This is a genomic window from uncultured Megamonas sp. (genome assembly GCF_958438645.1).
GTDB lineage: Bacteria > Bacillota > Negativicutes > Selenomonadales > Selenomonadaceae > Megamonas.
Window position 1 is genome coordinate 288,358 of sequence record NZ_CAUBSM010000001.1, and the last position, 57,671, is coordinate 346,028.

Here is a 57,671-nt window from a genome sequence, read left to right on the forward strand (position 1 = left end):
ACATATTACTACCCAAACTAGCAATTGAGTCTTCTACTTGCTTTCGTACACCCATACCTATAGAAACCATCGCTATAACAGCACCTACACCAATTATAATACCTAGCATAGTGAGTAATGAACGCATTTTATTAGCCCACAAAGCAGATATTGCCATCTGTATAGTTTCTTTAAACAACATCCATTACTACCCCCTTGCCTGCATCTTTTGTTATCTTACCATCAACAACCAACAATTGACGTGAAGCACAAGCCGCGATGTCCGGTTCATGTGTTACTAAAATCATGGTCTTCCCTTCTTCATGTAATTTGATAAAGATATCCATGATTTCTTTTGTTGATTTTGTATCTAAATTACCTGTAGGTTCATCTGCCATGATAATACTTGGATCATTGACTAAAGCTCTAGCAATAGCTACACGTTGTCTTTGACCACCTGATAATTCATTTGGTTTATGATCTGCTCTATCATCTAGACCAACAGCTTTTAAATAATGATGTGCCCTTTCTAATCTTTCTTTTAATCCCACACCTGCATAAACTAAAGGTAGTGCTACATTATCTAATGCTGTTATTTTAGATAATAAATTAAAATTTTGAAATACAAAGCCTATTTTTTTATTTCTTGTTTTAGCAAGCTCATCATCACTTAAATGGGCGATTTCCTTGCCATCTAATTTATAAGAACCATATGTTGGCCTATCTAAACAACCCAATATATTCATCAATGTAGATTTACCTGAACCAGATGGTCCCATAAGTGCAGCAAATTCGCCTTTATAGATTTTTAAATCTATACCATTCAAAGCTGCTACTTCTTGTGTTCCTACCTGATAAATCTTTTTTATTCCTGAAAGTTCAATAGTAATTTCTCTTGTTTCACTCATATCACTATTTTCCTTTCTTAGTGAATTGGTGGCCCTGGTCTATTTTGATTTGTATTTGTTGCTTTTTTAACCATTGTAACATCTACACTTTCACCTTCAGCCAAACCGTTGATAATTTCTACAAACTCATCACCATATATACCTGTTTCTACATAGCGATTTTCTGTTGAACCATCATCTTTGATAACAATTACATAAGTTCCTTGTTTATCCGTTTTCAATGCTGATAATGGCACTGCTAGAGCATTATCTTTATTGGCAGTTTCAATATCTACACGAGCTGTCATAGATGGCATCAACAATCCTTCTGGATCATCTACATCTAAAGTTACACTATAATAAATTACTGCCGCTGATGAAGATGAACTACTGCTTGATGAATTACTTACATTCCAGCTATTGTCCATATCTGTTTGTGAAATCTTAGATACAGTAGCTGTAAAAGTCTTACCATTATATGCATCTACAGTAAAAGTTGCCTTTTGCCCAACTCTTACGCTACCAATATCAGTTTCATCTACTTTAGCAAAAATCTGTTTTCTTGATAAATCAGCAATACGCATGATTACTGTAGGATTGCTATTTCCCTGTACCGCCATAGTACCATCTGTAACAGGTTCACCAATTACAACTCCATCCATAGGTGACACTATTACTGTTTCGGATAGATTTGACTCTGCTTCTTCTAATTTACTTTGTGCTGTATCGTAATTGTATTGAGCATTATCTAAGTCTTCTTTAGATTTTGCTCCTATATTATATAAATAATTAGTTCTGTCATAAATTGTCTTTGCATTTTGTAAAGTAAATTCAGCTTGTTCCTTTTGAGTTTCATAGTCTTTTCCATCTAATAAGGCTACAGTTTGTCCTTGCGTTACTGTATCATTTTCTTTTACCAAAACTTGTTTTACACGAGCTGTAATCTTAGAGCTTACTTCTACTGATTCCACCGGTTTTATTGTTCCTGTCGCAGAAACAATTGACTTCATGCTCATATATTGTACTTGAGCTGTGTTTACTACTGGTTTTTTTGCTTCTTCTTGTTTTTGCATATAATATTTATAACCAGCACCAATAGCCGCTATCACTACTATTAATACCACTATTATTTTTGCCCATTTTTTTAATTTTACTTTATCCATCTATTGTTTCTCCCTTTGGTGTCCCAATAACATATTCCAAATTAGCCTTATATCTAGCATAATCATATTGAGCACTTGCATAGTTTAATCTAGCTTGTGAAAGTGCTAACTCTGCATCAATTACATCTAAGATTATACCTGCACCTACTTTATATTTTTCAGTAGCAATAAAATAATCTTCTTCTGCTTGTTTTACTGCCATTGATGTAGAATTAAATCTTCTTTCTGCTTCTCTCATATTCAAATAAGCTTGTCTTACTTCTAAATCAATCATATCTTCTGTATCAGACAAGGCATATTCTGCTTTATTATAACTAGCTTCTGCTGATTTTACATTTGATTTAGTTACATTATTATCAAATATATTCCAATTTGCAGATACACCGGCTTGATAATCATGGTCATTTCCACTAGGTAAAGCTTGTTTATCCCAACTTGTACTTACAGATAAATTAACTGTTGGCAAATATCCGGCTTTTGCTACTTCAATATTATTTTTAGCAATTTCTACATCTATTTGACCTACTACTCTATCTTTACGATAAGCCATAGCATAATCCAAACATTCAGGTAAAGACATTCTTACAATTTGATATGCAAAATCATCTGTTAGATTAATAGGCTCATTTCGGTCTATTTTTATAATATTACGGAAAGTACTTAAATTTATTTCATAAGCATTTTGTGCTATAATCAACGATTGCTGTGCATTTGATAAAGCTACTTCTGAACGCAATACATCTGATTTTGGAATACTACCTGCAGCATAGAGATTTCTTACATCTGTTAAATGACTTTCATAATTATCTACAGATTCTTGTTCAATATTTACATTTTGTTTTGCTTCTAAGATATCAAAATAAGCTTTTATAGTATCATATTTAACAGTTTCTTCTGCACGTTCTAAATTTAATTCAGTTTTAAATACTTCTAGTTTTTTACTATCAATATTTAATTCATTTTTATTTCCTGTATAAAGTGGCATTGTTGCTGAAATACTATTACTATTATTTCTTTCAAAACTTGTATCAGCACCATCTCTGGCAGATAGACTACTTCCTAAAGATATACTTATACCATTGGCTCCTTTTGTCGCTTCATAATTTGCTTGTGCAGCCATTTTTTCTTCATATGCAATTTTTACATCATTGTTATTAGCTAACGCCATATTTACAGCTTCATCAATAGACAAATCCGCTGCTAAACAAGCAGGTATACCAACATTCATACATATAGATACAACCATACATATATTCTTCATTTTTTTTAGGGACATAACCGCTATTATCCTTTCTTCGGAAATTAATATATATTTATTATCATATTATATATATTTATGTATTTATTGTATAACAAAATATAACTATATAGTATTAAATTTATATTAAAAAAATTCTACTTGACGATTTCAATTGAACACAATAGAATATTTAGATATACAATATTATTACACAATTGTATTTTTTAGTTCTACTTTTATCAAGGAGAGAGAAATATATGAAAATATTAGTAGCAGATGGTGTTTCCCCTAAGGGCATCGAAATTTTACAAAAAGCTGGTTTCGAAACAGTTATTAAAGACAAATTACCAGCAGAAGAACTTTTAGAAATAATTCCTGATTTTGACGGTATGATTGTACGCAGTGCTTCTAAAGTAACAAAAGAAGTAATTGAACGTGCTAAAAATTTAAAAATTATTGGCCGTGCAGGTGTTGGTACCGATAATATTGATATTAGTGCTGCTACAGCTCATGGTATCATGGTAATCAATTCTCCTGGAGGAAATACAATTGCTGCCACAGAACATACAATGGGTATGATGATGGCTATGGCAAGAAATATTGCTGTTGCTAATGAAACAATGCAACATGGTGAATGGAATAGAAAAAAATATACAGGTGTAGAACTCCGCGGTAAAACACTTGGTATCATAGGCTTAGGTCGTATAGGTAGTGGTGTAGCTACTCGTGCATTAGCATTCGATATGAATGTTATTGGTTATGACCCATACGTAAATGAAGAACGTGCTCATTCCTTAGGTATTAACGTAGTTTCTTTTGATGAATTAATCGAGAAATCTGATTTTATCACTGTACATATGCCGCTTACACCAAAAACAAAAGGCATGATTAACAAAGATAATATTTGTAAAATGAAAAAAGGTGTTCGCCTCATAAACTGTGCTCGTGGTGGTATTATCAATGAACAGGATTTAGCTGATGCTGTTAAAGCAGGTCAAGTTGCAGGAGCTGCTGTCGATGTATTTGAATCTGAACCAATTGATCCAAATCATCCATTAATCGGTCTTCCTGGTGTAACTTTAACACCTCATTTAGGAGCTTCCACTGTAGAAGCTCAAGTCGGCGTATCTGTAGACGTAGCTCAAGGCATTGTAGCTGCATTAAATGGAGAACCAGTTTCTACTGCTGTTAATATGGCACCTGTTTCTCCTCAAACCATGAAATTCATCAAACCTTATTTAGACTTAGCTGAACGTCTTGGTTGCACTGCTTGCTCTCTAGCTGATGGTCCTATCAGTGAAGTAACTATTAAATATAATGGTGAAATTGCTGATGTTGATACAAAAATGATTACTATTGCTGCCATCAAAGGTATGTTAAATCCTATTTTAGAAAGCAATGTAAATTATGTAAATGCTCCTAGCCTTGCTAAAGAACGCAATATAAAAATCACTGAAATAAAAGATAAAGCAGTAGAAAACTTTGCTAACTTAATCACTGTTTCCATCACATCTTCTGGCAAAACGGAAACAATCCAAGGCACATTATTTGGTGAAGAAGGTCGTATCGTCAATATCAATTCTTATCGTGTTGACGTTGATCCACATGCTCGTATTCTCATTTGCCCACATATCAATCGTCCTGGTGTCATCGGTACTATTGGTTCACTTTTAGGCTATGCTAATATCAATATTTCCGGCATGCAAGTTGGTAAAACAAAAATTGCTGGTACTAGTATGATGGTTTTAACTATCGATAATGAAATTCCTGATACTGTTATGCAACAAATTATAAATTTAGATGGCATTTTTGATGCTAAACTTGTAAATTATTATACAGTTTAATAAACTTAAAGGTTCTAAGCAAAAACTTAGAACCTTTTTACCTATTTTACCTAAAAATATTGTTATATATCACTATAAATAACAAGTAGTATAAATAATAATTTATTATAGAATTGCAAATATTTATCCTATTTTTATTGACATTTTAACTTTATCTAGTTAAACTAGATATGAATAGATTTTCACATTGTAGGGAGATGTTCATATTATGAAAATTTCAGTTATTGGAGCAGGTAACGTAGGTGCTACTTGCGCTAACGTACTCGCACTCAAAAATTTTGCAACAGAAGTTGTACTTCTCGACGTTAAACCAGGCGTATCCGAAGGTAAAGCTATGGATATGATGCAGACTGCACAGATGATGCATATCGATACTAAAATCATCGGTGTAACTGCTCCTATGGATGATGCTGCTAAAGCTGACGAAGCTTACAAAGCAACAGAAAATTCCGATGTTGTAGTTATTACTTCTGGTATTCCTCGTAAACCTGGTATGAGCCGTACAGACCTTATCGGTGTTAACTCCAAAATCGTTAAAGGTGTTATGGACCAAGCTTTAAAACATTCCCCAGAAGCAGTATTCATCATCGTTTCCAACCCTGTAGATACTCTTACTTACCTTGCACTTAAAGACAGTGGTCTTCCACGTAATCGTGTAATCGGTATGAGCGGTCTCTTAGATGGTAGCCGTTTTGAATACTATTTAGCTCAAGCTATTGGTTGCCCAGTTCGTGATATCAACGCTATGGTAATCGGTGCTCATGGTGACCTTATGGTTCCTCTTACTCGTTTTGCATCTTATAAAGGCAGACCTGTTACTGAACTCCTTTCTGAAGAAAAACTTGCTGAAATCGAACATGCTACTCAAGTAGGTGGCGGTACTTTAACAAGCTTACTCGGTACTTCCGCTTGGTACGCTCCTGGTACAACTGCTGCTACTATGGCTGAAGCAGTTGCTAAAGACAGCGGTCTTACTATCTCCAGCATTTGCTACCTCGATGGCGAATATGGTGAAAAAGATGTTTGTGCTGGTGTTCCAGCTGTTCTTGGTAAAGGCGGTATTAAAGAAATTACTGTTCTTGACCTCAACGAAAAAGAAAAAGCTATGTTTGATGCAAGTGTTGGCTCCGCACGTGAAACAAATGCTAAATTAGCTGAAGCTTTAAAATAAGCTTTAATCGTTAATTTACAACGGAACAAAATATATCTACGAAATGCTCCCTTATAGTAAAGCACAATATACCTGCTTCCTATCAAGGGAGCATTTTTCACTAAATAGAAAATTATTTATTAATCGTTTAATTAATAAAACAGGTGATAATCATGACCCACTTTAATATATATGGAAAATATGAACCTATTCTCAATACAATATTAGATAATCTCATTAATCAAATAAAAAATTACAATAAAATAGAAATGCAAAAAAGTGGCGAAAAAGCTTATGAACATCTGATTTATCGTGTAAAAGATAATGATAGCATGCTCGAAAAATGTACTCGCAAAAATCTACCCCAAACAACATATTCAGCTCTATACGATATCCAAGATGCCATTGGCATTCGAGTCATCTGTCGTTTTATTGATGATATCTATAAAAATATTAATTATTTGAAAGCACTGCCAAATTGTAAAATAATAAAAGAAAAAGACTATATTAAAAATGTAAAACCTAATGGTTATAGAAGTTATCACTTAATCCTTGAACTTACTGCTCCCTATGAAGATGTATCAGGAAACAATCCAGGTAAGTTTTTTGCTGAAGTCCAGTTGCGTACTATTGCTATGGATAGCTGGGCTAGTCTAGAACATCAAATGAAATATAAACATGATATAAAAAATCCAGAATTAATCGTTAAAGAATTAAAACGATGTGCTGATGAATTAGCTGCTTGTGATGTATCTATGCAGACTATTAGAAATTTAATTAACGCTGAAAATAAATCATAATAAAATAAGTCATAATATAAGGAGTATTTTTATGAAAGTATTACTCGCAGAAGATGAAAAAGATATGTCTAGTGCTTTAACTGCCATTTTACAACATTCAGGCTATGAAGTAGATAGTGTATATGATGGACGTGCTGCCATGGAATATGCTTTAAAAAATGTTTATGATTGTTTAATTTTTGATATTATGATGCCTAAAATGGATGGAATTGAAGCTTTAAAAATTATACGTCAAAAAGGTAATTTCACACCAGTAATCATGTTAACAGCAAAATCAGAAATTGATGATCGCATCACAGGACTTGATGCTGGTGCTGATGACTATTTAATGAAGCCATTTTCTGTTGGTGAATTATTAGCTCGTATTCGCTCTTTAACTCGTCGAAATACTCAATTTTCACCTTTAACTTTATCAGCAGGTTCTGTTCAATTAAACATTGAAGAGCAAAATCTTTCTTGTCAAAACTCTATCAGTCTAAATCATAAAGAAACAAAATTAATGAAACTCTTTATGACTAATATGGATAAATCCTTATCTACTAACCATATATTCTCAACAATATGGTCTGATGAAACAGATGCTGATGAAAATATTGTATGGATATATATTTCTTATTTACGTGAAAAATTAGAATCCATCAATGCTGATATTCAAATCATAGGTCAAAAAGGGCAAGATTATTTATTAACTAATAAATAATTAATAATTTAATAAAAGAGTGTATTCATCATGAATGTAATAAAAAAGCTTCGACGAAAATTTATTTTAATCTCTACTGCTACAGTGATTATTATTGTTATTGGTGCTTTAAGTCTTATTACAAGTGTAGCTTATATTAGAATTAATGCTCAAATAGACTCATTCCTCATGTATATCTCACAAAATAATGGAAGAATTTCTGAACATAAACTTCCTCCTAATACTACGTGGTTTAGCGAAACAGATTGGACTGGTGATACACCTGATTTTCCTTATCAACTTCGCTATTTCAGCGTACTTGTAGATGATAATAATTATGTTAAAGAAATCAATATAAAAAATATCGCTGCCTTTACTGAAGCAGAAGCCATTCAATATGCCCAAATGGCTATTCAAAAGGGTGAAGCTAATGGTAATTTTAAAAAAGATCGTGCTAGTTATGCTTATCAAATAACCACACGACCAAATGGAGATATTTTAATAGTTATTATGGACTGCACTCGTGATATGGCTATAATTCAGGATTTCATTGAAGATTCTATAGAATTGGGATTAATATGTATTCTCCTTTACATCCTAATCTTGGCTATACTAAGCAATCTTGCCATAAAGCCATTTATTCATAATATCGAAAATCAAAAAAGATTTATTACTAATGCAGGCCATGAATTAAAAACTCCAATAGCAATAATCTCTGCCAATACAGAAGCTATTGAACTTATCAATGGAAAAAATCAATGGACAGAAAATATTTTAAAACAAATTAAACGTTTATCAAAACTCATTAATGAACTCATTACTTTATCAAAAATGAGTGAATATGCTACAGAAAATCTTTTATTTAGTAATACTAATTTCTCTGAAATTGTAATTGAAGTGGCTAAATCATTTCAACAAATGGCAATAGATCAAGAAAAATCATTAAAATATCAAGTTAAACCTGATGTTTTTATTTTATCTGAATATAAATATCTCTATGAACTAGTAAATATTCTAATTGATAATGCTGTTAAATACTGCGATGATAATGGTCATATAGATGTAAAATTAGTTCAAGCCAAAAAGACAACAACTTTATATATAACAAATGATTATATAAACGGTAGCCATATTGATTATTCCCGATTTTTCGAAAGATTTTATCGAGAAGATACCTCTCATAATAGCGAAAAAGCCGGATATGGAATTGGACTTTCCATTGCAGAAGAACTTGTAAAATTACTAAAAGGCACTATAAAAGTTAGTTATAGTAAAGGTAAAATTACTTTTATTGTAAAATTTACAAATTAAATACTCATATATGTTAAAACAAAAGGGATAAATAGAAAATTTTCTATTTATCCCTTTTACTGTTCATACTGAAATTCTACTAAATAAGATCTATTCTAATTAATATAAATGCAATAATTTTGCTTTAACAATTCGTTTTACAGATTCATCAATACGTTCTTGACTAATCTCTCCACTATCAACAGCATCTAATAATCCAAGATAAACATCTTGTTGATGCCCATATTCATGGCATACAAGCACAATATCAGCACCAGCTTTTATAGCCTTTACTCCTATTGTTTTAAAATCATTATGATTTGCCACTGCTCCCATTTCCATATCATCTGTGATAATTATGCCTTTATATCCTAATTCTTTACGCAATAAATCAGTCATAATCTTAGATGACAAGCTTGCAGGATGTTCTTGATCAAGTGCAGGGTAATTCAAATGTGATACTAAAATAAAATAATCTTCTGGCTTATTTTCATTGATGATTGTTTTAAACGGTAAAATATCTTCCGCTATTAATATATCTTTTGATGCATCAATACTAGAACTTTCAACATGAGAATCAACTTGACCTTTACCTATACCAGGAAAATGCTTCAAGCTATATATGATATTTTCTTGTTGATAACCTGTAGCTGCTGCCCTTACAAAATTTATCACTGTATTTACATCTGTACTGTATGAACGGTTATCATTAGAACCTACATCAGCAACTGGAGCAAAATTCACATTAATTCCCATTTCTTTGAGTGATTTAGCTGTTTTTATAGCCCATGTTTTAGCTTGTTCAGTATCACCTGTGGCACCAATTTCTTTTTGCGATGGTGGTGGTGTTAATTTTTCTGCCATACGTACCACATCGCCCCCTTCTTCATCTATACCGATGAACAAAGGAACTTTTTCATTTGATTGAGTTTGTAAATCTGATGTTAATTGTTTTACCTGCTCAGGATTTTCCATGTTCCTATCAAATAAAATAACCCCACCCATATGAAATTGATTTAACATATATAAACTATCATCATCAATTTTTGTACCTTGAATGCCTATCATCACCATTTGCCCAATCTTTTCAGTCTTAGACATGGAAGCAACGATCTTATCTACTTTTTCATCAATAGTTAAATTCTGTTGAGTAATAGGTACATCTTCTTGTGTAGATTTACTATCTTCCGTATTGCTAAAAATATTTTTATCATTTAACAATATACCTAAAATTATAATTGCAATTACTATAACAGTGATAATTATTTTTTTACGCATGAACCTATAAATTCCTTTCTTTTTTATTAAAGGACAAAATTATTAAAATAAAATTAATTATTATCTAGACATAATACGTTCGCCTTGTTTTTTAGCAGACATATCGACAATATGCCAATTACCTGTCTTCTTACTTAAAAGGGCTGTACATGCAAAAGTTTGTTCCTTAATACTATTTCCATTATAGCCATCACGTGCTGTCAATGTATACGAAAGTGCTATTTCATCACCACTATTAGAAGTTACTTGCACGTTAGAAATACTATCCGATAATGTCGTTTTATATCCATCAGCATAATCATTTAAACTTCCCATATGTGTTTGCATATCATCGGATAAAATATTATATGCTGCTCTCATATCATGTTTATTGATTGCTGCATAATAATTATTAAGTGCTTGTGCTGCTTCATTTGCATTTGTTACATTTGAAGTTGAATTATCTGTTGTTGTAATTGACTTTGTATTTAAATCTTCTTCTGGTATACGAACACTAATATAATTTACTTGATTATTTGATTTACTTATCGCAAAACGAAGTATACCATTTTTATTATTATCTGTAGCAAATGTATATTCATATAATATTAAATCATCATAATCCATCTTATTATAATTATCACCATATTTATCAAAAACATCTTTCAAAGATGAACCTTGATGAATACCTCGTTTAGTAGCTACAGCAGAGCTATTTGATACAAGTGCATCCACTTTTCCATTTTTTATACCAACTTGAATATCGCTATAATTATAAAATTTATAAGAATCTTTTTCATCAATACTTGTTTCCTTACCCAAAACCTTATGCATTTGCTCAATAGAATATCCTAACTCTACTCCACCCAATGATAAATCTGAATTTACTGAGGGTATATCCTTTTCTTCATTAGATATAATCCCATTATTAGAAGTATTTGATGAAATATCATTCGCTGTTTTATTACTAAAAAAATATATACCTAAAAATACACCTAAAACTAATATTACACCAATAATAATGTACTTTAAAATACTACCGCTTTCATTTATAGTAGAACTATTTCTTTTTGATATATTAGTTTTTAAAATAGGCTCTTTTACTAAATTTTGTAATTCTTCTAATGGATTTATTTTATTTGATATTTCAGTATCTATTTTTCTCCCTGAGTTATCATTTATCATGTTATTCTCTACTAAATTCTGTAATTCATTCATCGGATTCACTGCTTCTAATGGCTTCTTATGCCCACATTTAGAGCAAAATGCATCATTATTAACCTGCCCACAATTAGGACAAATCCATTTATTATTTATTTCTGATATATTTTTATCTTTCAAAATACTTCACTCCATCATATTTTCTATAATATTTAATAATTAGTGCTCTATTTAAATAACCATTGATAGATAATATATATAATAATTATCCAAAATAAACATCCACATCCTGTGCTAAAACCTTCTTTAATACTTTCTCTCTGCTCTTTTCGTTTTATAGCTTTTTCTTCTGCTTTAATTTCTTTTTCTACCTTTTTATTGTATTTATTTACTTCTTTCTGTACATTTTTTTGCTCTAATAAGAATTTCAAACGTTCCAATGCTGCATAACTACCTGCTTTACCTGCTATTTCATAATATTTTATTGCTTCAATTATATTTTTTTCAGTACCAATCGCATTTTCATAACATTTTCCTACTGCAAAATTAGCCTCATTTTGTCCTAAACTTGCAGCTTTATAATAAAATTTAAAAGCATTTTCTAAATCTCGTTGAACACCATTTCCGTTTTCATAACAAAATGCAAGCATATACCATGAATCTTTATTGTTTAATTTAGCACTTTTAACAAAATATTTAACTGCTTCATTATAATTCTGAGCTACACCATAACCATAATAATAACAATAACCTAAATCATAATCAGCTTTTATATCACCTTCAATATTTGCTTTCTCTAATAAATTTATAGCTTCTGTATAATTTTTCTCTGTTCCCAGTCCTTTTAAATAACATATTCCCAAATAATATACTGCATCTTTATAATTTTTATTTACTAATTCAAAAAATATATTAAATGCTTTACTATAATTTATATCCATTCCAATTCCATTAAAATAACATAAAGCCATTTGAAATTTAGCATTTATATTGCTTTTAGATGATTTTGATATCCATTTAATACTATCACTAATATTTCCTATTTTATAATAAGACATACCTAAAAAATATTGTGCGTTACTATTACCTTGTTCGGCAGCTAATATTAAATAAGCTATTGCTTTTTTATAATTAACTTCAACATCTATTCCTAAATAATATAATTGTCCTAAATCACATAAAAAAGTCATATCTTTTATATCTTTTACATTTATATTATTCAATAAATCAATAGATTTTTTTATATCTGTAGAAATACCTAATCCATAAAAATAACATTTTGATAAATAAATTTTAGCAATATCATTATTATTTCTTACTAAATTTTTTAAATATGGAATTATTTTTTCATAATTCCCATGTTTTTCATTACAATAATAGTTAACTAAAAATAATTGGGCATCCTCATCTTCATCTTGAGCTGCATCACTATACAGTTCAATAGCTCTATTAATATTCTTATTAACACCCAACCCTTTAAAATAACATTCAGCCAATATAACTTGAGCTTTTGAATTTTTATTATTCCCTACAGTTAATGGTAAAAGTAATTCATATACTGCTTCATAATCTTTTTCAGTACCATATCCATAAAAATAACAAGTACCTAAATAGTAAGAAGCTTCATCATAATAAATCGTATTTTTATTTGCTTTCTTTAATATTTGCTTAAAATAATATATTGCTTTGCTATCTTCATCCTTGTAATAATAATATTTTCCTAACTCAGATATAGCTTCTATATCTCCTAAATCAGCTGCTCGCTTCAAATAGTCTATAGCCTGTGCATGTCTATTCTTTAAATAATATCTTGCTAAAAATTTTAATGCCTCTAAACTATTCAAATTAGCTGCTTTTTCATACCATTTCAAAGCAACTTTCATATTATTATTTTCTCTATAAGTTTCAGCAAATGATATATATTGTTGTCTATATAATTCTCTTTGCAAATTTATACCAAAAACTTCTTCCATATCATTTAATGTTTGCAAATCACTACCTGATAAGTATTCTCTTCCTTTATCATACAAAAAAGCTTCAAATGGATAAATCTCTAAAACATCCATAATGGCATTCATTATATAATTTGAAGGAATTCTATTTTCTCTTATATTATCTATAATTGCTGAAACAGAATTAATATTTTTTTCAAATGGAACTAAATTTAAAATATCAAAAGTTAAAATCAATCCAATATTATTTATACTTTCTTTTAAATTTTTTACTAAAAACATAAATATTTCATCATTATTATATATTTCTCTTTTCTTGCTATTTGCACTGGCCCTAGTAAATGCATTACCAATAGAATTAAATATACTATGTATTGCTCCTGTTGCAAGATTAACAGCCCCTGCTTCCATAGAAGCTATCACTGCATTTGTCAGACCAAAACCTGTCCCTACCATTCTAGCACGAGAATTTTTTCTTAGCTCTCGTCGTTCTTCCTCTGATAATACCATACTTTGTATCTTAATATACTCTTCATCTACAGCCATAAAAGCCTTTGTCCAAGGTTTTAAAATTATATCATCTGTATCAAATTCTAAAAATGCATCAATATTTATATTATATTTACCTGATTCTATACATATTCTTACGGCTTCATCTAAAGCTATCTTTATAAATGCTCTACCTAAATCATATCCTCTCTCATGAAATATATCTAAACTACCAAAACTTATGTATTTCTCTTGAAACGCACATACACTTTTAAAAGCTAATTCATTAAACATTCGTCTAATAGCAATATATACTTTCATATCATGATTATATTTAATTATTCGTGAACCTATCTTAAAAGACAAATCCGATAAAATATTATTAGAAGTATTATATGTACTATCATATTCAGCTCTTTTATTTTCATCTGACAATACATCATAAGCTACATTAATTTTTTTCATCATAGCTTCTGCTTCTTCTAAATTATCATAATTACGATCTGGATGATATTTAAATGCTAATTTCTTATATGCTTTCTTTATCTCCTCTATTGTTGCATCTTTTTTTACACCCAAAATTTTATAATAATCTTGTTGCATTTAACATGCACTCCTTACATATTAATAAATCTATATGTTATTTATTATATCATTGCTTTATTCATATTTATAGTTCTGATTTTTATACTTATCAAACTTAAAATGTCTTTATTCTTAAATAAAAAAATACTTCTGATCCGTAAATTAACAAATCAGAAGTATTTTTATATCATTTATTAATCTCTTATAATACGAGCCATACGAACACCGAAGAAATAGTTCATAACCCATTTAAAGATAACTGTACAGTTAGTCAATGGGCCTGCAAGTCTTAATACATGTACTGCCATCCAAGCAATCCATGCAAATAAACCTTTGGATTTCATAACCCCTTTGAACATTACTGCATCGCCTGCACCAATTGTTGCCATGCTACCTAAATCTTTATAAACAAAAGTTTCCTGTTCTTCACCTTTAATAGCGTGCATAATATTTTTTACTGTAGTCACTGCAGCTTCATAAGATGCTGGAGCAATTGTTGGAAGTGGACGACCATCTTGTTCAAAATGAGCACTATCACCAATTGCATAAATATCTGGAAAACCTTTTACTTGTGTTGTTTTTTCTACAATAACACGACCTGCACGGTCAACTTCTGCACCAAGAGTTGCTACAACTGGTTGAGCTTTAACACCAGCTGCCCAAATTACAGTACGTGTTCTAATTTTTTCTTCAGTTTCACCATGTTTTAATGTAATATATTCACCATCATAGTCTCTAACTTGAGTATTTAAGCGAACATCTACATTTTTATCTTTTAAAACTTCTACAGTATTATTGCGAAGAGCTTCTGGCATCATAGGTAAAAGTTTATCAGTAGCTTCTATTAATTTTATATCAACGTATTTCATATCAAGATTATGATAATCTTTTTTCATACATTTATATACAAGTTCAGAAATAGCCCCTGCTTCTTCAACGCCAGTTGGACCACCACCAACAACAATAATTCTCATAAGTGCTTTCTTCAAATCTTTATCATTATCTATACGAGAAGCACGTTCAAATGTACGAATAAGATGATTGCGAAGTAAAGTACTTTCACGTAAAGTCTTCATAGGATAAGAATTTTCTTCTACAGATTTCATACCAAAATAATTAGTAGTAGCACCTGTAGCTATAATTAAATAATCATAGCTGATATCACCATGACTAGTTTTTACAATTTTATTAGCAGGATCAAAACCTGTAGCTTCTGCCATAAAAAAGTCCACATTCTCATTCTTGTGAAAAAATGCACGAATTGGATAAGAAATTTCATCTTCAGATAAAATTGATGTAGACACTTGATACAATAGTGGTTGGAATAAATGATAATTGTGTTTATCGACAATAGTAACATCTACATCTTCATTTGCTAATAATTTAGCAGCTTTAATTCCACCAAAACCTGCTCCAAGAATAACAACATGTGGTCTTGTTCCCTGATTTGTTCTAGGCATTATTAAATCTCCCCCAAAATTCTAATCATTATTTGTGAAATTCTTCACAATACCCCTAAATACACCCCAAATAAAATAAATAAAAAATATTATTTGTGAATAAATTCACTTTTATATTGAACAAAATCTTTTGTTCTTATGACTTATACAATAACCTTTTATTGTAAATTTGTCAAGTTAAATTCAAAATAGTTTATACTCTTTTTACAATTGCTATTTCAGGTAAAAAAATAAGCCTTTTCATCAAGAAAAGGCTTTTATCATTTATAATTCACTAAAATATTTTACAATACCATTAAATATGCCCTGAGCTGATTTCTTTATACCATCATCGGATTTTAAAATTGCTTCTTCTCTAGGATTAGAAACAAACGCTACCTCTAATAAAGTTGCAGGCATTTCTGTATGTTTTACTACATAGAAATTACTTGTTTTTGTGCCTCTATCATAAGTCCCTATTTGCTCAATAACCCCTTCTTTTATATATCTAGCAAGTCGTTCACTATTGCTACTACCATTTACATAGTAATAACCTGTTGTTCCTTGAGCCGACGAAGATGTAAATGAATCTAAATGGATACTTACAAAAATATCTGAATGTGTTTTATTACCTACATCTACACGAGCTTGTAATTCTTCTACATCTGTAGCTGGTTGTGGTGCAACATCTGTATCTGTTTTTCTTGTTATATATACTTTTGCCCCTGATTGTTTTAACATTTCTGCTAAATTTAAACCAATACGCAATGTAGAGTCTTTTTCATACAATCCTGTAGGTCCTATTGCTCCTGAGTCACTGCCGCCATGTCCTGGATCAATAGTGATTTTCTTACCCTTTAATATTGATTTAGCATCTTTATCAATATTAAAATTCTTATCTACTTTATAGCTATTATCCTTACTACTATTGCTATTACTAGAAGAATTACTACTTATATTACCAATATTACCAACTGTATTATAAGTAATATTACCAAAATCCATTGCTACTCGATAAGGAGTTTCTCCTCCTACAATGCCAAAAACATCATAACCTGATTTATTTACTTTCGTTTCAACTACTACACGAACCACATTTTCTTTAAATTGAGCTACTCTCACCTTACTGGCATATTTACTATTAAGATCTATTTCTTTTTTGACATTTTTTGCTAAAGCAGCATCACTTAAATCTATTACCACTCTATCTGGTGAGGACAATGCAAATGACTGATAATCTACTTCTTTATCTGCATCAACTACAATACGAACTTTATCACTATTATTACTAATTCTTAAATTTTTTATTGTAGCTATATCACTAGCTGCTAAAACAATACTTTGCATACAAAGCAAAGTGAAAAGACATACTAAGGAAAAAATATATAAACTTTTTCTCATTAACGTATTTTACCTCGTACTAATATTGTATTTGGCTTCTAATTTCTTGAAGCCCCATGTTAATATAAATGTCATAAATAAATAAAAAACAGCTGCTACTAAAAATGGTGTCATATCAAATTCTCTTTGTACTATAGAACGAGCTACTCTAAGTAAATCATTCATAGCCAAAATATAAATAAGAGATGTATCTTTTACTAGATTTATAGTTTCATTACTTACAGGTGGTAATACCATACGTATTACCTGCGGCAAAATTACATGTCTCATCATTTGTGGATAATTCATACCTAAAGCCTTAGCAGCCTCATATTGACCTTTATCAACAGATTGAATTCCCGCTCTAAAAATTTCAGCAAAATAAGCTGCATAATTTAAAGAAAATGCTAATAATGCAGCTGCTATATCAGGCAAACGAATTCCTATCATTGGTAATGCAAAATAAACAAATAATAACTGTAACATGAGTGGTGTACCACGCATTAACCAAATATATACTTCTGTCAAATATCTTATCGGCTTTATTGATGATAATCTAGCTAAAGAAAATAGCATGCCTAATGGCACTGATAAAATCAACGTAATAAAGAAAATCTGTAACGTTATTTGTGAGCCCTCTAACATCGGCATTACTATTCTTAAAAGGTTATCCATAAAACTTATCAACTCCAAAACTTACTTGCTCATTAAAATCCTCAGTATAGTTATTTTACAACAAAGACACATAAAATACAAAGATTAATTATTATTATCTCAAAATATATTTGCCTTACTTATATAAAAAAATGTATAATCATTATAGGCAAAATTTGGTAAATAAATTAATATTATTAATAATTAAAAGAAACGAGGTTATTTTATTGAGAAAAAAAATTAATAATGTAGTAAAAAGCAATGTTGAATTACTTACTTCTCCTTTTATGACTTTTTTCCGTCATGAAGCTTCTAGCGGTATAATTCTTTTACTTTTTGCTATATTGGCATTAGTTTTAGCTAATACCGGCCTTTCCAATTTATATAATGAAATTTTAAACACACAAATACCATTAGGTCCAGCTAAATGGCATCTTGATTTAACAGTCCTTTATTGGATAAATGATGGTCTTATGGCTATTTTCTTTTTCGTTATTGGTCTTGAAATCAAGCGTGAATTTCTCTTTGGTGAATTAAAATCTCTATCTGCTACTATCCTACCTATAAGTGCAGCCATTGGTGGTATGATTGTTCCTGCTATTTTATATTCCCTTGTAAATATGGGACAAGATACACTTTCTGGTTGGGGAATTCCTATGGCCACTGATATCGCTTTTTCCTTAGGTATCTTAGCAATTGCTGCTAGCGGTGCACCTCGTAGTATTGCTATTTTTTTAACAGCTTTAGCTATTGTTGATGATTTAGGTGCTATCATTGTTATTGCTATCTTCTATAATTCTAATATCTCTTTTGCAGCATTAGGCATTGGTCTAGTAGCTCTATTAGGTGCTTTTATCCTCAATCGTTTAAATTGCAGAAATTTCCTTCCTTATTTATTAGTAGGTTTAATCGCTTGGGTTGCCTTTTTAAATGCAGGTATTCACCCTACAATTGCTGGCGTATGTTTAGGTATGCTAATTCCTGCTGATAATAAAAATCGTGAAAACTCTTTACTTCATAAACTTGAACATAAACTTGAACCATGGTCTGCTTATGCTATCATGCCTATTTTTGCTTTAGCAAACGCTGGTGTTACTGTTGAAGGTGGTATTTCAGATATTCTTTCTCCTATCGGTATTGGTATTATCTTAGGTCTTTGTATTGGTAAGCCTCTAGGTATTTGCGGTGCAGCTTTTATCTTATTTAAATTAGGCTTTGCTAAGATGCCTGAAGGTGCAAAAACTACTCAATTAATAGGTGCTGGCTCTTTAGGTGGTATCGGTTTTACTATGTCTTTATTCATCGCAGCCTTAGCATTTGACAATGCCTCTTATCTAGCTAGTGCTAAAATCAGCATTTTATGTGCCTCCGTATTATCTGGTATTTTAGGTGTAATTATATTTAAAACATCTAAGCTATTCAAAGCATAAATATTATGATAAGCTAATACTATAAAAATTTATAAGAAGGTGCCCTTGTTGAGTGAGATAACCAATGAAATAAAAAATGCAATTGTTAATATAAAAATAATTGGTGTTGGTGGTGGCGGTAATAATGTAGTTAAACGTATTGCCGAAAATACTGATTTAGATTTAGATTTAATTGCAGTTAATACCGACCATAAACAATTAAAATCATTAACAAACGAGAATATCACTAAAATCCAAATAGGTACAAATTTAACTAAAGGTCTCGGTTGCGGTGGCAATGCTAATCTAGGACACCAAGCAGCTGAAAACGATGCTGAAACTATCAAACAGGCTCTTAAAGGTGCTGATATGGTATTTTTAACAGCAGGACTTGGTGCTGGCACAGGTACTGGTGCATTGCCAGTAATTGCCAAAATTGCCCATGATATGAATATCTTATCTGTAGGTGTAGTAACTGTACCATTTACATTTGAAGGAGCTCGCAAACAGAAACTAGCTGAAGCTTCTATCAAAGAATTAATGCCATATATGGACGCATTAATCACTGTGCACAATGATAATTTATTAAAAATCAAAACTAGTACAAAACTTACACTTTTAAATGCTTTCCGCATGGCTGATATGGTACTTCGTCAAGGTATTCGTTGCGTCACAGAGTTAATTTTAACTGTTGGTGTCATCAATGTTGACTTTGCCGATGTAAAATCTATCTTCCAACAAAGTGATCATCCTGATGCCCTCTTAGGAATTGGTGAAAGCAGTGAAAGTGCTGTAGATGCTGTAAAAGAAGCTATTAGTAGTCCTTTAGTAGAAAGAAGTTTATCCGGTGCTCGTGGTATTATCTTAAATATCAGTGGTAACTCTTCTCTATCACTATATGAAGTTAATGAAGCTAGTAAATTCATCAATGAGCATACACATCCTGATGTAAATATTATCCTCGGCACAGTAATAAACGATAATTTAGGCGATAAAGTTCGTGCAACTATCATTGCTACTGATTTTTCTGATAACTCAACGCCAAATGACACTAAAGCATCAGAAAAAATCGATGATAATAAAGATAAAACAAAGCCAGATAATACAGCTCCCAAAACTGATGATAGCTTAAAATTACCTGACTTTATGAATAAAGAAAAAGAAACTAAAAAAAGTAGTTTTTCAGCATTTCCATTTTTCAATTTTAAAAATGATATAAAATAAAATTTATTTTACTAAAAATTAATGCACTAAATAGACTAATCATCTAAAAATTAATCTGTTTAGTGCATTTTATCTATAATAAATAATAAGGAGTAATTATGTTAAATCGTTTTAGCCGTACAGAATTATTATTAGGTACAGAAAATATGTCTAAATTAGCCCAAAGCAAAATTGCCATCTTTGGCATTGGTGGCGTAGGCTCTTATGTGGCAGAAGGATTAGCTCGCTGTGGTATTGGTGAATTCATTTTAATTGATAGCGATGATATATCACTAACTAATATCAATCGTCAAATACATGCTCTTGAAACAACTATTGGTCAGAAAAAAACCTTAATGATGAAAGAGCGTATACTTGCTATCAATCCACAGGCAAAAGTTACAACTATAGAAAAATTATATACACCTGAAAGCAATTTTTTTAATTGGGATGATGATTATACTTATATTGTCGATGCTGTAGATGATGTAAAAGCTAAAATAAATTTAATCATAAATGCTAATAAATATAATTTGCCAATTATGAGTTCTATGGGAACTGCCAATAAATTAGATCCACAAAAATTTGTAATCACTGATATCTATAAAACACATACCTGTCCACTTGCCCGCATCATTCGCAAAGCGTTAAAACAACAAGGTATAAAAAAATTAAAAGTTCTCTATTCTACAGAAGAACCTTTCACCGATTATACTGTGAATTTCAAAGAAAATACTTCTAAAGACAATAGCCCTGCCTCTACTCGCAAACAACCTTTAGGAAGTATTTCTTTCGTGCCACCAATTGCTGGCTTAATGATAGCAGGAGAAATCATCAAAGATATTTGCCAAATAAATAGATAAAATAAAAAGCATTAAAGCTGGAATTAATCCAAACTGATATGCACCCAAAATATTGGACATATTAATTAAGCTACTAATTGAGACTTAGTTCTGTATTCTACGGGACTAAGTCCTTTTAGTTTTATCTTTATTCGTTTTGTATTATAATATTTTATATAAGATTTTAACTCTTTTATAAAATTTTCAACGGATTTAAATTTTTTTAAATAGAACAATTCGCTTTTTAGCAAACCAAAGAAATTTTCTATTACGGCATTATCTAAGCAGTTTCCTTTTCGGCTCATGCTTTGGATAATGCCTTTTTCTTTTAATAACTCCTGATATCTTCTATTCTGATACTGCCATCCTTGGTCTGAATGTAGAATTATTCCTTTTGTTTCTTTTATCTTTCTTGTTGCATCTTTTACCATATCTAATACTTGCTTTAGTATTGGTCTTTTCGATATTTTATAACTTATTATTTCTCCGTTATATAAATCTATTATTGGTGATAAGTATATTTTTTCATTACATAATGCAAATTCTGTTACATCTGTTGCCCATTTTTCGTTTGGTTTTTCTGCTTTGAAATTTCTATTTAATATATTTTTAGCTATTTTTCCTTCTTGCCCTCTATACGATTTATATTTCTTTGCTCTTACTTTGCATGTTAAATTTTCTTCTTTCATTAATCTCATAACTACTTTATGATTGACTTTTATTCCTTGTTTATGCAGCTGCAAAGTTACTCTTCTATATCCATATCTTCCATGATTTTTATTACAAATATTATGAATTAATGTTTTTAATCCTTTATATTTATCTTCTCTAGATAATTTTTTTAATGCATCATAATATGTGCTTTTAGCTAATTTTGTATAGTTTAATAGGGCTTTTAGAGTATATTTTTTCCTTAATTTAGCAATTACTAGAACTAGTGTCTTCCTTCCTTTTCCCATTGCTTCATTAAGGCATGCCACTTTTTTAATAGGTCATTTTCCATCCTTAATTGATAATTTTCTTGTTCCAATTGTTCAACGTAAGAAAGTTCTTTTTTAGGTTTGTTAACTTTGTTTTTAGATTTTTTCATAGATGGTCTACCTCGTTTCTTAGCAAGTAAGCCAGAAAATCCATAAGAACGATACAACTTTTCCCATGTAGAAATTGTACCAGTATTAGGAATGGAAAATTTGGCTGCTGTTTGATTTAATGATAAATGATGTAGCCATTTATATTCAATAACTTTTTGCTTAAAGATAGGAGTATATTTACGATTTTTATGAAGAAGTTGTGGAATACCACCATGTTCATAATGAGATATCCATCTGCAAAGAGGAGCTATATCTGGCATGTTTAGAATTTTAGCTACATGAGAAATAGAATCTCCTTTTAAAACCATTTTAATTGCTTTAACTTTAAATTCATTTGAGTATTTAGTCATAAAAAAACTGCACCTCCAAAAGTTGTTTTGTGTCCAACTTTTGGGGTGCAGTTCAAACTTTAATGCTTTTATTTTTAATTTAACTTATTATCAGTTAGATAATACACGTGCTAAACGTACTAATTCTGGATCTAATGTTTTATTGTTATTTACAGAATCATGAAGATCAATTGCTACTACTTTACCTTCATTGATACCAAATACAATATTAGATTGACCATTGATAAGTGCTAAAGCAGCTTTTTCACCTAACATACTAGCTTTTACACGATCTTCAGCAGTTGGAGAACCACCGCGTTGAACGTGACCTAATACAGTTACACGAGTATCAATACCAGTTTTTTCACCGATTTCTTTACCGATGTCTACAGCACTGCCTACACCTTCAGCAACAACAACGATACTATAACGGCGACCATTATCATAAGATGTTTTAAGTTCATCACAAATTTTATTAAGGTCATATTTTACTTCTGGAACAAGAACATATTCTGCACCACCAGCAATACCTGCCATCATAGCAAGCCAGCCGCATTTACGACCCATAACTTCAAGAACAATGATACGACGATGAGCAGATGCTGTATCACGAAGTTTATTAATTGCATCTAAGATAGTGTTAAGAGCAGTATCAGCACCAATAGTATAATCAGAGCCCCATACGTCATTATCGATAGTACCAGGAAGACCAACGATTGGCATACCTAAATCACTCAATAAAGAACCACCTGTTAAGCTACCATCACCACCGATGATAACTAAACCTTCAATGCCATGGCTTTGAAGAATTTTAAGAGCTTCTTTACGAGTTTCTTCTTGTTTGAATTCTGGGCAACGAGCTGTACCTAAGAAAGTACCACCACGCTGGATGATATCACTAACACTCTGAGAATTTAATTCTACAATACGGTCTTCAAGCATACCTTTGTATCCATCATAGATACCAAATACTTTTACACCTTCATAAAGAGCTGTACGAACTACCGCACGAGCTGCAGCATTCATTCCTGGGCTATCTCCACCACTAGTCATGATTGCAATAGATTTTAACATATCAAATTACCCCTTTTCTTCTTTGATATAACAATATAATGCATATTATTAACTATATAGAACTGCTTATACTAAAATATAAACATATTCGCAACTTATTAAATATCTGTATTATTATCTATAGTATGATTTAATTTAACTAATACACGCGTAATACGTACCCTATCGACTTCTTCAACAAAGAATTCATCGTCACCAAAATTAGCTTTTTGCCCTACACGTGGAGGAGTATCTACCTGCGTAGAAAGCCAACCGCCGATAGTATCTATATTTTCTTCCTCAATATTAGTACCAAACATTTCATTTACATCATCAAGTAGCATTTTAGCGTCAAGAGAATATAATTTCTCTGTACGTTTTTCAACTGTCGGTCTTTCTTCATCAAATTCATCTTGAATTTCCCCAACAATTTCTTCTACGATATCTTCTAATGTAACCATACCTGCTGTACCACCATATTCGTCAACAACAATTGCTAATTGTAAACGTTTTCCTTGCATAAGCTTTAACAAATTACGCACTGGCATAGATTCTGGTACCACAGTTACTTCTCTTAATAACGATCTAATATCAATATTTTTACGTGCATATAAAGGATTTAATAAATCTTTTATATGTAAAAAACCTACAATATTATCTTTATCTTCAATACATACAGGATACCTTGTCATCTGCTCAGTTAAAGCTTTTTTTACATTTTCATCAAAAGAATCTTCTAAATACAGACAAATCATATCTGTACGAGGAATCATAATTTCTCTAACTGTAAGATTAGACAAATCAAATACATTATCGACAAAAGTCAATTCTGTTTTATCAATATATCCATGTTTATGACTTTCTTCCATCAACAAGCGAATTTCTTCTTCACTATGAGCTTCTTCACCTTCACTTGCTACTTCAAAACCAAGACGAATAATTACCCAGTTAGCTACATGATTTAAAATCCATACAGCTGGCCACATAATTTTATGGAAAATAAGCATTGGTATAGAAATATTAAGTGTTACAGTTTCTGCCTTTTGAATAGCCATTGATTTTGGTGCTAATTCACCTAAAATAATGTGCATCGCTGTAATAAGTGAAAAACCTACCACAAGTGCTATAGAATGAGCTAAATCTTCACCAAAACCAAAAAACTGCACTACTGGTACTAATAAAGCTGCAACAGCAGGCTCACCAACCCAACCTAAACCAAGGGACGCAAGCGTTATCCCTAACTGCGTCACTGATAAAGATGCATCTAAATGATCTGTAAGTTTTTTAGCATATTTAGCTCGCGTATTACCTTCTTGTAAAAGTGTTTCCAAACGAGAAGAACGAATCTTTACAAGGGCAAATTCCGCCGCTACGAAAAAACCATTCATAAACACTAAAAAAACTACTAAAATTAATTTCAATAGAACTTCAATTAGCTCCAATAATCAATTACCTGTATCAACTATTTATACTAACATTGAAACAGGTAATTCACCTCCTATATTGTATAAATTCAAATCTAGTATAATTATATAAAATCATAAGTTATTTTTCAACTTTTTCTTTATCTGAATATTTTTACGTTGTACTTACTTTTAATTTACATTTTAGTATAGTTAATAAAAATTCTTTAAATAGATTTAAAAATTCATATACTAGTTCAACGTATTTTAAGCTTTTTATAATACAGGAATTCCATTATTATCATCATAAGTAGCTGTACAATGAGGATAATTTGAACATGCCCAAAACCAACCATTTTTACCACGAATTCTACGTAAATTTCCTTCTTTACAACGCGTACATAAATATTTTGATGTAGCTTTAGTATTTTTATTTTTCTCTATAGGCATTGCTGAAAATTTTTCTTTAGGAGCAAAATTCATTTTTTTCGTATTTTCTCTAGCGATTAAATCCCAAGCTGAAATCAATTGATTATCTTGCTGAAATATCTCATTTTGCCCAGATTTTATATAATTTTTATCACTATTATTATAACTCATTTGTCGATAATTATTGAAATTAAATTTCGTTTTTTCTATATCTGGCTTGCCATCTACATCATTACAAGTCATACGACAATTAGGAAAATTAGAGCAACCCCAAAATTCGCCATTTTTACCTTTACGCTTAACTAAAATTCCTTGATTACATCTTGGACATTTATATTCATGTTCTTGTATTAAAGCTGTTTTTGTAGCCTTTATACATAAACTTTGCGTAAACTCTGCTTGTTTTGCCAAAAATTCTTCTACACTACCTTTACCTTCAGATAAGGAATGAAGATAATCTTCCCAAATAGCTGTAGAGTCTGGATACGTCATCTCATCTGGCAGTGCATCAATTAAAATATACGCCGACTGTGTTGGCACTAAATATTTCTTTTTACCTTCAAGCTGTAAAAAATTTCTCTTTACTAAATCTTCGATAATAGTTGCTCTTGTTGCTTCTGTGCCAATACCATAAATATCTTTTAATTTTTTCTTAACTTCTACATCTTTTACATATTTATGAATATCTTTCATACCTGCAAGCAGTGTCGAACTTGTAAAGCGAGTTGGTGGTTTTGTAGATTTTTTATCATATTCACCATTTATATATTCTACTTCATCGCCTTTTTTCATAAGTGGCAATGAATTTTGTTCTTCTTTGTCTTCATTATCTTCTTTTTTATCGTCTTCATTTAAAAATTTTTCTTTATTATTTTGAACATATAATTCTTTCCAGCCCATCTGTTTTACGACTCTACCACTTGTTACAAACAATTCTTGCATATATTCTATGCTGATTTTAGTCTGGTCATAAATATGCACTGGATAAAATTGTGCTATATACGCTTGAGCTATTAAGAAATAAATATTTTGCTCTTCTCTAGTCAAACTCATTAAATTGGCTCTTACTTTTGTCGGAATAATCGCATGATGGGCTGTTATTTTTTTATCATTCCATGCTCTACTTTTCGTTTTTAAATCACATTTTTTTGTCCAACTAGCTAATTGTTCATCATTTATATTATATAAATTCTGTAAAATAATCTTAGCATCACTAAATTGGCTTTGCGGTAAATATTCACAGTCGGAACGTGGATATGTCGTCAATTTTTTCTCATATAATTTTTGTGCAGTATCTAATACTAATTGCGGATCATATCCATATTTTTTACCTGCCAAAACTTGCAAGCTAGATAAGGAAAATGGTAGTCTTTGTGCTTCTTTTTTCTGTGATTTTTGATAAGCTGTTATTTTTCCTGCTTCTGTTTTTTGAGCAAATTTACCGATTAAAGCTTTAGCTATATTTTCATCGATTAAACGATTTTCAAAATCTAGTCCTGCCTGTGTATCTTTAGGCTTCCATGTGGCACTAAATTCGCCATTTTGATGAGCAAATACCGCTTTTATCGTGAAATAATCCACTGGCTTAAAATCTTTTAATTCGCGTTCTCTGCGGACAACTAAAGCAAGTGTCGGCGTTTTTACCCTACCTACAGCAAATACACCTTTTTTTCCTGCTCTTCTTGCTGCCAAAGTATATGCCCTAGACAAATTCATACCGATAAGCCAATCTGCTCTTGCCCTAGCTAAAGCAGATTTTTTTAAATTCAAAAAATCTCGATTATCTCGCAAATCTTTATTAGCTTTTTTTATACTTTCCTCATCTAAAGCATTTAATAAAATTCTCTTTACAGGTTTTTGACAATTTAAATAATCTAAAACTTCATCAATCAGTAATTGCCCTTCTCTATCAGGGTCACCTGCATGAATTATTTCATCGGCTTTATCAATAAGATTTTTAATGATACCAAATTGTTTTTTACAAGACTCATCTATAATCATCTTCCACTGTTTGGGTATAATCGGTAAATCTTCAGCTTTCCAATTTTTATATTTAGCATTGTATTCTTCTGGTTCAGCTTGACGCAAAATATGACCAAAAGCCCATGTTACAATTCCATCTTTAGTTATTAAATAACCATCTTTTCTTTGCACAGGGCCTGTCAAACATTTTGCAATCTCTGCTCCCATGCTTGGTTTTTCAGCTATATATAAACGCATAATTTCATCTCCTAAATTACTCGCATTAATTAAAAATAAAATTATAGATCGCTACAAAAACAAATATAGTCCATGCTATGAGAAAAATTCCACAAATAGCTAAAAGCCAAGGCATTTTCGGCCCTAAATAATCTGCCTGTACTTCTGATTTTGCTCTGACAGAAGCCGGTAACATCTGTAGCATCGCATATAAAATACCCGGTACTACTACTGCATCATCTAATAATCCTAATCCCGGTATCATATCTGGTAAAAAATCAATAGGACTTATAAGATATAAAAACGCTACAATTGTCATTGTCTTTATCATCTTAGGTGTATTTCTATTAAATAAAGCTGTAAATAAAATTAAAATATCTCTTCTACTTGAACTAATAAACGATAAAATTCGTGTAAACATTTAAAATTCTCCTTAATAAACTTACAAATTAAATCAAAATATCATCTATAAAATAAAAACTCTATATTAAATATTAATTATTATACTTAATATAGAGCTTTATGTGAACTATATTTTATTTTTCTACATTAACTTCTGCTTTTTGTATATCTTTTTGCATATCTACTTTTTCTTCAGGAAAAATTATATCTGCCTCAAACATACGTTGCCATGGAAATCTTATCTGTGCATCAGCTACATAAGCTTGACCTTCAAATTTTTCTAAACCATAATCAACTACCATTTTTTGTAAAATTTCTGTAGCTAATTGTTCCGCTGGTAAAGTTCTTGTTTTCGTATTGCCATAATCGCCTTCACCAGGCATAGAATTCAATCTATTTGCTACAGCTTGTCTGATATTTGCCTGATAGAGCCAATCATCTAAATAACGAACTTCAAGCATTTTTAAAATGCCCACTCTATCTGTATAATTTGCTCCCATACCCATAGCTAAAGCATAACCTGTACTATTTGTAGGTGTGTTCCAACCTGAATAAGCATTTATCTTATCTAATAAATTCTTACCATATAAACTAAACATTAAAGCATTATCAGAGCCATTGCCAAATGTGATATCGCCAATACCTACTTTTTTACCTGCTTGAACAGCTTCATCGACCATATTGACAAAATCTATAATATTTTCATTTGGTATATATACATTATTTAAATCATTAGCTGCACCTGTTGTGCCATCAAAATTAGTATTGACCATGAATACTAAATCTGCTCTTTTATCGCTATTGACTTTCATACCGCCAGCCATTTTGATATGAGTAGCTATAGAATTTTTAATTGGTTCATTAGAATATGCAGGTATTGTATTTTCTCCTGTACCTTTAGCATAATGAACACTTACAAATGGAATATCCCCTTGTAAATTATTCACTGCTCTAGTCAATAAGACGTAACCTATTTCATCAATCCCAGCTACTGATTGATATTTCAACTCACTTAAATCACTGCCATAATTATCGAGTGCACGACGTTCTTTATTGGTCTGTGAATATTTAGCATTATCATCACAACCTAATGCTAAGTAAGTGATCACATCATTTCTAGCTAAATCAATTAAGTTCTTACTTACTAAAAAATTAGCTTGTCTACGAGAAAGCCAATCATCTAAAGCTGCTTTTGGTATCTTTTGTTCATATTGTTGTAACTGTTTTCTTTCTTTATGCGTTAGTCCATCTTGTTCTAGTTTATCAGTCAATGCAGTATAACGTGCAATATCCGTACCATATTGAGCGTAATAATTTGCATCTTCACTGCCTGACGCCTCACTTGTCTGAGGTGTTCTCATGATTGAACCAAACACATATAATTTCATATTTGGATTTGCTTGATGTATTTTTTCAAAATTATGCACTCTAGCTAAAACAACATCTTTACTTAAATTATGCTTTCTTGATGCAATAAGACTGCCATAAACCATAGAATCTGAAGATATTACTGCCGCATCAGCTTTTTTGGCATTTTCTATCACCCATTTAGATAATTCTTCCGGCTTTGCATAAGGATTTTCTCTATTACCTAGAAGTTCTTCCGGTGGTGTTAAAACTTCATATCCTAAATCGCGAATATTATCTGCTGTCTGCTTAAAAGAAATTGGTCTATTATCATGGGGTACAAAAATAATAGTTTTATTCAAACTAGCAAAAACAACATTAGGTACATAAATGACTATCATCATCAAAAAAAGACATAATACTCGTTTTAAATATCTAAATTGCACTTTATCACCTCATTAATTATAAATATTTTAATCATAATAAATTATATCATAATTTTAACCATACTAGAAAAGCCTGCAACATAATATGCAGGCTTTTTAATTTAATATTTTAAATGCTTTTTCAATACTGTTTCATTTAATTTATTATCTGAAATATCAAAATTAGCTTCAAAAATTCTATTCCATGGCATTGTAATAGATACATTGATTGCATCGTTAAATAAATTTAAATTATCACTAACAAAAGAACGCATCAATTTCGTGCCATACTCTTCAATATATGGTCTTTTTGTATCTCCTATAGTCAAATAATCTCCACTACCTGGCAATAAATTTAAATAGGAGTTTACACTCTGACGCACATTTGCTTGATATACCCAATCATCTAGATATCTAGTCAATAATAAATTATCTCTTTTTTCTTCGCTAATTTGATTACCCACTATGCCCATACCTAGTGCAAATCCTGTACTATTTGTAGCTGTATTCCAACCAGCATATCCATATAATTTATCTAATAAATCTCTATCTTGTAATTGCTTCATCAAAGCATTATCTGCTCCATTAGCAAAAGCGATATCACCTACAGCTACATGATAGCCTGCATTGATAAAGCTTTCTATATCTTCAACAAAATCCATCGTATTATATCTTGGTTGAAGCGTATTTACTGGAGTATTAGCATCATATGTCCAGCCACTGCGATTAGTATTTATAAACATCACTAAATCAGCTTTTTTCAAATCATATGTTCTAATACCACCGATAGCCGTAATTTGACTTGTAAGTGTATTATCTATAGACTCATCTGAATATGAAGGTACTGTCGCTCCACCATAACCAGAAGCATATTTTATATACACATAAGGCTTATAATTTTCTAATTCATTTACCGCTCTAGTCAAAACTAAAAGTCCAACTTCATCTAAACCTGTCAAAACCTGAAAACGATTATTTTGTAATCCCAATTTATTTGCATATTCTTTTAGTTCATCGCTTTCTTTATGAGTTTGAGATAATTTAGAATTATCGTCTTTCCCCATAGCCATATATTCTATATCATTATCTTTAACCAAATTAATCAATTGTTTACTAACTTCTACATTAGTTCTACGACGAGAAAGCCAATCCTTTAAGGCAGCTTCTAAGGCTCCTTCTCTTAATGCTACTTGATAACTTTCATTTAACCCTGATGTATCAGCATTATCTATTTTTGTATAATTGGCTATTGCTTGCCCATATTTTACATAGTATTCCGGCTCTTCTGTCCCCGAAGATGCTCCGTCTTTTGGCGTTCTCATAATCGAAGAAAATACATATATCGGCATCTTAGGATGTGTTTCATGCAATTTTTCTATATTTTTAACACGTCTCAACAATAAATCTTTTGGTATATGATGTTTTCTTGAAGCTACTAAACTTCCATAAATCATCGCATCGGAAGATACTACTGCTACTTTATCTTTACCGCCATTTTCAACTAACCAGCGATTTATTTCTTCTGGTCTACCAGCTCTATCTCTATCACCTAATAAATCCTTAGGTGGCATCTCTACAGTATAACCCATAGAACGAATTACATCTGCTGTTTGATCTGAAGATATCGGTCTATCATCCTGAGGCACATACAAAATCACTTTTTTTTCATCTTTAGCAAATACTTTTTCTACATTAAAGATATTTATTAAGCAAACAAATAAACAAATCCCTAAAAATAATTTTATCCAACTCCTAGAATACAAAATTTACACCTCTTCATTTCATTATAAATAAAATAGCTTACTTATCTTCTCTGTTTTTTATTTTGTTTTATCTCATTTTTTTGCTCTTTAGTTAACTTTATACCTGCAGCTTTTAAATCTTCAGGTCTAACTTGATCAATAATTTTTGTCAAAAGCTCTTGTCTATGTTCTTGTTCATAAGCTAAAATTGCTTGATAAAAATTATAATCAACATCTTTTACACTCATTGTATTCATATTTTGAGTTGGTCTTTCATAATTGACATACAAAGAGTTATATCCTTGATCTAAATATACACAATCTGTATATTCAACAGTCTTATCTTTTAAATTTATTCGTAAATACTCTGCTACACCGGATAATTCATCAAATCTATATGTGCTTAAATTTCTCCATTGTCGCTTCATTATAATATCTTGTTTTTGCATATCATCAAAAAGTCTCACAGTTGGTACAATTAAAATATTTGTATCTGCAAAACCATCTGCACCAATTTCATATGTCATTGCTTCTTTATTAAAATAATAACTAGAACGCGGTGTCGCCTGCACCCACTGGAAAATATCTTCAGACAACTGTTCTTGAGCAAAGGAATTATTTATCGGAAGACTAATAAAAGTCATCAAACTTAACATCAATATAAGAAAATATTTTTTCACTACGTTACTCCTTTCATTGACATACAACATTATATCTACTTAACTATATAATGATATCATATTTATATTATATTTTAAAGCAATTAACTCTTATTATTAAATTAATACTAAAAAATTTTTCTCAACTATGTTATTATATGAGAGTATATAAAAATTCGAAGAAAGGGTTTACTATGTCAATAAAAGAATACTTTAAATTTGAAGAAAGAAATACTTCTTATTTTACAGAAACAATCGCCGGTCTTACTACATTTTTAACAATGGCATATATCATTATCTTAAATCCTAGTGTTTTGAGCAAAGCTGGTATGGATTTTGATGGTGTATTTTTTGCTACTATCATTTCTGCTGTTGTTGGTTGCTTATTCATGGGAATTTTTGCTAATTATCCTATAGCTATTGCTCCTGGCCTTGCTATGAATGCTTACTTTACATTTGTTGTAGTAATATCTATGGGTATACCATGGCAAGAAGCACTCGGTGCAGTATTTATATCTGCCCTTATTTTCTTAATACTTTCATTGACTTCTTTCCGTCAAGCCGTTATCAATGCTATACCAGCTTCAATGAAAGAAGGTATTAGTGCAGGTATTGGTTTATTCATCAGTTTTGTTGGCCTTCAAAGTGCTCATATCATCGTCGCTTCCCCTGCTACATTAGTTACACTTGGTAGCTTTAGCGATCCTGTAACTTATATGTCACTTATAGGTTTATTTATCAGCATTATTTTAGTTGTAAATAATGTACGTGGAGCCTTATTCTTAGGTATGATTATTACTTCCATAATTTCTTTCTTATTTGGTTATATCACATTACCTGATACTATTTTCAGCACACCTGAAATCGGTAATACCTTTATGCAAATGGATATTATGGGAGCTATTTCACATAATCTTTATACTATAATTTTTACTTTCTTTATCGTCACTTTATTTGATACTACTGGCACCATGCTTGGTATTGCCAAACAAGCAGGCTTAATGAAAAATGACACTTTTCCTAATGTAAAAAGTGCTCTTTTAGCTGATTCTATAGCTAGTCTTATTGGTTCCATTTTTGGTACAAGTCCGACATCTGCTTATGTAGAATCTGGTTCTGGTGTAGCTACTGGTGGCCGTACTGGTTTTGTAAATATTATCATTTCTCTATTATTTATCTTAATGCTTTTTACAGCTCCAATTGCTAAAGTATTAGCAACTGTTCCTGCTATCACAGCTCCTGCTTTAATCATTGTTGGTTTTTATATGATGAGCAGTTTAGCTCGCATAAAATGGGATGATATGCAAGAAGCTTTTCCTGCTTTTATCATATTTTTAATGATGCCTCTATCTTATAGTATTACTGATGCCGTAGGTATTGGTATAATTTCTTATTGTTTAATAAAAATTTTCTCAGGAAAATTTAGACAAGTCCACCCATTACTCTATGTATTTATGCTTTTGTTTATTATCCAATTTGTAGTCTTAAATAATTAAAATATCATCACTCAAAGGAGGTCTTCTATCTTCTATGTTTTTTAGTAAATATAAATATCTTGGTAGCTCCTTAATTGTTGCTGCTTGTATTGGTTTTTATTTTCCTAGTCATGCTAGTATGACACCTAAACAAAGCAATTACCAATTAAAAGGCTTGAGCTCTCATCAACAACGAGAAGTAAGTGCTGTTATTGCTTTAAAAACTGACGGTGAAAATACTTTTGATAAAAAAGAGACTTCTCATCATAGTATTGCTGATAAAATCGCTGCTATTTTAGAGAATAATTCTAAAAAGGAAAATAAAACTGAACAAGATAAAGCAGTAAATTATGGTAGTTCTTCTATTCTAGGTGCCCCTATTGCCACTCAAGAACAATGTGTTAATTACTTATTAAAAAATAATCCTAATCCTAAAATTACAGTTTCTGCTAAAGAATTAGTTAATTATTATTATGAAGAAGCTGGTAAAGAAGGCATTCGTCCTGATGCAGCTTTTGCTCAAGCTTTAAAAGAAACTGGTTTCTTTAGATATGGTGGTACTGTAACACCGGACCAAAATAATTATTGCGGTCTAGGTACTACAAGTGCTACTGTCAAAGGAGCTTATTTTGAAACAGCCCGCATAGGTGTTCGAGCTCACGTTCAACATCTTTTAGCTTATGCTTCCGTTAGACCTCCTCGTGAAGATGTTGTAGATCCACGTTACTCTCTAGTTCGTGCCGTTTATTCTACATCAACAATTGATACATGGCCTGGTTTAAATGGTCGTTGGGCAGTCCCAGGTAATAATTATGGACAAGAAATTCTACAAATTTTGGATAATATTGCAGAAGAATAAATAAGAAGAGTTGAAATATTATACTTGAAGATTTTCAAATTAATATTTCAACTCTTTTTTTTATTAAATAAAATTGTTTTAATATATACTATTGATAAATAATTATACTATTTTCTATTTATTTGCTATAATAAACATAATTATTTCATTGAGGAATACATATTATTTTTAAATTATGATAGAAGGTGTTACTTTGATAAAATTTCCTAAACAAAAAAAATATAGTTCATCTCATCGTTTACGGGAAATGGTGCTTGTTTTACGTAAGCATAATGTACTTACAAGCGATATGACACCTGAAAAATTGCGTTTAATCCTAGAAGATTTAGGCCCTACTTTTGTAAAATTAGGTCAAATACTTTCTTTAAAACCAGGATTTTTGCCTGCCGATTATGCTATAGAATTAACTAAATTACAAACTCAAGCTAAACCTTTAGATTTCAGCATCATAAAAGATTGTCTTGAAAAAGAATATAATAAAAAATTAGAAGATATTTTCCAAGATATTGATGATAAAGCTTTAGGCTCAGCTTCTATAGCTCAAGTGCATAAAGCTACATTAAAAACTGGTGAAAAAATCGTCATCAAAGTGCAACGTCCTGGAATTTATGAAGTAATGGCTAAAGATATAGTTTTATTAAAGAGAGCTATATCTATCTTACAAGTTTTTAAAGCTTCATCTAATATTTTAGATTTTAATGCTATTCTCGATGAAATGTGGAATATAACTAAACAAGAAATGGATTTCATGATGGAAGCTGAGCATATTGATGAATTCAAGCGACTAAATAGTGAAGATAATTTCGTTGATTGTCCTGCGGTAAAACATGAATTAACTACAGCCCGCGTTCTTGTCATGGAATATATTGATGGTTGTCGTATTGACGAAATCAAGAAATTAAAAGCTCAAGGTTATAATGTTGAAGAACTAGGTATTCATCTTGGCAAAAATTATGTAAAACAAATCATCGAAGATGGATATTTTCACGCTGATCCTCATCCTGGTAATATTTGGATAAAAAATGGCAAAATTATCTGGCTTGATTTAGGCATGATGGGACGCTTATCTTCTAAAGAACGTGATGCTTTAAAAAAAGCTGTATACGCTCTTGTCCAGCATGATACGTATGAAATGAAAAATGCTATTTTAACCTTAGGCACAATACAAGGAAAATTAAATCATATCCAGCTTTATGAAGATATTGATAACCTTATGAATCGCTATAGCAATGCTAGTTTTCAAACTTTAAAATTAAGCGAGTTAGCTCATGATATCATCACGGTTTCTAAGCATCATAAAATTGCTATCAATCCAGGGCTAAGTATGTTTGCCCGCGGTGTTGTCACTATCGAATCAGTTCTTAAAATATGTTGCCCTAATGTAAATTTTATTGATATCTTTGCCTCTCATATGAAAGCTGATTTTAAACGTAATTTTAGCTGGAAAGAAGAATTTAATAAATTTAAACGCGATAGCTATTTAATGTTTCAAAAATCTCTGCATATACCAGAGCAACTATCTGATATTTTAAAAATGACCATGAGTGGACAAACTAAAGTAAATTTAGATGTAACGGGTTCTGAAGAACCTCTACGTCGTTTGGATAAAATGATCAATAAATTAATTATTTGTATCATTTGCTCAGCTTTACTTTTAGGTTCTAGTATTATTTGCACAACAAATATGACTCCACAAATCATGGAAATTCCCATTTTAGGTGTATTAGGATATCTAGTAGCAGTATTTTTATCCATTCGTTTAATGATTAATATATTTAAAGAAAAATAGTTTTTTCATTTCTTTGGTGACAAAGAAACGAACCAAAGAAATCACCGCAGATAAAATTTTAGTTTTGAAAATAATTATCTTTTCATACAACGCTTAGAAACTCGCTTCGCTCAAACATTCAGACTAAAAACGTATTCAAAGATAATTATTTTCAATAACCTTACGGTTACCACAAAATTTTATAATGCGGAAAATAAAAATCGCTACATCATTCATAACTATTTAATAATCAATAATAAAATAATACCAAATATTTCCCCGCATTTTAGCATCTTTTTGCGGTAGCCATAGGCTATTGGTAAAGATAAAAATATGACAATGGTTTTAGTTCTACTGTTTGAACGTAGTGAGTTTAGAACGTTGTTGGCATATTTTTATCTTTGCCAAAGTAAAAAGTGCGTGAGCGGGCAATTTTCTTTTTGTTTCGTTTTTCTTTTATGCAAAAGAAAAATGAATATAAAAATATATTTAAAAGGAAGGATGTTTTTTATGCAAGGAATTAGAGGAGCTATTACTGTAGAAAATGATAATCGTGAAGAGATTATTGAAGCTGTAAAACAATTATTAACAAATATTCTTGAAGCTAATAATATCACTGCTGAAGATATTGGAGCTGCTTTATTTAGTGCTACTAAAGATATCACTAGTGTCTTTCCTGCTTTTGCCGCACGTCAATTGCCTAATTGGGATTTAGTACCACTTTTTGATGCTCAACAATTATATATTGAAAATAGTATGGAAAAATGTATTCGCGTATTACTTTTTGTAAATACAGATAAATCTCAAAAAGAAATTAAACATATTTATCTTGGCAGAGCTAGCCAACTTCGCCCTGATATCAAAAAAGATTGAAAGGTGATATAATGTCAGAAACATTTTATCGTATATTATTTATTTTTATTGATGTCATCTTACCTTTAGCTATAGGATATTATCTACATAAGTATAAAATTATCTCCGTAAATGTTTGTAATTTTTTATTAAAAGTAAATATCCGTTTTATCATGATAATTATAGGATTGGGCAGTTTTTGGTTGATAAAAATAGACCATAATTTGTTTTTATTGGCATTTGTAGGTATTATTTTAATCTCAGCACTTCCTGGAATACTAGCATATCCTTATGCTTCTTGGCATCTTGGCAAAAATATTCGCAACAAAGGAGCTTATCTATTGAGTAGTATGCTCTCTAATACAGGTATTCTAGGCGGATTATGTGCTTATATTGCTATGGGACAGTTAGCTTACGCTTATGTACAAGTAATAGGCATGGTGCAAAATATTTTTACACTTTCTTTTTGCTTTCCGCTAGCTGAATATTTTCATCAAAAAGCCACAGCTGGTTCTAAAGCTAAATTTCAACCTCATTGGCGTTCTATCTTAATTAGTTGGAACCAAATCGGTTTACTTAGTATGTTTGTAGGTGCGATTTTAAATATCTGCGAAGTGCCTCGACCAGATGTTTTTGATCCTATCTTTAATGCTTCTGTACATTTAGGGGCTTGGTTTGGTATTTTACCTGTTGGTTATTTACTGAATTTTAAAGCGGCTCGCCTCTATAAATATATAGCTCTAGCTATATTACCTGTGCGTTTCATTATCATTCCTGTATTAGCTTTCATCATAGCAACTATATTTACAGATGATAAATTACTTATTTCTGTTATCACTTTAATTGGTCTTTGCCCTATTGGTATCAATGCTATTGTAGTTACCCAATTATATAAATTAAATACGAGTATTGCCGAAGCGATCTTTTTAATTTCTACAGCAATATTTATCTTCATAGCTTATCCTATATTTTTATTTTTAATGGTATAAAAAAAGCAGTCAAACACTTTAACTAAGTATTTGACTGCTTTTCTTTTATGCAATTTTTTAGTCTTTCATATAATCAGTGAATAAATTTTCTGCTTTCATAAAATCAGAAATTTTATATACGCCACGCATTACTTCTCGATAATTTTCTGGAGTTAATGATTGTGGGCCATCAGATAATGCTTTTGCTGGATTTGGATGAACTTCAATAATAAGACCATCTGCTCCTGCTGCTATTGCTGCAAAGCTCATAGGTTTTACCATTCTCCATTTACCTGTACCATGACTTGGGTCAACAATGATTGGCAAATGACTTAAATGTTTTACTGCTGCCACAGCACTCATATCTAATGTATTTCTTGTATATGTTTCATAAGTGCGAATACCACGTTCACATAAAATTACATTATGATTGCCTTCACTCATGATATATTCAGCAGCATTGAGCCATTCATCAATAGTTGCACAAAGACCACGTTTGAGCATAACAGGTTTATTTTTTCTTCCAACTTCTTTTAATAAGCGGAAGTTCTGCATATTACGTGCACCAATTTGTAAAATATCTGCATAATGAGCTACTGCATCAACTGCTTCTACTTCTGTTACTTCTGTTACTACTTTTAAGCCTGTAACTTCACGTGCTTCTGCTAAATATTCAAGACCTTTATTTTCAAGACCTTGGAATGCATATGGAGAAGTACGAGGTTTATAAGCACCACCACGTAAAAATTGTGCTCCACCAGCTTTTACAATTTTTGCTGCTTCTAGTAATTGTTCACGAGATTCTACTGCACAAGGGCCCGCCATAACTACTACATTACCATCACCGATTTTTACACCATCTACATCTACAACAGTATTTGCTGGATGGAATTCACGGCTAGCTAATTTATAAGATTTAGAAATAGCCACTGTCTGTTCTACACCTTCCATTGCCTCTACTGCTAGTGAACCCATACGAGTTTTATCACCTATTACACCAACAATTTTCTGCTGAGCACCTTCCATTATTTTGGCTGTAAGACCTACGCTTTCAATAGCTTTTACTACCGCCATAATATTTTCTTCTTTTGCATCAGGAGTCATGATTACTACCATTTATAATTCCACCTTTATCTAACAAATTATCTTTTTTTATAATTTATAACTACCTTTAAATACAGGGAATTCACCCAAGTTTTTTAACCAAAAACATTTTTTATTTGCTTCATCTAAAGCTTCTTGAAGAATATCTTTTTCTACATCAACATCAATTTCAATAAAAAAGATATATTCACCCAAACTAGTTCGTGCTGGTCTTGATTCTATTCTAGTCATATTGACTTTTCTCTTAGCAAAGTCGCCTAATAATTCATATAAGCTACCAGCTCTGCCATCAATCTGACAAATCAACATCATATTTGAAGCATTTTGTTGTTTTTTTAATTTTTTCTTTGTTGTCAATAAGATAAATCTAGTAAAATTATCTTCAACATCTTGAATATCAGTATCTACTACTTGTAGATTATATAAATCAGCTGCTGTTTTCGTCGCTATTGCTGCATATCCTTGTCCGTATTCACTAGCTTTTTTAGCAGCTACAGCCGTACTAGAAACAGCTTCTGTTTTTGCTTTTGGATAATGAGTCTGTATATACTCTCTACATTGAGCTAATGGTTGTACATGAGAAATTATTGTGTGTATCTTAGCATTAGGATCTTTTGTCAATAATTGATTATGTACACTCCATATTAATTCAGACTCTATCATTAAGTCAACATCATGAGCTAGCGTATCCAATGTTATTCTAATTGACCCTTCAATTGAATTTTCTACTGGTACTAAACAATAGTCAACTTTTTCTTGACTTACTGCCAAAATTGCATCATAAATACTATCATATGCAATCAAATCCATCGGCTCATTTCTCAACTTAGTCATATGTAAAGCTGCTTCTTCACTATTAGTTCCATGAGGGCCTAAAAATGCTAATTTCTTCAAGATATTCCTCCTTTCTTTTTATAAAAAATAAAAGCCTCACCCTAATATAAGGGCGAGGCTGAATTCACGTTACCACCTTATTTATCTATAAATAAATATAGATATCTCTCATCAAGTACGGGACTAATCCGATACTCTCCTTTTTGATAACGGTAAGGCTCCGGCTCCACCTACAATAATTTCAGCGAGCAATTCCAAGGTGAACTTCAATAAATACACTCATATCAAGCTTCCAGCATCCTTGACTCTCTGTCATGATTATATCTATCTACTTTTCCTCTTCATCATCTTTAGCGTGTTTACATAATATCATATAAAAAAATAAAATGCAATACCTTTTATTGTAACTTTGTAATATTTAAATAAAATTCTAATCAATATAATTTTTCAATAATGCTTTCATCTATCTTAAAACAATGTTCTGTTGCTGGAAAATTTCCTGCTTTTGTTTCCTCAATATAATCTTTAAAAGCTTTCGTCATAGTTTCACCTATATTAGCAAACTGCTTTACAAATTTAGGTTTAAATCCGCCAAACATACCAAGCATATCTTGATAAACTAAAATTTGACCATCGCAATCACTACCTGCTCCAATACCGATTGTCGGTATATTTATTTCTTCTGTGACAATTTTAGCTAATTTAGCTGGAACACATTCCAAAACAACAGCAAAAGCACCTGCTTTTTCTACAGCCTTTGCCTCTTGAATAATTCTTTTAGCTGCTTCTTCACTTTTTCCCTGAACTTTAAATCCACCAAAAGCATTAACAGATTGTGGTGTAAGTCCTATATGTGCCATAACAGGAATAGAAGCTTCGACAATTGCCTTTATCTGTGGACAAACGCTTTCCCCACCTTCTAATTTTACTGCCTGACAATGACCTTCTTGCACTAAACGACCTGCATTTTTTACAGCATCATAAACAGATGTCTGATAAGACATAAACGGCATATCACCTACAACCAAAGCATTTTTTACTCCTCTTGTAACAGCTTTTATATGGTGTATCATATCTTCCATAGTAACAGATAATGTATCTTCATACCCGAGCATAACCATGCCCAAGGAATCACCTACTAAAATTCCATTAACTCCAGCTTCATCAATCAACTTTGCTGTAGAATAATCATATGCCGTAAGCATAGTAATTTTATCCTTATTTTCTTTTTGCATTTTAAATGTTGTCACTGTATTTTTCACTTTTAAAAACCTCTTTCATCTTGCTATAATCTTTTAAAGGATTTTTACTTTGTGCGATTTCAATTAATTTTTGTGATAATAACTTATAAATTTCTTTTTCTTGATTTAAATTTTCACTAGTAAATGCAGTTAAATGTTTTTTTATTGTGACTAAATCATTTCTTTCTACTGGACCAGTCAAAGCATTTTCAATATCAAAAGTAGTTAAATTAGCTACGTTTCCTTGCAATAATGGCAATAAAATTTGCTTTGCCATTTTTTTATCTACTCCGCAACTATTTAATAAATCTATACTTGTGGCAAATAGAGCTGTAACTAAATTACTAGTCATTACTGCACTTGCATGATATAATGCCTTCTTTTGCGTATTGATTTTTATGATTTGATTGCCCGATTTTTTAAAAATCTGCATCAAGTCATCTAAATGCTCATTATCACCTTCAATAGTAAATACTGCTTTGGCTAGATTTTCATAAGCTTCATACCTATCATTTATTGCACAAAGTGGATGTATAGAGTAAGCATACGCACCTTTATTTTGGGCATCAAAAAAAGCGGTCGAAGATATCGAACCGCTACAATGACAAATATTTTTATTTCTAATATCCAGATTTCTCATATAATCCCAAATTTGACTAATGCTACCATCAGGCACCGTCAAAAATAAGGTATCACTGTCTTTTAAGATATATTCAAGATTTGTATATAATTTCGTATTGGTAAAATCTGCTGCTGATTTTGCTGATTTTAAAGATTTACTAAAATAACCTACAATTTCTACATTATTTTGATTAGAGTTATTTTGTAAATATTTTCCTAGGGAAAAACCTACTTTCCCCGCACCAATAAATCCTATTTTCATTTTATCACCTCTTTTTCTTGGAAGTAATTCAATGAAATCTCTGGTAAGGTCTTGTTCTTTCGATACAATCCTTTTTTATTAGATAAAAATAAAAATTTGTGGTACAGTTTCGCTTCGAATACTATCCATCACATAATATATCATTTATTATTCATTTCGTATAGACATAAAATAAATTTTAATAAATCCTAAATTTTTTCAAAAAAACATTTGACAAATATATATCAATCTGATATTATAATATACGCAGTTAAGACAACCGCAAACGAATGGCCCTGTAGCTCAGCTGGATTAGAGTGTTTGACTACGAATCAAAAGGTCGCAGGTTCGAGTCCTGCCAGGGTCACCATTTGTAATGGGTAGGTGCCCGAGTGGTTAAAGGGAACGGACTGTAAATCCGTCGCCGTAGGCTACGATGGTTCGAATCCATCCCTGCCCACCATTTTGTAAATTAAAGCTTCGATATAATATCGAAGCTTTTTTTATATCTATTTTTATTGTAATGAACGAGCAATCTCTTCATTTAAAAGAACCTGTAAAGAATCTTCTTCAGATTTATCAATAGGTATTGTTACATCTTGCCATAACCAAATATCTTTTTTATAAACACTTGGTTTTCCAAATTTCTTCTCTAAATAATTTTTAACATAAACAAAATCTTTTTGTTGCTCTTTTAAGTTTTTAATATTCTCATTCGCACATAATAATATTTTATACAAATGATTATTACTAAACATCACCATAATACTTGATGAATTTTCTTTACCATTATCTACATCAATGCTATTAATACTAATGGTATTCCAGATTATTCCACCTCTGCTTAATTCATAAATTTTAAATAATTCTTCATTTGGTTGACCCCAATACATATATAATTTATCGTTTTTGACATCTGTTAAAATATTTCTATGATTAGGTTTTAAAAGAGTACCTCCTAATTTCAATGTTTGTCCATCTACAATTGCTCGATTTAATAAAGTCTTATCACTAACTACCTGCTCCGCATCATTATATTTTATTTCTATTTTATAAAGTTGGTTATTCCATAAATATAATCGTATTTTCTCAGTTATTTGTTGATAAGTATTTATAAAATCATTATAATCTTTATCTTTTTTTGTATATGGATTTTGCAAGTCCATTTCATAAACAAGAGCATTTTCATCACAATAGTACTCAACATATTTAACAGCATAATCCATAACAATATCATTTATACTTTCACCCCAATATAAATTAGGTATTAATTTTACATAACTTATTTTATCTGATAAAACTTCGATTTCTTTTTCTATTTCCTTATTTATTTTCTTCACTACTTCTTCGTGTGCTTTTCGCTTAATATTTAAATCACCTTGTATTTTTGCTTTTTTTAATAAACTGTCATCTTGCAAAATTATTTCTGTTCCATCTTCTTTTTCTGCCACAATTTTATACAATTGGTCATTCCAAAAATAAGCCAATATTTTATTAGATTTTAATGTCACTCCTTTAAAAATTTTTTCTGGCAAAGTCAAATAATATACTGAGGCATTTTCACTTTCATCGTATTCTTTATATTCAAATTTATACAATTTATTTACTTGTACTAAGCTCATACCCCAATATAAATTTTCTCCTATCCACTTTATTTTTTTTGCTGTTTTATTTTGAACAATCAAATCTGTACCATCAATAAAATCAACTTTTATTCTATATAATTTATTTTCTTTTAAATATATTAAAATTTTCCCATCTACAACTTTTTTACCATTTAAATAAGGCTCATTTAATTTTAGCCAATACGTATTACTATCTTCATCATCTAAATGATTATTATAAATAAGCGAATATTTCTCTTTTATTTCAGAATATGTTTCGCCCCAATTTAAATTTACTGAAATATTTTGCTTAGCAAATACTACAGAATAACCACAAATAAAGCAAAGACAAAATATTATAAAAATCTTTTTCACATTATCACCTTCTTTCAAACGCAATCAATTTTATTCATTATCATTTTTATCCCTTTTTACATGTCTTTTTGCATGAAAAACATTGTGATAAAATTTCTTTTCCAATTTTTGCTCTTCTTGTACATTGACTTTTACCGATGTATCTTCCCAGCAAAATATATTTTCACCATGAACTGTAGGAGTTCCAAATTTTTTTACTAAATATTCTTCTACTCTTTTACGATGCTTCTTGCCCTGATTTAATCCTCTTGGATAATACAGCCATATTCGATATAATTTTTCTTTGTTAAACCATAAAACCAAATACGGTGAACTCTTTTTATAAATCTTATTTAATTGCAACACATAATGCAATATATTCGTTCCCTATACTCCCCATTTCAGCTCATAATTTGCATTTAATTCATCAAATGATTGTCCCCAGTAAATATCAAATTGATTGTCTTTTATATCAGAATATACTTGCCTAAAACCTTCATTTGAATACGCCTCATTGTATTTATTCAATTAATAACTATACCTTTATTTGTTCGTAATTGTTACTCCAAATCACATCACCATATACACTACTGATAAAACCCTTTGTCTCAATACTACAAAATAAAAAACTACATACTAACAAAGCAATAATTTTCCCTATTTTCATGACATTGTCTCTTTTTATTCTTTTTAACTATATTTTAGCAAAAACAAAAAAATTTTTATACTAAAAAAAAGACTTGTCAAAAATATATATCTATGTTATTATATAGAAGTCGCTTGTAAGAGCAATGAACAAATGGCCTTGTAGCTCAGCTGGATTAGAGTGTTTGACTACGAATCAAAAGGTCGCAGGTTCGAGTCCTGCCAGGGTCACCATTTGTAATGGGTAGGTGCCCGAGTGGTTAAAGGGAACGGACTGTAAATCCGTCGCCGTAGGCTACGATGGTTCGAATCCATCCCTGCCCACCATTTTGTAGATTAAAGCTTCGATTTTATCGGAGCTTTTTTTGTTTTATAAATATATGTATAAAAAAATTGCTTTCTAATAATTAAATTAGAAAGCAATTTTTATTTACTTATTATATTTTAAATCTTCAACTTTAACTAAGTCTGGTTCTGCAAACCAAGATAAAGCATAAACAGCAGATGAAATATAATCTATAGCATATTCATTTGTAGACCAAGAACTTACCACGTCAAGATAAGATTTTGCTATAGGAATATTTCCACTATTCAAGTATTCTGTTTGGTCTGGATCTCCACCTATAACATGATTTGGTCCACCGACAACAAGACCTGAAACATAAGCTCCTGTGCTTTCATGGATACGATTATGTGGATGTAATGGTGGATTATCTCCTACACCAGTCATAAAACTCTTATCAAGTGAATTTCTTCCAAAAAGATAATGAATTTGTGCTAGTGCTCCTTCTAAATATTCTTGTTTTGGCTCAATTTGATATGCCATTAATAAAATATCACCTTTAGTCAAAGCATTTTTAGTTGAAGCCCATGTATATTCATTTTCTTTTAAAGAACAATTAAAACCATCTGTTTTTATACTTGTACAAATATCGTCTGCATAACTAATTAAAGCATTAATAACTTTATTTTGAAGTTGCTTATCTGCATTATTAGATTTAGCATAGGCAAATTGTGCTAAAGCTAAAGTATCATCCCATGTAAAAAAGCTTGGTTTATCAGTTAAACGTTTAGACTCTTTCTTCAAATAAGATTCATACTTAGCATCACCTGTTGTTCTAAACATTTCTGCAGCTAACCATAAACGTTCTTCAAGATCTGTATCTTTATTATATGGGCCTGAACCATTTTCTTGTCCTTCATCAACACGATAAATTGGTTTAGGATTTTTTTCTAAATATTGCCAAACAGCTTCAGCATTTTGTTTTAAATTTTTAGCATAATCTTTATCATATTGTTCATATACACGTGAAGCTATTGCTAAACTTGCACCATACATAGCTGAACTAGAAGTAGCTGTACTAAAAATATATCTATCTTGCTTATCTGTATCTGGAGAAATATCAAATCCTGGCCAAGTCAAACCTGATACTTTATGGAATGTACTGCCATCTTCACGTTGCATTTTTTCCATCCAGTCAAGTTCAAATTTTACCTCTGATAAAACATCTGGCATATTTGTATTATTTTCTATGCCTTTTGGAAATAACAATTGACCTTTAGTGAAATGGTCGGGATTTGCTTCATATGCTAACAATAATTCAGCACTACTTAATGCTCCTGTTGTTATATATTTACCATAATCTCCTGCATCATACCAACCGCCACTAACATCTATTTTATCGCCTTTATTATTTAATTTATCAGAGAAATAGACACGAGCTTCTTTATCTTGCTTATGTCCACCTTCTAATTTTAGTCCAGAAACTTTATCATCATTTATAGCAGTATTACTTCTTGATAAAGTATATGAACGCCAACTTTGTACCATAGGTACATCATAGACATCATCACCAATTACAAAATCATATGATTCACGATTACCTACTTTTAAAATATATGTTCCTGGTACATTCAAAGAAGAAAAATCTGCTTTACGTAAAGTTTCTTCAGAAATTTTATCATATTTAGGTTCAGATAAATTTCCTTTAAATACAACTTTATTATCTTTTGTATCAATTATTTCAAAAGTAGTATCATTAGAGTCAGTTACCATTGCTACTTTTGAATAATTTGGCAGATATCCTACTTGGTCAACATGTAGCCCCATATCAGCTGCTTCTATAGGTAGTGATATCGATGAAAAACTTACCGCCATTAATCCAGATAAAATAATTTGACTGAGTTTTTTCTTATTATACATAATCAGACAACTCCTTATTCAGTAAATGGAGTATATTTTATCCATTGATATTCTGCTTTTACAGGTAAATTTTTATCATCAAATGCATTCAACCATTCATCTACACCTGTTCCACACCAAGCATTCATCATAAGTTTAGCTTTTGTTACTGGAATTGTTGTTCCTTCCAAACGATATACTTCTTTACCATCAACAAACCAAATAATTTTATCTTTATGCCATTCAAAGCCATAAGTATGGAAACTTTCAGATGCATCAAAACCTAAATCATATAAATATTCATGTCCACCTTTTCCATCACGATAATAATTAAATTGAACTTTTGTTGTATCTTTTCCTAAAAATTCTATATCAATTTCATCCCATGGATTATTATCAGATGGACCAGTATATGTGAAGAAAGAAGATACTACACCATCATTTTTTATTGGTTTCATTGATACTTCATATTTTCCATAACCGTAGAAATCTTTACTACGAAATTCTCCACCAGAATATGGTATTTTATCAGCTTTCTTTTCTTTATCAATAATTAATTGAAGGTTTCCACCATCAAATGTAACATTTTCTTTATGCCAATTTACATTGAACATATATCCATTTGTCCATCCATCAGAAGCCTCAAATCCTTTTGGCATTCCATTTTGGAAATTCACTTCAAAAGCTTCACTTGCTTTTACATCGCTAGCTGGTGCTGCCATAACAATAGATGGTGTTACTATACTATTTGGAATTACTGTTGGTGTAATGGATAATGCCATAAGCATTGTACTAACAATAGCTTTTTTCTTTAAACTCATAAACTACACTCCTTCACTCATTCAATAGAATAATCTTCGCCATTCGTTTTAATTACTTTTTGATACCAATAAAAAGATTTTTTCGGTACGCGTTTTAATGTACCTTTTCCTTGATTATTTTTATCTACATAAATAAATCCATATCTTTTTTCCATTTCACCTGTACTTGCTGATACGAGGTCAATAGGTCCCCAAGGACAATATCCCATGAGTGTAACACCATCTTCATCTACAGCTTTTTTCATCTCAGCAATATGTTCAGAGAAATATTTTATACGTGTATCATCTTGCACTACACCTGTTTCATCTGGATATTCATGTAAACCAATTCCGTTTTCAACAATCATCATTGGTAATTCATAACGTTCAGAAATCACGTTTAACATATAACGTAATCCAACTGGGTCAATTTGCCAACCCCAATCAGAAGCTTTTACATATGGATTTTTAACTTCTTTCCCCATATGTTCTTTACCTTCAGGATCATATTCACTGACAAAACTCATGTAATATGACAAAGCAAAATAATCTACTTTTCCACGTTCTAAAATATCAAAATCGCCATTTTCAATTTTAATATTATAACCTTTATTTTCCCACTCTTTTAATATATACATTGGATAATGTCCTCTGCATTGTACATCTGAGAAAACAAATGTACGATCCATCTCTTTCAATGCTGCCATTTGGTCCATTGGTTTACAAGTTGCTGGATATACTGGAGACATTGCTAACATACAACCAATTTGAAAATCTGGATTAATTTTATGACCTTCAATAACAGCTAATGCAGATGCCACAAATTCATGATGAGCTACTTGATATAAAACCTCATATCTATTTTCACCATCTTTATAAAGTACACCTGAATTTGTAAATGCTGTAAATTCAGTATTTACATCTCTTTGATTGTTAATTTCATTAAATGTCATCCAATATTTAACTTTATCTTTATAACGTTTAAAAACAGTAACTGCAAAACGTACAAAGAAATCTACTAATTTACGATTACGCCATCCGCCATATTTAGTTACTAAATTATATGGCATTTCAAAATGAGATAAAGTAACAATTGGTTCCATTCCATAACGATGAAGTGTATCAAAAAGATCATCATAAAATTTTAAACCAGCTTCGTTTGCTTCTGTTTCATCACCATTAGGGAAAATACGTGTCCAAGCAATACTTGTACGAAAACATTTAAATCCCATTTTAGCAAGTAATGCGATATCTTCTTCATAGTGATGATAAAAATCTATAGCTTCATGATTTGGATAAATCTTTCCTGGAACAACACCATCTGTAATTTCTCTAGGTTTATTTGGTCCACCCAAAGTCATTACATCAGCTACGCTAATTCCTTTTCCGCCTTCTTGCCAACCGCCTTCAAGTTGGTGGGCAGCTACTGCGCCACCCCATAAAAAACCTTTTGGAAATCCCATCTTCATTCTCCTTATTTTACGTTTATTCTACGATAAACATCTATAAATTCTTGTGCGATAATTTTAAAACCTTCTGCACTCATCAATTGGTCTTCTGCATGTAAAATCAATAAATTGACTACATTACCTTCACCAGATGCTTCTTTTTGCAATAATTCATTGTGTTTATCATGACCTTCAATAAATACTTTTTCACCTTCAGCAATTAATTCTTCTGCTTTTTCATAATTGCCTTTTTTAGCTTCACTAATTGCTTCTATATAACAACTACGTGCTGTTCCCACAGAAGAAATAATCTCGAATGCTATTAATTCTAAACCTTCCATTACTTACTCTCCCTTAGTCTTTCATTAAACTTTTAGCAAATGCTAAAGCACCTTTACCATCCATACGACCATACATACGCATTTCAATAGCATCAACAGGTACACCTGGTAATTCTTTTGCAATTTTATCTTTAGAAAAACGAATTTGTGGACCAAGTAATACTACGTCAGCATCTGAAGCTTTTTCTACTGCCTCTGCTGCTGAATAAGCAGCTATTTCACAATCATAATTTTCAGCTTTTGCTGCTTCCTGCATTTTTTTTACTAACATACTTGTAGACATACCAGATGCACATAATAAAACAATTTTTTTCATAATAAATTACTCCTTTTACTTATAAAATTATATTTAAAATATTATTTATCAAAAATAAAAATCTACTTGTGTACGAATGAAATCTCGTTTATATTGCTGATCTTTTTCTCCATAAATGCCACTGTACATATCAGCAATTTCATACATTGTTTCCCATTCTATATTTTTGGCTGGTACATATTTAAAACCAAATACCCATCCTTTAGAGCCTGGTTTTAATAATCCCCATTCTTCATCACCCATGATATTTCCATGACGTCCATAATCAAACCAACGTGTATACAGTTGGAAAGAGCCTGGATCATTTAAGTTAGTCCAACGATAATTCAAACGAATAGATTTACTTGTATTTTCATCAATATCAAAAATATGTTGCGTTCCATCTGAAGCCCATTCAGCTACACGTTCTTTTTCAGCATTTGTAAGCACATAATCACCAATAAGTGTGATATTTTTCATCGGATTCCACATTGCACTCAATACCAATCCATGTGAACCAAAAGTATTTACTAACGGAGCATTTCCATTATATGGGTCATATCCTGGAGATTCATTTTTATCAATATCTAGTTGGGCATATGCTAAATTAATTTGTAAATTATCAGAAACAGGGCCTTGTACGCCTAATCCATACATAGCAAAATCATAACCTGCATCAGTTGGTTTTTGATAAAATGCTAATGCTTTTAAACCGTTATTATCTAAAGGATAATCAAGCACGATACCGTCTGTTTCATTACCCAATAATACATTTTGAAAACCTAAACCGCGCCATCTACGACCTACATCAACATGCAATTTATCAATATTACCTTCTGCCCAAATACGCTGGATTACACCATCAGAATCATCATGACCTTCATGATATTTTACATCACCAGCGGATGTTACATATCGGGCATAACGTTGATTTGTTTCGCTTTCAAAATTAAAATTCCAATCATCATTAACTTTAAATTTACCTTTTAAATCAAGATAAAAACGATTATTATCATTTTGGTCATTATAACCTTTGATATTGTCATTATCCCAAGATACTCTACCAAAACCACTAATTTTAAAACGTTCTGTGTCTTCTTTTAATTTGGAAATATCGGATGTATTTTTATCAATTTGTGATTGCATTTGCTTCAAATCTTCGCTAAATTCTTCTTTTAATTGATTTAATACAGCTTTATCTCCTATATCTCCTTTATCTGATTTCATAGCATTAGCCACTATACTTGCCATTTCATAACGTGTCATTGTTCGATTTCCCTGAAATGTTCCATCTTTATAACCTTCAATGACACCATGTTGAGCTAAATAATCAAGTGCTTCATAAGCCCAATGACCTTTAGGAACATCACTAAAACTATTTACATTTGCATTTATATTTTCATTATCAGTAACACTAACTTTATTTTCTGAAGAAACTTTATCTGCATCAGATGTTGATTGCGCAAAAGATGTACCTGTTAATCCTAAAAATATTCCCATAGAAATAGCTAACGCTTTATTTTTCTTTAATAGCATCAATACATTCGCCCCCAAAATTAATTCTCTCTAATATACAATCTCTCAAAAAATAATTTAATAATTATTCTTCTTTTTCACCTTGTTCTTCTTTTAATAATGCTTTATCTTGTGCTCGTACAAATGGAAAATATATTGCTGTAGAAATAGCTAAGTTTATTATCTGTACAACAGCACCTTGCCAACCATTAAGTAAAAATCCTGCAATTATTGGAGGTGTTGTCCATGGTACTTGAACGGCACTAAAAGGAGACATGAAGCCCATGCTGATTGAAAAATATGTTACAAATAATGCTATTAAAGGTACTAACACAAATGGAACGAGTAAATATGGATTAAATACAATTGGCAAACCAAAGATAAGAGGTTCATTTATATTAAATAAACCTGGTACAAATGCCATTTTTAATAAAGATTTCATTTGTTGAGACTTTACTGTAAATATACCTGATAATAAAAGTCCTAATGTCAAACCACAACCGCCACTTTTTACAAATACGTCATTGACTTGAGCAGTTATAATTTTAGCTTCTGGATTATTTATAAGAGACATACCCATATCTATAAGATGCTGATTATCTAAAGAATTTGCTATCAATAATGGACTTACTACACCACCGACAACATTTGGTCCATGAACACCAGCCCAAAACAAAATGCCCTGTAAAGCAACAATCACTGAGCCACCAGCCAATGTATCAGAAAGTCCTTGCAATGGTGTCTGAATAATTTTAAAGATTAATTCTGGTAATGTAATAGCTCCAAGATAATGACAAAGTCCATATAAAACAGAAGCTACTGTAAAAAATATCATACCTGGTACTAATGCGGTAAAAGCTCTTGCTACACCTTGTGGTACAGAATCTGGCATTTTTATACCAACATTATTTTTTTCACAATAACAGAAAACATATGATACAAAGAAAGCTATAATAATTGCTGTTATAACACCATTACTACCAACCCAAGCTTTTGGTATAATATCTCCTACTAATTGACCATTTTCAGTTACTAATGATGGTGGCATTAATATTAACAATGTTGATAAAGCTAATATAGATGCCATACTAGCATCGCAACCTTCATTGCCTACAAATTTGTATGTAATTGCGACTACAACAATTAAAGCTAATACATTAAATGTACCACCTGCTACAGCATTAAATGGTGCTGTCCAATCATTACCAAATATAGATGCCATAAATTCTCCATATCCAGGAATTGGTAAGTTTGCAATCAACAAAAATACTGAACCACAAATAGTAAATGGTGTAGTCATAATAAAACCATCACGTAATGCTACTACAGCACGTATTTGTGCAAACTTGCTCATAACTTCGATAAAACTATCAAAAAGTTTTTGTTTATCCATTTAGAATTCTCTCCTTTTCCTATACATAATTTTTCGAATTTTCCTTAAGGTGATTTTAATATATCATTAACAAAATACTGTTTCAATAGATATTGGCTAATACGAAACAATGATACAATATCATATAAAAAAACCTTTTTTCACTTGTAGCAATGATACGAATTGTTTGAAAATAATCAAAATAACAATAAAAAAACTGCTTATTTTAAATGTTATCTACATCAAAATAAGCAGTTTTTATTTTCATCTTAATAACGAAAATGTTTATTTAACCATTGTTCTTTTTGTTGAGATTCATGATAATCTAAACGCGTCATAAGCATGGTAAACATTATGTCTGTAACATATTTTGCACCTAAAAGAAAAACTCTAGGTCCTAATTCTTCCATTTGCTTCACACTTGCTACAGAAAAAACTACATCTGCTAAACTAGCTATTTCTGAATTAGGTGATGCTGTAATCAAAATAAAGGAAATTCCTCGTAGTTTTAATAAACGAGCAATATCTAATAACATACGATTATTCCCTGTACGACTTATGATAAATCCCAAGTGATCTTTTGAAGCACTAGTTGCCTGTAAATATTGCATAGTCATTGGAGAATGTACACTTGAGCATTTATTAGCCATGATAAAACCAGCTGAAGCAATTCTTGCTACATCTAAATTATTATCCATAGCATAAAAATCAATATGCTTAGATTTTATAAAAAGATTTAGAGCTTTTAAAAAATCTTCTGGATTAAGCATGTTCTTTGTTTCTTTTAGTGTATCAATTTCAATAGCTGTTACTTTATCAATTAATGAATGTATACTATCTTTAGTTGATACAACAAGTTCTTCACCTTTTGGATGATTGATATATTGCATCATTTCAGCTAAAAATTGAACTCTAAATTCTGTATATCCACTAAAACCTAATTTTTGACTAAAACGCACAATAGCAGCTGAATTTGTATACGTATTTTTACCCAATTGTCTAGTTGACATTCCTGCTAATTTACGAAAATTAGCTAATAAATACGTTGCAATCATTATTTCTGTTTCCGAAAAACCTTTTTGCTCTTGTAATGTTTTTATTAAATTCGCCACCTAAGCCCCTCCAATCCACTCATAAATCTTATCAAAATATAGCTTATATATTAATATTTTTTTAATTTACAGTCAATAAAATAATAAAAAAATCCTAGAGCATAAACTCTAGGATTTTTTATTTCACTAATTAAATTATCAATATAAAAGATGTGTTACTAAATAACCTACACAACAACCAACTGTAATACCAATAAAACCTGGAATGATAAAGCTATGATTGATTACAAATCTGCCAATTCTTGTTGTTCCAGAACGGTCAAAACCAATGCAAGCCAAATCTGATGGATATGTTGGCAAGAAGAAATAACCATAACAAGCAGAAATAAATGAAATAATAATAAGTGGATCTACACCTACACTTAATGCCATAGGCACTACAATAGCTAATGCTGCTGCTTGGGAATTTACTAATTTAGATATTAAGAATAAAACAATTGCATAAGTCCAAGGATATTCAAGGACAATCTGACCTAATGTTTCTTTAAACTCTGGTAAATAAGCACCAAAATAAGTTTCTGCCATCCAGGCTACACCATATACAGAAACGATAGCAACCATACCTGATTTAAAGACAGAGCCATTTGTTACATCATTAACTTTAACTTTACAAACAAGTAAAATAATTGCCGCGATAACTAACATACAAAGCTGAATTGTTGGTGTCATCGAAAGCGGTACCCATGCACCTTTTGCATTTGGCACGAGTGGTAATAATTCTTTAGGGAAGCTACCAAATAAAGCGATTACAACGATACCTAATAAAAAGATAAATGTAGCTTTATATGCACTAGAAGGTAATTTTACACCAGCATTATTTTGAGCTTGTTCCTCATAAATATATGCTCTTTGTTCTGGATCTCTTAATTTTGCTTGGAATTCTTCATCTTTTGCTAAATCTTTACCTCTTTTTAAACTCCATAAACCTGTTACTAAAACACCACAAAAAGTTGCTGGAATAGATACCATCAAAATCTGCACCACCCCTAATGGATGAGTAGTTCCTGCTAGCATTGCCACCATGGATACTACAGCTACAGAGGCAGGTGATGCACAAATCCCCATCTGAGAAGCAACAGAAGCTGCTGCCATTGGTCTTTCTGGTCTGATATTTTGCTTGATAGCAATATCATAAATAATTGGGAACATAGTATATACTACATGACCAGTACCACAAAGAACAGTTAAAAACCATGTAGTAATCGGTGCAAGTATCGTTATTTGTTTTGGATTTTTACGCAATAATTTTTCAGCATATTTTAGCATTACATCGAGTCCTTTTGAAGCTTGCAAAAATCCCGAACAAGTAACAACTGCCATGATTGTAAGCATTACATCAATAGGTGGTTTTCCTGGTACTAAGCCAACAACGAATACAAAAAAGGTCAAACCGATACCTGATACAGCGGCTAAGCCTAAACCACCAAAACGTACACCAACTACAAGACAGGCAATAAGAACTATAAATCCTAAAATTTCCATACAAAACTCCTTTCATTGTATACATCATACTACATACCTGTTCTGAAATAATAGATTATTTACATAATTTAATATGTTCAATATTATATCATAAAAATTTTTTATTGTATAATATTTTTTATATATAGGACGAAAAAATCGTCCTATATATAATTATTATAAATTTAAACTAATTTAAAACCTAATTCTTGTATCATTTTCATATCTGTATCAATAGAGATACCACTTGTTGTGAGCATATCACCAGAAATAACAGCATTCGCTCCTGACTGCAAACAAGCTTTACCTTTATCTATAAATAATCCTCTGCCACCAGCCAAACGAATAAATAAATCTGGTAAAATAAAACGATAAATAGCTACTATTCTTTGCATATCTTCATCAGTAAGTGGCTTATTATGCTCATATGGTGTTCCTGGTATAGGATTTAGACGATTTATAGGCACAGAATTCACATTTAAATCTCGTATTTCTAAAGCCATATCTATTCTATCTTCCATGGTTTCTCCTATTCCCATGATACCGCCACTACAAACACTCATACCTGCTCTTTGTGCTGCTTTTATAGCTTCTACCTTATCTTCAAAAGTATGCGTAGTACAAACTTTATCAAAATGATTTTTTGAGGTTTCTAAATTGTTATGAATTCTTTCTACGCCCACATCATTTAATTTCTTAAATTGAGCTTCATTTAATAAACCACCAGAAACACATAATTTTATTTTGCATTTTTTATGTACTTCGTCTAAAGAATTTGCCAATTTTTCTACTTCTTCATCACTTAATCTCTTGCCCGAAGTTACTACTGCATAACGTGCCACACCTTTGCTATAATTATACTGTGCTTCTTTTAAAATAGGCTCAGTATTTAATAATGGATAAGTTTCTATTTTTGTAGTATAATGAGCTGACTGTGCACAATATTTACAATCCTCGGAACATCTACCAGATTTTCCATTAATAATGGTGCAAATATCAAAATCATTACCACAGAAATGTTTCCTTATTTCATCAGCGGCTATAGATAATTCATCTAATGGAGCTTCTACTAAATCTAAAGCTTCTTGCTTATTAATTCTATAACCTTTTAGTATTTTTTCTTTTAAATCATTTACGTAATTCATTTGTTATCACCTTAACTTTTTTATATAAATATAATTAAACCATTATATTTATATAATGTCAACTTTCAAAAAGCACAGGTTAACAAATTATATAACAACCAAGAAAGGAATTTTATGAACTCAACAGATATTTTACAAATACATGGTACAAATCTTTATGAAATTACTTCTAATTTATTATCTAATTCTAAATTAGAAGAATTTATTCCTAATAAAAATAGCACAATTATCATTAAACCTGATATAAAATACATCGATAATACTCTATACTCTACTTCTCCAGTAATTTTAACTACAATAATCAAATACCTACAAGACCATAATTTTACTAATATCAATCTTGTATTCGGTTCTTTAATTGATGATGATTTAAAACAATTATTAATAACTTGTAAATACGATAAAATTATAGATAAATTAAATATCCCAGTATATGGTCTTGATGATAACGATTATATTACAAAAACCATTGGTGGTATTGAATATAAATTAATAGAAAAAGTCATCAATGCCGACTTTTTTATAAATTTAGTTACTTCCTCACCAAATGAAAAAACTATACTACACAATGCACTGCAAGCTATGCAAAATATCTTACATGCTAAAAATCGCTCTTTATTCACTACAGATAATTTTTATAAATCAATCTGTTTCTTAAATTATTTAATTAAATCTAATTTCACATTAGTAGAAATCGATAGTTTATCTGATATCCAAGCAGATAAACATATGTATGCTACTATAGATAATTTATTAGCTGATGCTTACTATGCTAAAAATCTAGGCTATAAAGCATTTGATATCGAATACATTGAACTAGCATCTAAATTAAATATAGGCTGTGCTGACATCAATAAAGCCAATATTATCAATTTAATAGATAATACTGTTACTTGTGACAATAATTCAAAATTAGCTTCTCATATCAATGCCTCTAGCCCTTGTGAGCAAT

Annotated in this window: 49 protein-coding genes, 4 tRNA genes and 1 other annotated feature (2 of these 54 only partly in view); of the genes, 18 read left to right on the plus strand and 35 right to left on the minus strand. The window is 30.9% G+C overall.

Going from position 1 to position 57,671, the window contains the following annotated elements; translation table 11 throughout:
* The 4 genes in view from Q5I67_RS01360 to Q5I67_RS01375 are tightly spaced (at most 17 nt apart) and all read right to left on the minus strand, a layout consistent with a single transcriptional unit that may run on beyond the window.
* Window positions 1-181 carry the 5' portion of an ABC transporter permease gene (locus Q5I67_RS01360; RefSeq protein ID WP_302486134.1) on the minus strand. Its footprint begins 1,043 nt before the window's first position, so only the first 181 of its 1,224 coding nucleotides appear in the window; the start codon lies at window positions 179-181; the stop codon falls past the left edge of the window.
* Window positions 171-887 carry an ABC transporter ATP-binding protein gene (locus tag Q5I67_RS01365; RefSeq protein ID WP_115151026.1) on the minus strand — a complete coding sequence of 239 codons (717 nt, stop codon included), beginning with the start codon at window positions 885-887 and terminating at the stop codon, window positions 171-173. Before Q5I67_RS01365 ends, Q5I67_RS01360 begins: the two co-directional genes overlap by 11 nt.
* Window positions 888-904: 17 nt before the next feature.
* Window positions 905-2,029 carry an efflux RND transporter periplasmic adaptor subunit gene (locus tag Q5I67_RS01370; RefSeq protein ID WP_302486135.1) on the minus strand — a complete coding sequence of 375 codons (1,125 nt, stop codon included), beginning with the start codon at window positions 2,027-2,029 and terminating at the stop codon, window positions 905-907.
* On the minus strand, window positions 2,022-3,290 hold the full coding sequence (locus tag Q5I67_RS01375) for a TolC family protein (protein ID WP_302486136.1): 1,269 nt from the start codon (window positions 3,288-3,290) through the stop codon (window positions 2,022-2,024). Before Q5I67_RS01375 ends, Q5I67_RS01370 begins: the two co-directional genes overlap by 8 nt.
* 236 nt (window positions 3,291-3,526) lie before the next feature.
* Here Q5I67_RS01375 and serA point away from each other — a divergent pair, with 236 nt between their 5' ends.
* The 5 genes from serA (at window position 3,527) to Q5I67_RS01400 (ending at window position 9,053) form a co-directional block, all read left to right on the plus strand.
* Entirely contained in the window at window positions 3,527-5,113 is a 1,587-nt protein-coding gene (gene serA / locus Q5I67_RS01380; RefSeq protein ID WP_296896320.1) for a phosphoglycerate dehydrogenase, read from the plus strand.
* Between the two features lie 208 nt (window positions 5,114-5,321).
* Complete coding sequence (locus Q5I67_RS01385) at window positions 5,322-6,284, plus strand: malate dehydrogenase (protein WP_296896318.1); 963 nt, start codon at window positions 5,322-5,324, stop codon at window positions 6,282-6,284.
* Between the two features lie 152 nt (window positions 6,285-6,436).
* On the plus strand, window positions 6,437-7,063 hold the full coding sequence (locus Q5I67_RS01390) for a GTP pyrophosphokinase family protein (RefSeq protein ID WP_302486137.1): 627 nt from the start codon (window positions 6,437-6,439) through the stop codon (window positions 7,061-7,063).
* A gap of 31 nt (window positions 7,064-7,094) precedes the next feature.
* Window positions 7,095-7,763 (plus strand): response regulator transcription factor, encoded by a 669-nt coding sequence (locus Q5I67_RS01395; RefSeq protein WP_302486138.1) that lies wholly within the window; start codon window positions 7,095-7,097, stop codon window positions 7,761-7,763.
* A gap of 30 nt (window positions 7,764-7,793) precedes the next feature.
* On the plus strand, window positions 7,794-9,053 hold the full coding sequence (locus tag Q5I67_RS01400; protein WP_302486139.1) for a cell wall metabolism sensor histidine kinase WalK: 1,260 nt from the start codon (window positions 7,794-7,796) through the stop codon (window positions 9,051-9,053).
* Window positions 9,054-9,152: 99 nt separating this feature from the next.
* Here the strand turns inward: Q5I67_RS01400 and Q5I67_RS01405 are convergent, their stop codons facing one another.
* The 6 genes from Q5I67_RS01405 to Q5I67_RS01430 form a co-directional block, all read right to left on the minus strand.
* Window positions 9,153-10,310, minus strand: coding sequence for a glycoside hydrolase family 3 protein (locus Q5I67_RS01405; RefSeq protein ID WP_302486140.1), 1,158 nt, complete (start codon window positions 10,308-10,310; stop codon window positions 9,153-9,155).
* Between the two features lie 60 nt (window positions 10,311-10,370).
* Window positions 10,371-11,630 (minus strand): hypothetical protein, encoded by a 1,260-nt coding sequence (locus Q5I67_RS01410; RefSeq protein WP_302486141.1) that lies wholly within the window; start codon window positions 11,628-11,630, stop codon window positions 10,371-10,373.
* Window positions 11,631-11,677: 47 nt separating this feature from the next.
* Window positions 11,678-14,494, minus strand: coding sequence for a DnaJ domain-containing protein (locus Q5I67_RS01415; protein ID WP_302486142.1), 2,817 nt, complete (start codon window positions 14,492-14,494; stop codon window positions 11,678-11,680).
* A gap of 176 nt (window positions 14,495-14,670) precedes the next feature.
* Window positions 14,671-15,936 carry an NAD(P)/FAD-dependent oxidoreductase gene (locus Q5I67_RS01420; RefSeq protein WP_302486143.1) on the minus strand — a complete coding sequence of 422 codons (1,266 nt, stop codon included), beginning with the start codon at window positions 15,934-15,936 and terminating at the stop codon, window positions 14,671-14,673.
* A gap of 264 nt (window positions 15,937-16,200) precedes the next feature.
* Complete coding sequence (locus tag Q5I67_RS01425) at window positions 16,201-17,316, minus strand: N-acetylmuramoyl-L-alanine amidase (RefSeq protein ID WP_302486144.1); 1,116 nt, start codon at window positions 17,314-17,316, stop codon at window positions 16,201-16,203.
* 9 nt (window positions 17,317-17,325) lie between these two features.
* Window positions 17,326-17,970 (minus strand): amino acid ABC transporter permease, encoded by a 645-nt coding sequence (locus Q5I67_RS01430; RefSeq protein WP_302486145.1) that lies wholly within the window; start codon window positions 17,968-17,970, stop codon window positions 17,326-17,328.
* 206 nt (window positions 17,971-18,176) lie between these two features.
* Here Q5I67_RS01430 and nhaA point away from each other — a divergent pair, with 206 nt between their 5' ends.
* From nhaA to Q5I67_RS01445, 3 genes are all read left to right on the plus strand, one after another.
* The gene (gene nhaA / locus Q5I67_RS01435; RefSeq protein ID WP_302486146.1) at window positions 18,177-19,379 is read left to right on the plus strand and encodes a Na+/H+ antiporter NhaA; all 1,203 of its coding nucleotides are present in this window, start codon (window positions 18,177-18,179) and stop codon (window positions 19,377-19,379) included.
* A gap of 39 nt (window positions 19,380-19,418) precedes the next feature.
* A complete protein-coding gene (gene ftsZ, locus Q5I67_RS01440) occupies window positions 19,419-20,582 on the plus strand; it encodes a cell division protein FtsZ (protein WP_302486147.1) in 1,164 nt (387 codons plus the stop codon).
* 98 nt (window positions 20,583-20,680) lie between these two features.
* Window positions 20,681-21,424 (plus strand): tRNA threonylcarbamoyladenosine dehydratase, encoded by a 744-nt coding sequence (locus tag Q5I67_RS01445; RefSeq protein WP_302486148.1) that lies wholly within the window; start codon window positions 20,681-20,683, stop codon window positions 21,422-21,424.
* Window positions 21,425-21,489: 65 nt separating this feature from the next.
* Here the strand turns inward: Q5I67_RS01445 and Q5I67_RS01450 are convergent, their stop codons facing one another.
* The 9 genes from Q5I67_RS01450 to Q5I67_RS01490 form a co-directional block, all read right to left on the minus strand.
* Window positions 21,490-22,362: an IS3 family transposase gene (locus Q5I67_RS01450; protein ID WP_302486149.1), complete on the minus strand. Its 873-nt coding sequence runs from the start codon at window positions 22,360-22,362 to the stop codon at window positions 21,490-21,492.
* The gene (locus Q5I67_RS01455; RefSeq protein WP_302486150.1) at window positions 22,338-22,844 is read right to left on the minus strand and encodes a helix-turn-helix domain-containing protein; all 507 of its coding nucleotides are present in this window, start codon (window positions 22,842-22,844) and stop codon (window positions 22,338-22,340) included. Before Q5I67_RS01455 ends, Q5I67_RS01450 begins: the two co-directional genes overlap by 25 nt.
* A gap of 90 nt (window positions 22,845-22,934) precedes the next feature.
* Window positions 22,935-23,897: a 6-phosphofructokinase gene (gene pfkA / locus Q5I67_RS01460; RefSeq protein ID WP_296923077.1), complete on the minus strand. Its 963-nt coding sequence runs from the start codon at window positions 23,895-23,897 to the stop codon at window positions 22,935-22,937.
* A gap of 98 nt (window positions 23,898-23,995) precedes the next feature.
* A complete protein-coding gene (locus Q5I67_RS01465) occupies window positions 23,996-25,297 on the minus strand; it encodes a hemolysin family protein (protein WP_296923079.1) in 1,302 nt (433 codons plus the stop codon).
* 258 nt (window positions 25,298-25,555) lie between these two features.
* Window positions 25,556-27,928 carry a DNA topoisomerase 3 gene (locus tag Q5I67_RS01470; RefSeq protein WP_302486151.1) on the minus strand — a complete coding sequence of 791 codons (2,373 nt, stop codon included), beginning with the start codon at window positions 27,926-27,928 and terminating at the stop codon, window positions 25,556-25,558.
* Window positions 27,929-27,953: 25 nt separating this feature from the next.
* Complete coding sequence (locus tag Q5I67_RS01475) at window positions 27,954-28,328, minus strand: YkvA family protein (protein WP_302486152.1); 375 nt, start codon at window positions 28,326-28,328, stop codon at window positions 27,954-27,956.
* Between the two features lie 115 nt (window positions 28,329-28,443).
* Entirely contained in the window at window positions 28,444-30,102 is a 1,659-nt protein-coding gene (locus Q5I67_RS01480) for a DUF4127 family protein (protein WP_302486153.1), read from the minus strand.
* Between the two features lie 101 nt (window positions 30,103-30,203).
* A complete protein-coding gene (locus tag Q5I67_RS01485; protein WP_302486154.1) occupies window positions 30,204-31,844 on the minus strand; it encodes a DUF4127 family protein in 1,641 nt (546 codons plus the stop codon).
* 41 nt (window positions 31,845-31,885) lie between these two features.
* Window positions 31,886-32,479: a hypothetical protein gene (locus Q5I67_RS01490; protein WP_302486155.1), complete on the minus strand. Its 594-nt coding sequence runs from the start codon at window positions 32,477-32,479 to the stop codon at window positions 31,886-31,888.
* A gap of 197 nt (window positions 32,480-32,676) precedes the next feature.
* Between Q5I67_RS01490 and Q5I67_RS01495 the strand changes: the two genes are divergently transcribed.
* From Q5I67_RS01495 to Q5I67_RS01515, 5 genes are all read left to right on the plus strand, one after another.
* Entirely contained in the window at window positions 32,677-33,978 is a 1,302-nt protein-coding gene (locus tag Q5I67_RS01495) for an NCS2 family permease (RefSeq protein ID WP_302486156.1), read from the plus strand.
* Between the two features lie 34 nt (window positions 33,979-34,012).
* Entirely contained in the window at window positions 34,013-34,816 is an 804-nt protein-coding gene (locus tag Q5I67_RS01500) for a glucosaminidase domain-containing protein (RefSeq protein WP_296922528.1), read from the plus strand.
* A gap of 175 nt (window positions 34,817-34,991) precedes the next feature.
* Complete coding sequence (locus tag Q5I67_RS01505; protein WP_302486157.1) at window positions 34,992-36,605, plus strand: AarF/ABC1/UbiB kinase family protein; 1,614 nt, start codon at window positions 34,992-34,994, stop codon at window positions 36,603-36,605.
* Between the two features lie 489 nt (window positions 36,606-37,094).
* Complete coding sequence (gene aroH / locus Q5I67_RS01510) at window positions 37,095-37,457, plus strand: chorismate mutase (protein ID WP_302486158.1); 363 nt, start codon at window positions 37,095-37,097, stop codon at window positions 37,455-37,457.
* Window positions 37,458-37,468: 11 nt separating this feature from the next.
* Window positions 37,469-38,425 carry a hypothetical protein gene (locus Q5I67_RS01515; RefSeq protein ID WP_302486159.1) on the plus strand — a complete coding sequence of 319 codons (957 nt, stop codon included), beginning with the start codon at window positions 37,469-37,471 and terminating at the stop codon, window positions 38,423-38,425.
* A 57-nt stretch (window positions 38,426-38,482) separates the two neighbouring features.
* On the opposite strand, the gene aroF is transcribed toward Q5I67_RS01515, so the two are convergent.
* From aroF to Q5I67_RS01535, 4 genes are all read right to left on the minus strand, one after another.
* Window positions 38,483-39,520 (minus strand): 3-deoxy-7-phosphoheptulonate synthase, encoded by a 1,038-nt coding sequence (gene aroF / locus Q5I67_RS01520; RefSeq protein WP_302486160.1) that lies wholly within the window; start codon window positions 39,518-39,520, stop codon window positions 38,483-38,485.
* Between the two features lie 36 nt (window positions 39,521-39,556).
* A complete protein-coding gene (pheA, locus tag Q5I67_RS01525) occupies window positions 39,557-40,402 on the minus strand; it encodes a prephenate dehydratase (protein ID WP_296898766.1) in 846 nt (281 codons plus the stop codon).
* 45 nt (window positions 40,403-40,447) lie between these two features.
* Window positions 40,448-40,696: a binding site (T-box leader), on the minus strand.
* 80 nt (window positions 40,697-40,776) lie between these two features.
* A complete protein-coding gene (gene panB / locus Q5I67_RS01530; RefSeq protein WP_368043391.1) occupies window positions 40,777-41,604 on the minus strand; it encodes a 3-methyl-2-oxobutanoate hydroxymethyltransferase in 828 nt (275 codons plus the stop codon).
* Window positions 41,579-42,535 carry a Rossmann-like and DUF2520 domain-containing protein gene (locus Q5I67_RS01535; RefSeq protein ID WP_368043392.1) on the minus strand — a complete coding sequence of 319 codons (957 nt, stop codon included), beginning with the start codon at window positions 42,533-42,535 and terminating at the stop codon, window positions 41,579-41,581. Before Q5I67_RS01535 ends, panB begins: the two co-directional genes overlap by 26 nt.
* A gap of 202 nt (window positions 42,536-42,737) precedes the next feature.
* Here Q5I67_RS01535 and Q5I67_RS01540 point away from each other — a divergent pair.
* Together Q5I67_RS01540 and Q5I67_RS01545 are read left to right on the plus strand one after the other, a co-directional pair.
* A tRNA-Arg gene (locus Q5I67_RS01540) sits at window positions 42,738-42,815 on the plus strand.
* A gap of 8 nt (window positions 42,816-42,823) precedes the next feature.
* Window positions 42,824-42,908 (plus strand) — tRNA-Tyr (locus tag Q5I67_RS01545).
* A 52-nt stretch (window positions 42,909-42,960) separates the two neighbouring features.
* Here the strand turns inward: Q5I67_RS01545 and Q5I67_RS01550 are convergent.
* On the minus strand, window positions 42,961-44,424 hold the full coding sequence (locus Q5I67_RS01550; RefSeq protein WP_302486161.1) for a hypothetical protein: 1,464 nt from the start codon (window positions 44,422-44,424) through the stop codon (window positions 42,961-42,963).
* A gap of 30 nt (window positions 44,425-44,454) precedes the next feature.
* Entirely contained in the window at window positions 44,455-44,727 is a 273-nt protein-coding gene (locus Q5I67_RS01555) for a hypothetical protein (protein WP_302486162.1), read from the minus strand.
* Between the two features lie 477 nt (window positions 44,728-45,204).
* On the opposite strand from Q5I67_RS01555, the gene Q5I67_RS01560 reads away from it, so the two are divergent.
* Window positions 45,205-45,282, plus strand: a tRNA-Arg gene (locus Q5I67_RS01560).
* A gap of 8 nt (window positions 45,283-45,290) precedes the next feature.
* Window positions 45,291-45,375, plus strand: a tRNA-Tyr gene (locus Q5I67_RS01565).
* 103 nt (window positions 45,376-45,478) lie between these two features.
* Here the strand turns inward: Q5I67_RS01565 and Q5I67_RS01570 are convergent.
* The 10 genes from Q5I67_RS01570 to bioB form a co-directional block, all read right to left on the minus strand.
* On the minus strand, window positions 45,479-47,251 hold the full coding sequence (locus Q5I67_RS01570) for a glycoside hydrolase family 9 protein (RefSeq protein ID WP_302486163.1): 1,773 nt from the start codon (window positions 47,249-47,251) through the stop codon (window positions 45,479-45,481).
* Between the two features lie 14 nt (window positions 47,252-47,265).
* Window positions 47,266-48,051, minus strand: a complete 786-nt coding sequence (locus Q5I67_RS01575) for a glycoside hydrolase family 16 protein (RefSeq protein WP_117898334.1) — start codon at window positions 48,049-48,051, stop codon at window positions 47,266-47,268.
* 17 nt (window positions 48,052-48,068) lie between these two features.
* The gene (locus Q5I67_RS01580) at window positions 48,069-49,493 is read right to left on the minus strand and encodes a 6-phospho-beta-glucosidase (protein WP_278474031.1); all 1,425 of its coding nucleotides are present in this window, start codon (window positions 49,491-49,493) and stop codon (window positions 48,069-48,071) included.
* An 11-nt stretch (window positions 49,494-49,504) separates the two neighbouring features.
* Window positions 49,505-49,819 carry a PTS lactose/cellobiose transporter subunit IIA gene (locus tag Q5I67_RS01585; RefSeq protein ID WP_204921686.1) on the minus strand — a complete coding sequence of 105 codons (315 nt, stop codon included), beginning with the start codon at window positions 49,817-49,819 and terminating at the stop codon, window positions 49,505-49,507.
* Window positions 49,820-49,832: 13 nt separating this feature from the next.
* The gene (locus tag Q5I67_RS01590) at window positions 49,833-50,135 is read right to left on the minus strand and encodes a PTS sugar transporter subunit IIB (RefSeq protein ID WP_008538815.1); all 303 of its coding nucleotides are present in this window, start codon (window positions 50,133-50,135) and stop codon (window positions 49,833-49,835) included.
* Window positions 50,136-50,183: 48 nt separating this feature from the next.
* Window positions 50,184-51,650, minus strand: a complete 1,467-nt coding sequence (locus Q5I67_RS01595) for an S-layer homology domain-containing protein (RefSeq protein ID WP_302486164.1) — start codon at window positions 51,648-51,650, stop codon at window positions 50,184-50,186.
* A gap of 64 nt (window positions 51,651-51,714) precedes the next feature.
* A complete protein-coding gene (locus Q5I67_RS01600; protein ID WP_115150998.1) occupies window positions 51,715-53,022 on the minus strand; it encodes a PTS sugar transporter subunit IIC in 1,308 nt (435 codons plus the stop codon).
* A gap of 248 nt (window positions 53,023-53,270) precedes the next feature.
* On the minus strand, window positions 53,271-54,113 hold the full coding sequence (locus tag Q5I67_RS01605; RefSeq protein WP_302486165.1) for a MurR/RpiR family transcriptional regulator: 843 nt from the start codon (window positions 54,111-54,113) through the stop codon (window positions 53,271-53,273).
* Between the two features lie 138 nt (window positions 54,114-54,251).
* Window positions 54,252-55,595: an anaerobic C4-dicarboxylate transporter gene (locus tag Q5I67_RS01610; protein ID WP_302486166.1), complete on the minus strand. Its 1,344-nt coding sequence runs from the start codon at window positions 55,593-55,595 to the stop codon at window positions 54,252-54,254.
* 164 nt (window positions 55,596-55,759) lie between these two features.
* Window positions 55,760-56,719, minus strand: coding sequence for a biotin synthase BioB (gene bioB / locus Q5I67_RS01615; protein ID WP_302486167.1), 960 nt, complete (start codon window positions 56,717-56,719; stop codon window positions 55,760-55,762).
* Window positions 56,720-56,833: 114 nt separating this feature from the next.
* Here bioB and Q5I67_RS01620 point away from each other — a divergent pair, with 114 nt between their 5' ends.
* Window positions 56,834-57,671 carry the 5' portion of a DUF362 domain-containing protein gene (locus Q5I67_RS01620; protein WP_302486168.1) on the plus strand. Its footprint extends 230 nt past the window's final position, so the window shows 838 of its 1,068 coding nt (coding positions 1-838); its start codon is at window positions 56,834-56,836; the stop codon falls past the right edge of the window.

Bases quoted from the DNA above. Each gene is read 5' to 3' on its own strand.
- Q5I67_RS01365 (WP_115151026.1), bottom strand. From the start codon at position 887: ATGAGTGAAACAAGAGAAATTACTATTGAACTTTCAGGAATAAAAAAG.
- Q5I67_RS01370 (WP_302486135.1), bottom strand. From the start codon at position 2,029: ATGGATAAAGTAAAATTAAAAAAATGGGCAAAAATAATAGTGGTATTA.
- Q5I67_RS01375 (WP_302486136.1), bottom strand. From the start codon at position 3,290: ATGAAGAATATATGTATGGTTGTATCTATATGTATGAATGTTGGTATA.
- serA (WP_296896320.1), top strand. From the start codon at position 3,527: ATGAAAATATTAGTAGCAGATGGTGTTTCCCCTAAGGGCATCGAAATT.
- Q5I67_RS01385 (WP_296896318.1), top strand. From the start codon at position 5,322: ATGAAAATTTCAGTTATTGGAGCAGGTAACGTAGGTGCTACTTGCGCT.
- Q5I67_RS01390 (WP_302486137.1), top strand. From the start codon at position 6,437: ATGACCCACTTTAATATATATGGAAAATATGAACCTATTCTCAATACA.
- Q5I67_RS01395 (WP_302486138.1), top strand. From the start codon at position 7,095: ATGAAAGTATTACTCGCAGAAGATGAAAAAGATATGTCTAGTGCTTTA.
- Q5I67_RS01400 (WP_302486139.1), top strand. From the start codon at position 7,794: ATGAATGTAATAAAAAAGCTTCGACGAAAATTTATTTTAATCTCTACT.
- Q5I67_RS01405 (WP_302486140.1), bottom strand. From the start codon at position 10,310: ATGCGTAAAAAAATAATTATCACTGTTATAGTAATTGCAATTATAATT.
- Q5I67_RS01415 (WP_302486142.1), bottom strand. From the start codon at position 14,494: ATGCAACAAGATTATTATAAAATTTTGGGTGTAAAAAAAGATGCAACA.
- Q5I67_RS01420 (WP_302486143.1), bottom strand. From the start codon at position 15,936: ATGCCTAGAACAAATCAGGGAACAAGACCACATGTTGTTATTCTTGGA.
- Q5I67_RS01425 (WP_302486144.1), bottom strand. From the start codon at position 17,316: ATGAGAAAAAGTTTATATATTTTTTCCTTAGTATGTCTTTTCACTTTG.
- Q5I67_RS01430 (WP_302486145.1), bottom strand. From the start codon at position 17,970: ATGGATAACCTTTTAAGAATAGTAATGCCGATGTTAGAGGGCTCACAA.
- Q5I67_RS01445 (WP_302486148.1), top strand. From the start codon at position 20,681: ATGTTAAATCGTTTTAGCCGTACAGAATTATTATTAGGTACAGAAAAT.
- Q5I67_RS01450 (WP_302486149.1), bottom strand. From the start codon at position 22,362: ATGGGAAAAGGAAGGAAGACACTAGTTCTAGTAATTGCTAAATTAAGG.
- Q5I67_RS01455 (WP_302486150.1), bottom strand. From the start codon at position 22,844: ATGACTAAATACTCAAATGAATTTAAAGTTAAAGCAATTAAAATGGTT.
- pfkA (WP_296923077.1), bottom strand. From the start codon at position 23,897: ATGTTAAAATCTATTGCAATCATGACTAGTGGTGGAGATAGCCCAGGA.
- Q5I67_RS01470 (WP_302486151.1), bottom strand. From the start codon at position 27,928: ATGCGTTTATATATAGCTGAAAAACCAAGCATGGGAGCAGAGATTGCA.
- Q5I67_RS01475 (WP_302486152.1), bottom strand. From the start codon at position 28,328: ATGTTTACACGAATTTTATCGTTTATTAGTTCAAGTAGAAGAGATATT.
- Q5I67_RS01490 (WP_302486155.1), bottom strand. From the start codon at position 32,479: ATGTTAAGTTTGATGACTTTTATTAGTCTTCCGATAAATAATTCCTTT.
- Q5I67_RS01495 (WP_302486156.1), top strand. From the start codon at position 32,677: ATGTCAATAAAAGAATACTTTAAATTTGAAGAAAGAAATACTTCTTAT.
- Q5I67_RS01500 (WP_296922528.1), top strand. From the start codon at position 34,013: ATGTTTTTTAGTAAATATAAATATCTTGGTAGCTCCTTAATTGTTGCT.
- Q5I67_RS01505 (WP_302486157.1), top strand. From the start codon at position 34,992: ATGATAGAAGGTGTTACTTTGATAAAATTTCCTAAACAAAAAAAATAT.
- aroH (WP_302486158.1), top strand. From the start codon at position 37,095: ATGCAAGGAATTAGAGGAGCTATTACTGTAGAAAATGATAATCGTGAA.
- Q5I67_RS01515 (WP_302486159.1), top strand. From the start codon at position 37,469: ATGTCAGAAACATTTTATCGTATATTATTTATTTTTATTGATGTCATC.
- aroF (WP_302486160.1), bottom strand. From the start codon at position 39,520: ATGGTAGTAATCATGACTCCTGATGCAAAAGAAGAAAATATTATGGCG.
- Q5I67_RS01570 (WP_302486163.1), bottom strand. From the start codon at position 47,251: ATGTATAATAAGAAAAAACTCAGTCAAATTATTTTATCTGGATTAATG.
- Q5I67_RS01575 (WP_117898334.1), bottom strand. From the start codon at position 48,051: ATGAGTTTAAAGAAAAAAGCTATTGTTAGTACAATGCTTATGGCATTA.
- Q5I67_RS01580 (WP_278474031.1), bottom strand. From the start codon at position 49,493: ATGGGATTTCCAAAAGGTTTTTTATGGGGTGGCGCAGTAGCTGCCCAC.
- Q5I67_RS01585 (WP_204921686.1), bottom strand. From the start codon at position 49,819: ATGGAAGGTTTAGAATTAATAGCATTCGAGATTATTTCTTCTGTGGGA.
- Q5I67_RS01590 (WP_008538815.1), bottom strand. From the start codon at position 50,135: ATGAAAAAAATTGTTTTATTATGTGCATCTGGTATGTCTACAAGTATG.
- Q5I67_RS01595 (WP_302486164.1), bottom strand. From the start codon at position 51,650: ATGCTATTAAAGAAAAATAAAGCGTTAGCTATTTCTATGGGAATATTT.
- Q5I67_RS01600 (WP_115150998.1), bottom strand. From the start codon at position 53,022: ATGGATAAACAAAAACTTTTTGATAGTTTTATCGAAGTTATGAGCAAG.
- Q5I67_RS01610 (WP_302486166.1), bottom strand. From the start codon at position 55,595: ATGGAAATTTTAGGATTTATAGTTCTTATTGCCTGTCTTGTAGTTGGT.
- bioB (WP_302486167.1), bottom strand. From the start codon at position 56,719: ATGAATTACGTAAATGATTTAAAAGAAAAAATACTAAAAGGTTATAGA.